Below are 40,513 nucleotides of genomic sequence, written 5' to 3' on the forward strand. Positions count from 1 at the left end.
GCCAGGGCCAGGCGCTGACGCTGGCCGCCTGACAATTTCTGGCCGCGTTCGCCGATGCGGGTGGCAAAGCCCAGCGGCAGCTTCTGGATGAATTCGCTGGCTTCGGCCGCCTGTGCGGCAGCGGCAATTGCTTCTTCACTGGCATTGCTGAGACCGTAGGCAATGTTTTCAGCGATGGTGCCATCGGTTAAAAAACTGTCCTGCGCGACATAGCCTATCGCGCGCCGTAAATCCTGCAGGTTCAATTCATCGATTGCTTGCCCGTCTATCAGGATGCGGCCTTTTTGCGCGGAATAAAAGCGCAGCAGCAGTTTCACCAGCGTTGATTTTCCGGAGCCGGTGGAGCCGACAAAGGCCACGGTTTTGCCTGCCGGGATATTGATCTGGATATCATGCAGGGTGGGGCTATCTCCATAAGCAAAGCCCACATGCTCAAAACTGAGTTCGCCCTTGACGCTGCCGGCGGCAAGATGGCGGCCTTCGTAAGGAATATTGATTTTAGTATTCAGCAAGCCCATTGCCCGGTCTATTGCCGACATGGAGCGCTGGTACATGTCGGCCACTTCTGCCAGGCCGGTCAGCGGCCACAGCAGGCGCTGGGTCAGGAACACCAGCACCGAATAGGCGCCGACTGCCAGTTCGCCATGCAAGACCAGCCAGCCGCCATACACCAGGGTGGCAGTGAAACCGGCCAGGATTGCCATGCGTATCACCGGGGTAATAGCTGAGCTGACGCCGATTGCGCGGCCATTGGCGGCCTTGTAGGCATTGCTGGCTTCCGCAATATGTTTCGCTTCAAAGGCTTCGGTGGCAAAGGCCTTGATGGTGGCCAGCCCCAGCAGGTTATTGTTCAGGCGCGCGCTGACATCCCCGGCTGCCTCCCGGACTTCCGCATAGCGCGGCTCAAGACGCCGCTGGAACCAGAACGCGCCAATCAGGATGGCCGGTACCGGCAGCAGCGAAACGATGGCGAGAGAAGGCTGCAAGGCAAAGAAGACGGCGCTGACCATGATGGAGGAGCAGACCACCTGGATGATCTGGTTGGCGCCGCCGTTCAGGAAGCGCTCCATCTGGTTGATGTCTTCATTTAGGATGGACATCAGATTGCCGGTGCGCTGGTTCTCGAAATAGGCCATTTCCAGCTTTTGCACATGCTCATAGGTGTCCAGGCGCAGGTCATGCTGCAGGTTTTGCGCGAGCTTGCGCCATTTGATCGATAGCAAATATTCAAACCAGGATTCTCCGCCCCAGATGATTACATTCAGTACGCCCAGCAAGATCAACTGGTGCCAGGTATCGGTAATGCCGAAGTTGCCCAGCACTTTCTTCGCCAGAAAACTCTTGTCGCCATTGACGACGATATCCACTGCGACACCAATCAATACCTCAGGCAGAACGTCGAAGAATTTATTCAGTATTGAATACAGCGTCGCCAGCCGGAAATCGCGGCGGTAAGCTTTGGCGTAGTGCAGCAGTTTTTTTAATGGATGCATAAAAATCTTCGGAGTAAAAAATACCGGGCCGCTTTGGCGGCCCGGCCATAGTTGGTTGCCTGGGCTTAGAGGACGGCAGGGCGCAGCAATTGTATGCTGCCGGCATCCGCATCGATCTCTACTTCGCCGCCCACAGGCACGGTAAATTTGAGCTTGATATGGCCTATCATCGCGCCGCTGAAGACCGGTATGTTCAGGGGTAGGAAGTAGTCGTCAAATACTTCGTCCAGCGTCAGCGTGCCGTAGCCTTCTCCGGGCGTGCATTTGGTAAACTTGCCGATCACGACGCCGCTGAGTTGCTGCAAAGCGCCGGCCAGGCGCAGTTGCGACAGCATGCGGTCTACGCGATAGATGTATTCATTGACTTCTTCTATGAACAGGATCGCACCGCGAAAATCAGGCCAGTAGGCCGATCCGGCCAGCGACGTCAGTACTGCCAGATTGCCGCCTATCAGCGGCCCGCGTGCACGCCCGCCGCGCAGCGTACGTATCCTATCCTGGGTTTGCACCAGATTGTCGCCGCGCTGCTTGACATCGCTGGGGTTGCGCAGCAAGGCAGCCTGGCCTTCCATCACGACAGAGCGGAAGTGTGAGGTGCTGAACTCATTCCATTCGGACGCGCCCATGGGGCAGTGGAAGGTCACCAGACCGGTTTGCACCTGTATCGCATTCACCAGTGAGGTCAGGTCGCTGTAGCCGCCGAAAAATTTGGGATGTTTGCGTATCAGGGCATAGTCGAGCTTGTCGACGATACGATTGCAGCCGGAACCGCCAGTCATCGCCAGGATGCCGTCCACGCTGTCGTCGGCAAACATGCTGTTGATGCTCTCCGCGCGTTGCGCGTCGGTGCCTCCGAAGTGGCCGTAGCGGCCGCGCAGGTAAGGACTTTGCTTGACCTTGAAACCCAGCGCCTGCAGGCTTTCTATCGCGATATCCACCGGTTCACGTTCATACGTCGCTGCGGCAGGGCTGACCAGGCCTATCGTGTCGCCAGCTTTCAGGCGTTTAGGGTAGATAGGGGCTAGCCGCGATGTAGCTTGAGTTTGAGAGGTTTGTGCAGAAGCGCTGCCGAGTGCGAGTGCGCCGGTTGCGGCGGCCAGGGTATGTGCAAATTGACGACGGGAAGGTGTCATGTTCTTCAACTGGAATAGTGGGGGGCGGGCCGGATGCTGCCGGCCGTGCCGCTGAAGGCTGATATTCTAATTTAAGAAACGACGGCAGAGTGCTGTTTGGGGATCTTATTCCTGCAACGAGCTCATCAATTTGTCGTAGCTTGTCCGATCCTTGCGTTTTAAGGTTAGCAAGTCTGCCTTGATCCTGCCCAGCCTGTCGGTGATTGCTTCCAGCTTGGTAGCTTCAATTTTTTTCTGCAAGGCCAGCAGTTTCTTCAGCTTTTCCTTGTCATCCTTCGATATTGCCGCGCGGCCTGGGAGCTGCTCGCGTTCAATTAGTACCGTAACGGCATCCATCAGCGTACCTAGCTGGCGGCCATAGCTGTCTTTGGCTAGTATCTTGCCTTCCACGTCCGGAGCGCTGGAATTTTGCTCGGTCACGTTATACACATTGCTGAACGTCAGCGGCAGGATGGGCTGGTTCAAAGAGGAGATCAGGGGCGCAAAAAAAGATGCAGGATGAAACGCGTTCATCAACTCCAGCATAGACGAATAGGGGGATAGTAAATCTTGAACTGCGGACCCGTTGGTGGCCATACTTCCTCCGACTATATCAAGCTTTCAAGTCTTCCAGGATTGATGATAACTTATTGATAATAATGGCATAAATATGGCAGCGCAGCAAAATAAATTTTCTATTGCTGCAAGCAAAGAAAAAGGGACTGCAGTGCAGTCCCTTCGTTGATGCGTTCTGGCTGAATGCCTGAGCCCGAGTTTATTCTTCGCGGCGCAGGTGAGGGAACAGGATCACGTCACGGATATTCGGCGAATCGGTGATCAACATCATCAGCCTGTCGATGCCTATGCCGCAGCCGCCGGTCGGAGGCATGCCGTATTCCAGTGCGCGGATAAAGTCGGCGTCGTAATACATCGCCTCTTCATCGCCTGCATCCTTGGCGGCAACCTGTGCCTGGAAGCGGGCTGCCTGGTCTTCTGCATCGTTCAACTCGGAGAAGCCGTTGGCGATTTCGCGGCCAGTCATGAACAGCTCAAAACGCTCGGTGATGCCGGCCACGCTATCGGAGGCGCGCGCCAGAGGAGATACTTCAACCGGGTAGTCGATAATGAAAGTCGGCTCCCACAATTGCGCTTCAGCAGTTTCTTCAAACAGCGCCAATTGCAAGGCACCCAGGCCGGATGTGGAGAAGGGCTTCACGCCGAACTTTTTCAGTTCTTCCTTGATGAAGGCCGCATCATGCAACTGCTCGTTGGTGTAATGCGGAGCGTACTGGTTGATCGCCTGCACAATAGTCATGCGGCGGAAAGGCTTGCTCAGGTCCAGCTCTTTGCCCTGGTAGGTCAATACTGCGGTGCCGTGCGCATCGACTGCGGCTTTGCGTATTACCTGCTCAGTGAAGTCCATGATCCACTTGTATTCTACATAGGCGGCGTAGAATTCCATCATCGTGAATTCAGGATTATGGCGCGGTGATACACCTTCATTACGGAAGTTGCGGTTCACCTCGAATACACGGTCAAAGCCGCCGACGACCAGGCGCTTCAGATACAGTTCAGGCGCGATACGCAGGTACATTTCCATGTCCAGCGCATTGTGGTGGGTAATGAAAGGCTTGGCTGCTGCGCCGCCTGGAATCACGTGCAGCATAGGCGTTTCCACTTCCATGAAGTCATTGCTGGCCATGAAGTTGCGGATGGACGTCATCGCAGCGGTACGTGCCTTGAACGTGCGGCGCGTATCTTCGCTCATGATCAGGTCAACATAGCGCTGCCGATATTTGGTTTCCTGATCGGACAGGCCGTGGAACTTGTCCGGCAACGGGCGCAGCGATTTGGTCAGCAGGCGCAGTGCCGTCACCTTCACCGTCAGTTCGTCGGTCTTGGTCTTGAACAGTGTACCTTCCATGCCCAGGATGTCGCCCAGATCGTAGCGGCGGAAAGCCTCCATCTCGGCTTCGCCGGTTTTGTCTGTGGTGACGTAGAACTGGATGCGGCCGTCGGCCTTGCTGCCGGAGGCATCCTGCAATACGGCGAAAGCGGCTTTCTTGCCTGCTTCACGGCGCAGCATCATGCGGCCCGCAATCACTACCTGCACATTCATTTCTTCCAGCTCTTCACGGGTCTTGTCGCCGTACTGCTCTTTCAGTGCGGCTGCCTTGTGCTGTGGACGGAAGTCATTTGGAAATGCGATGCCGCCTTGGGCGCGGATGGCATCCAGCTTGGAGCGGCGCTCGGCAATGATGGAATTTTCATCTTGCGGTAGTTCGGCTGCGTCGTTTTGCGGAGTATTTTGTTCTGACATGGGATTATCGTTTTCTGCTTTGTATTCTGTGGGTTGCCGGCAGGGCGCAATACGTAGTGTACAGTGCGTGCGCCCTGGCTATCCTTGATTAAACGCCTTGCTTCAGCGATGCGGCGATAAATTCGTCCAGATCGCCGTCCAGTACCGCCTTGGTGTTGCCGGTCTCAAAACTGGTACGCAAATCCTTGATGCGGGATTGATCCAGTACGTAGGAACGGATCTGATGACCCCAGCCTACATCGGTCTTGGTGTCTTCCAGCGACTGCTTTTCGCTCATGCGCTTGCGCAGTTCCAGTTCGAATAGCTTAGCTTTCAGCATTTCCCAGGCTTCTGCTCGGTTGCGGTGCTGGCTGCGGTCATTCTGGCATTGCACGACAATGCCGGACGGGCCGTGGGTCAGGCGAACAGCGGAATCGGTTTTATTAATATGCTGACCACCGGCGCCGGAAGCACGGTAGGTATCCACACGCACATCAGCAGGGTTGATGTCGATATCAAAGGATTCATCCACTTCAGGATAGACGAACAGGCTGGAGAAGGACGTGTGGCGGCCATTGGCAGAATCGAAAGGCGATTTGCGCACCAGGCGGTGTACGCCGGTTTCGGTGCGCAGGAAGCCATAGGCGTATTCGCCTTCCACTTTCAGCGTGGCGGTCTTGATGCCGGCAACCTCGCCGTCAGACTGTTCCAGGATTTCAACCTTGAAGCCCTTGCGCTCGCAATAACGCAGGTACTGGCGCAGCAGCATCGACGCCCAATCCTGCGCCTCGGTACCGCCGGCGCCGGCCTGGATATCGATGAAGCAATTGTTCGGATCCATGGGATTGTTGAACATGCGGCGGAACTCCATGCCTTCGACCAGTTCTTTCAGGCCTTGCGCATCTTGTTCTATTGCTTCCAGCGTATCTTCATCGCCTTCCTCGCGTGCCATGGCGAACAGGTCGCTGGTGTCGCGCAGATCGGTGTCGATCTTGGTCAGCGTAAAGACGATCGCTTCCAGCGATTTCTTTTCCTTGCCCAGGTCCTGGGCGCGCTTGGGGTCGTTCCAGACCGTAGGGTCTTCCAGCTCGGCGTTGACTTGTTCCAGTTTCTCTGACTTTACATCGAAGTCAAAGATACCTCCGAAGTTCGGCTTCACGACCAGTCAGGTCGTTGAGCAGGGCGGACAGGCTATTTAGGCGTTCGGCTTCCATAATTCTTTTCGGTTGCAATCAAACCTTACATTATACCCGAGCTAGGGGCATACCTAAGCCGTTCTTGGCAAAAATGCCAAGAATAATTGCCCGCTGGCACGGAGGCGGTGCTGCGATATGGGCTGGTGTTGCTAATTGCTTACCAGACTGAACTTGTAACGGTTGGCTTGCTGTTCCTGTGCCCCTCAAACCATTTGCTCAGATGCTGTTTGAAGCAGGTGGGGCAGATGTGGTACTGGGTTTGTAGCGACTGGCCGCCGTCCGGGTAGGACTCTTCTTCTTCCAGTTGTACGGTTGTTATTATTTTTTCATGCGATTCGCTGCCCCAGTTTTCATCCCACTTCGACTCGGCGCCGCAGACATCGCAGGTCAGCTTGTCAAATACCTCTTCCGTGTGCTCCAGGATCAATACCGTTTTCATGTGTTTCATGATGTCTCCGATCTCGGTGGGGTAGTAATTCTTGTAATGGATGGAAAACTGCCGAAAGATCTGTGGAATGGCTGGTAAATTGTACATCGGCAAGCCATAGAGCCCTTGTGCGGGAATAAAAAAAGGCTGCCGGAGCAAGCCCGGCAGCCTTTTTGTTGTGAAATGCGCAGTGCTCGCAATAATCTATTTGCGGCCCGCTTTTGCCGGCGCAGCCTTCGGTTTGGCTGCGTTGTACGACAGCGAGGTAACGCGTGCCGGGTTTGCTGCGGCAGTAGTCCGTGGCACAGGCTTTTTGCCGAAGGTATTCATCTTCGGCGCAGCAATGCGCTTGCCGTTGGCAATACCGGTTGCGGTAGATGCTACTGGCAATAGCGGTTGCCGAGACGGGATCAAATGCCTGTCGCTGCTACCTATCAGGTCGCGGCGGCCCATGCGTATCAGTGCGTCGTGGATGATTTCCCAGTTTTCCGGCGCGTGGTAGCGCAGGAAGGCCTTGTGCAGCTTGCGCACCTTGCCGGCGCGTACGGTTTCCACCACTTCGGAATCAGCCGTGATCTTCTTCAGCGGATTCTTGCGGGTGTGGTACATCGTCGTTGCCAGTGCCATCGGTGTAGGCATGAAGGTCTGCACCTGGTCCAGCTTGAAATCGTACTTCTTCAGCCACAATGCCAGGTTCAGCATGTCTTCATCGGTGGTGCCGGGGTGGGCAGCGATGAAGTAGGGGATCAGATACTGTTCCTTGCCCGCCTCTTTCGAGTATTTGTGGAACATAGCCTTGAACTCGTCATAAGCACCCATGCCCGGCTTCATCATCTTGGACAGCGGGCCGGTTTCAGTATGCTCCGGCGCAATCTTCAGCAAGCCGCCTACGTGGTGCGTGACCAGTTCCTTTACATATTCCGGCGAGCGTACTGCCAGGTCATAGCGCAGGCCCGAGCTGACCAGAATTTTCTTTACGCCCGGAATGGCGCGTGCCTTGCGGTAAAGCGAAATCAGCTTGCTATGGTCGGTGCCCAGGTTGGAACAGATGCTAGGGTAAACGCAGGACAGGCGGCGGCAGGATTCTTCTATCTTCTTGTCTTTGCAGGCCAGGCGATACATATTGGCTGTCGGGCCGCCGAGGTCGGAAATGGTGCCGGTAAAGCCCTTGACCTTGTCGCGGATTTCTTCGATCTCGCGCAAAATGGACGGTTCGGAGCGGCTCTGGATGATGCGGCCTTCGTGCTCGGTAATCGAGCAGAAGGTGCAGCCGCCGAAACAGCCGCGCATGATATTGACTGAGAAACGTATCATTTCCCACGCCGGGATGCGTGCCTTGCCATAGCTGGGGTGCGGCGCGCGCGCATAGGCGCGGTCATATACGCCGTCCATCTCATCCATTGCCAAAGGCAGCGGCGGCGGATTCAGCCAGACGTCGCGGTTGCCATGCGCCTGCACCAGGGCTTTTGCATTGCCCGGATTGGCTTCCAGATGGAATACGCGCGAAGCATGGGCATACATCACAGGATCATCCTTGATGTCTTCATAAGACGGCAGGCGTATTACTGTTCTAAGATGCTTATCCTTCAGCATGGCCTGGCGCTCTTCGCGGCTCATGATGCGGATGGCCTGCTGCTTGACGACGTTGATGGCTGCGTCAGCATCTGCAGCGTTAATGACACCAGGAGTGCCCGCAATGCCCGGCATGCCAACCGGACCAGCCGCAGCATTTGCATTTGCTTCAGGCGCATCGGTAGAGCACTTGGCTTCTTTTTCTGGAATCATCGCATACGGATCGGTATGCGCTTCCACCTTGCCGGGTGTATCCAGCTTGATGGAATTGGTTTCTTCCCAGTCTGCGGACGGTAGCCAGCCGGGCGGAGTCATGAACGCAGTGCCGCGCAGATCGCGGATGTCCTTGATATCTTCGCCCGCAGCCAGCCTGTGTGTCAGGTCTACCAGCGCGCGTTCTGCATTGCCAAACAGCAGGATGTCTGCCTTGGAATCAGGCAGCACCGAGCGCCTTACCTTGTCCGACCAGTAATCATAATGCGCAATGCGGCGCAGGCTGGCTTCTATGCTGCCGATCACGACATTGGTGTCCGGATAGGCCTCGCGTGCCCTTTGGGCATATACCACCAGGGCGCGGTCAGGGCGCTTGTTTGGATCGCCGTCCGGCGTATACGCATCTTCAGAACGTATCTTGCGGTCCGACGTATAGCGGTTCACCATCGAATCCATATTGCCGGCAGTAACGCCGAAATACAGATTGGGCTTGCCGAGCACGCGGAATGCCTCTGCCGAATGCCAGTCCGGCTGGCTGATGATGCCTACGCGAAAACCCTGGTGCTCAAGCAGGCGGCCAACCAGGGCCATGCCGAAGCTGGGGTGGTCGATATAGGCATCGCCGGTCACCAGGATAACGTCGCAACTATCCCAGCCCAGCGTGTCCATCTCGGCGCGGGACATGGGCAGGAAGGGGGCCGGGGCTTTAGCCGCAGCGCGATGGCGCGGGTAGGAAAAGATGTTTTTTGGTGCGATATTCATGGCCCGCATTGTACCGGAAATCACAGTGCAGCGCCGGAGCGGAACTTGTTTTTCTTCGAATAATCAGGGAGTTGCGATGAAATTTGTCATTCAGTCATCCTGTTTTTTTGAGTAAATCAGGATTCTCCCTTTTATTCGCATGGTTTTTGCGGTCAAGTTCATAGAGTAGGTGTAAAAAACGGCACAAATTTACTCTTGCTGCATGTTGGGATAAGCTTGCGGCTCCTTGTCTTTCTGTTACTCCTCCTGGATTTGCACATGATGCGTTTGAACGCCCGCAATTTATATTCCCTTTTTCGTTCCTTTTTTGCCGTGCAATTGTTGCTGCTGGCGTTTCTCGGAGGGAGTGCGGCGGCGGAAGCAAAAGACCGGCAGCCGGCGTTGCAGGCCAGCCAGCTTCATCCCTTGTTGTGGGAAGTGAAAGGCGCCGGCAGCTCGGTGTTTTTATTCGGCTCCATCCATGTTGCGCGGCAGGACTTTTATCCTTTGCCTGATTATGTAGAAAAGGCCTACAAGGGGGCAGACATGCTGGCGGTTGAGGTGGATCCCAGTGCGCCGGATGTGGCCGGGCGGATGCTGCCATTCCTGACCTATGGTGCAAAGGACGATCTTCAGAAACACCTGAGCCCGGAAACATGGAAAAAGCTGTCGCAGAAGCTCGGGCCTTCCGTTGAGCAAATCAAAACCCTGAAACCGGCCATGCTGTCGGTGGTAATGGCGGTGGGGCTATACGGCGATCTTGGCTACAAGTCCGAGGCTGGCATAGACCTGCATTTCCTGTCGCGCGCCAAGGCAGACAAGAAAAATATCATTGAACTGGAATCGATAGAGTTTCAGGCATCGGTGCTGGGCGGCCTGGAAGACAAGGATGCGGAAGCGATGCTGGCCGATGTGCTGAACGGTTTTGAAACCGGCGAAGCTGCAGAGTATGTGAATAGCCTGGTCAAGGCGTGGAGCAGTGGCGATGCGGATGGTCTGATTGAATTGCTGGCAAAAGAGGCCGGCAAGGACCCCGGCTCGGCTCGGGTCATGAAGTTGCTGATTGAAGACCGCAATCCGCAGATGGCAAATAAAATCGGCCAGCTACTCAAGGACGGCAAGAATGTTTTTGTCGTCGTTGGCGCCGGCCATCTGGTGGGCAAGGGCAGCATTGTTGAGTTGCTGCAAAAGCAGGGGCTGAATGTCAAGCGTATCGAACAGATCGAGCAGATCGAACGAAGCAAATAGCCCCTTCAGCAAGACCTATCTTGCCGGCAGCTTCCAGTCCGGCCGGATAAAATGGCAGGTATAGCCGTTAGGGATGCGTTCGAGGTAGTCCTGATGTTCCGGCTCTGCTTCCCAGAAAGGGCCTACTGCCGCCAGTTCCGTCACTACTTTTCCTGGCCATAGTCCACTGGCATCCACATCGGCGATGGTATTTTCAGCGGTTTTTTTCTGTTCTTCGCTGGCATAAAAAATTGCCGAACGATAGCTCATGCCACGGTCGTTGCCTTGCCTGTCCTTGGTCGTTGGGTCATGGATCTGGAAGAAAAATTCCAGCAGCTTTCGGTAGCTGATTCTTTGCGGATCGAAAATGATTTCAATGGCTTCAGCATGGGTGCCGTGATTGCGATAGGTGGCGTTTGCAACATCGCCGCCTGAATAACCAACCCGCGTGGAGATCACTCCATCGTATTTGCGGATCAGATCCTGCATTCCCCAAAAGCAACCTCCGGCGAATACTGCACGTTCAGTTTGCGTAGTCATATCACTTCCATTCTCTGATTGATTAAAACGATTAAACTCCTGCATTTTCCAGCTCGGCACCCAGGTTAAGGTGCCTCGTCACAGTCTTCGGCTGATGTCATCGGGCCCAGGTATCTTACCCTGTTCAATAGATGCGCATCTATCTGCGGGCGCTTTGTCAGGGGCTGGAGCAAGCCGTAGAGTGCCATCTGCTAAAACATGGACCAGAAAACACCTTCTGCCGAGTGGCTAATCTGGGTCCGTTCCGCAAGAATTTCAAGCCTGCCGGCCCTGCAGTTCACCGGAAAATGCAGGCTTTTATACGAAAAATGATGCACAGATGAGCGGTCTGCTTATATTGAATACAATGCTGCATATGGGAATCCCGTTTTGGGTCCATCGTTTTTAGTTTTACTATTTTTAAGGTTAGCTCTTGGCTTCGTCTTTGCAACAAGGATTCATTCTTACCCGCCATTGGCGGGATACCTCCGCCGGAACTGAAATTGAGTTCTGGGTCGTGACGGACGACGGCCCCCGCAAAATTTTGCTCAGGGCCCAGACTTCCGTGGCCTTTGCAAAAGCGGCGCAAGGCGCTGCGATAGAACCCTTGTTGTCCCGCATTCCCGGCGTCAAATTGCAGGATCTGCCGCTGAAGACCTTTCATCAGGAACCGGTGCTCGGCGTTTATTGCAAACAATATAAGCAATTGCTGCGCTTGGAAAAAACGCTGAAAGAAAACGGTATCCCAATGTTTGAAGCAGATGTCAGGCCTGCGGAGCGTTATCTGATGGAGCGCTTCATCACTGCCTCGGTGCAGATCGAGGGCGGGCAACCGGATGGCATGACGATACTGGATTGCAAGTTAAAGCCGGACATTGACTACCGGCCCACGCTGAAAATGGTTTCTCTGGACATAGAAACCAGTGCGCATGAGGATTTGTATTCGATCGCGGTGGAGGGGTGCGGCGACCGGCGGGTTTTCATGATAGGCCCGGCACCCGGTGAACAGCCGGCCCTGGATTTTGCGCTCGAATACTGCGACGGGCCGCAGGAGCTGATAGAAAAACTCAATGCCTGGTTTGTGGAGTACGACCCGGACGTGATTGCCGGCTGGAGCCTGATACAGTTTGATCTTCGCGTGTTGCAAAAGCAGGCGGACAAATTCAAAGTGCCTTTGTTACTGGGCCGGGAGGGGCGACCGACAGAGTGGCGGCAGCACGGCACGCGAAAAGGGCATCTGTTCGCGCCGACGCCGGGACGCATGGTGATAGACGGGATAGAGGCTTTAAGAAGTGCCAACTGGACCTTTCCTTCGTTCAGCCTGGAAAACGTATCCCAGACCATGCTGGGAGAGGGGAAGTCCATCGATAATCCCTATGACAGGATGGATGAAATCGAGCGGCGTTTTCATCAGGATAAAACTGCGCTGGCCCGCTACAACCTGAAAGACTGCGAGCTGGTGACCCGCATATTTGCCAAGGCAAAACTGCTGGAATTCCTGATAGAACGCGCGAATGTGACCGGGCTGCAGGCAGACCACTTCGGCGGCTCCATTGCGGCGTTCAGCCATCATTATCTGCCCCGCATGCATCGGGAGGGCTATGTGGCGCCTAATACCGGGGAAATTGCCGCAAGCTCGTATCCCGGCGGTTTTGTGATGGATTCTCAGCCGGGGCTCTATGACTCCGTCATGGTACTGGATTACAAAAGCCTGTACGCATCCATCATCCGTACCTTCCTGGTTGATCCTATCGGCCTGGCCGAGGGAGCGGTCGCGACGGATGCGGTGACGACAGTGCCCGGGCCCAAGGGTACGCTCTTTTCCCGTGACAAACATTGCCTGCCCGCGATCGTGGCGGAAATCTGGCGGCGCAGGGATATTGCAAAACAGCAGAAAAATGAGCCTTTGTCGCAAACCCTGAAGTTGTTGATGAATTCTTTCAGCGGCGTGCTCGGGGCCAGCGATTGCCGTTTTTTTAATCCCGACCTGGTATCGGCCATCACCTTGCGGGGCCATGAAATCATGAAGCAGACCAGGTTGCTGGTCGAGGCGCAGGGCTATGACGTCATCTATGGCGACACCGATTCCATCTTCGTTTCCCTGAAGCAGAGGCATAGCGAACCTGATGCTCTGAAGATAGGGCAAGGTTTGGCCGAGAATATCAATCAGTGGTGGAAGCAAAGCCTGAAAGAAAATCTGGGGCTGGAAAGCTGGCTGGACCTGGAAGTGGATACGCATTACCAGCGATTTTTCATGCCGACGATACGCGGCGAGGAATATGGCAGCAAGAAAAGATATGCCGGCCTGGTGACGACCCCATCAGGCAAGGAGGAGATCGTCTTTCGTGGCCTGGAAAACGTGCGTAGCGACTGGACGCCGCTGGCACAAAGGTTTCAGCAGGAGTTGCTGATGCGGATTTTTAAATCCGAACCGTATCAGGACTTTGTGCGTGATTATGCGCATAAAACGCTGAAGGGCGAATTCGATGATCAGCTTGTGTATCGCAAACGGCTGCGCCGGCGGCTCGATGAATATCAAACCCATGTGCCGCCGCATGTGCGTGCTGCCCGGCTGGCGGATGAATTCAACCAGAAACGCCACAGGCCGCTGCAATACCAGAATGGCGGCTGGATCAATTATGTGATTACACTCAGCGGCCCGGAACCGCTGGAAATAATCGGCTCAAGAATAGACTACGACCATTACCTGAACCGGCAATTGAAGCCGATTGCCGATGCCATCCTGACCCCGATGAATGACAGCTTCAGCAATCTCACAACGGCGCAAGCCAGCCTTTTTTAAGCGGAGGGGCTAACTGGATTGCCTTTGCAAATACTCTGTCAACTGGTCGAAGGTGCCGCCATAGCCTTCACCCAATGACGCATGCAACTCTTCAAAGTAGGTGCGTTCCGCTTGCGTCGCGCCAAAGGGTTCTACCCTTAGCGTTACCGTGGTTTGTCCGGCGTGTTCGGTGAAGCTGACGGAATTCTGGATTTCCATCGGACACACATCACTGAAAGGCGCGCGTGCGATACCGCAATCTTCGTTGGCGAAAGAATTCAGCCAGACCATGCCTTGCTGCGCATTGATTTCCCGGTAATTGAAGCGGCCCCACATCGGCGGTGCGCCGTCGAAATTCATTGCATAGTGGAAGAAGCCTCCCGGCCTGAATTCAAAGCGTTTGATGTCCAGAGTGCAGCCCTTGGGCCCCCACCAGTGCTGAAGCTGCTCAGGATCGCTCCAGGCCTGCCATACGATAGCCAACGGCAGCTTGAACTGGCGCGTAATAACGAAAGTGCTGCGGTCATCAACTGCGGACATTTTTCTTTCCTTTCATAGCGGGTACCTGGGTGGATTGTAAAAATGCATCCAGCCGTTCAAAGCTGTCTTCCCATAGATTACGATAGGCCTCCAGCCAGCGCGCGACATCTTGCAGGCGTGCAGCTTCCAGGCGGCATGGGCGTGATTGTGCTGCCCTGGCGCGTGAAATCAGGCCGGCATGCTCTAGTACTTTCAGATGCTTGGAAATGGCAGGCTGCGTCATATCAAACGGTTCTGCCAACTCGTTAACTGTTGCCTCTCCGGCAGCGAGCCGCGCCAGTATTGCGCGTCGCGTGGGGTCGGAGAGCGCGGCGAATGCCAGGTCAAGTTTGTCGGAGTGATTCATGCGGCCTTAATATAGCTTTTTAGTTATATAACTACTTGGTAATATAGTGCACGCACATTCAAATGTCAATGATGAGCTGGGAGTAAACCAGGTACAGGAAGATACGTTGTTGAGATGGGGGGGCTGGGAAGCATGCCGTCCGCTCCGTCAAGCGGGCGGCATCACCTTATATAGAGCGCTGCGGAGTAGGGGAGCTTTCTTAGGGCTTACTCCACATGCTCCACCATCAGTTGCACCCGTGTTACGCCATTGTATTCATTGGCATCCAGGCGGAAGGCGACTCTGACGGTGCCGGCGAGCGTATCTGTGTGGCCGAACCAGATCGCATCATAGCGCTGGCCGTTTTTTTCCAGCAATAGTTTCAGATGGCGCTCTTTCAGGATGCGCTGCGAAACCAGTTTGAACTCGTCGCAAAAAATCGGCGGCGCAAATCCTTGGCCCCAGACCTGGCTATCCAGCAGGCTGATGAAATCCGTCGTGTAATACGCGTCTTCCAGTGCGCCGTCGGTCTCGACGACTCTTTCAAGCTGGTGCTGCTGCAGCCAGCTCTTGCCTACCGCCTCGAACGCTGCCTGGAAGGCTGGCAAATCGTCCGCGCGTATTGTCAAGCCGGCAGCCATTGCGTGGCCGCCGAATTTCTGGATCAGGCTGGGCGCATGCTTGGACACCAGGTCCAGCGCATCACGCAGATGAAAGCCCGGAATGGAGCGGCCCGAGCCTTTGATCAAGCCATCGCCGCCGGGCGCGAAGGTGATAGTCGGGCGGTAGAATTTATCTTTCAGGCGCGAGGCCACGATGCCTATCACGCCCTGGTGCCAGCCCTCATCAAAAACGGTGATCGTGCAACTGTCCTGCGGCTTGAAGTCGTCCAGCAGGGCCAGGGCGGTGTCCTGCATTTCTGCTTCAATTTCGCGGCGGTCGCGGTTGATGGTGTCCAATTGCTGAGCAATACCCCAGGCGCGGCCTTCATCGTCGGTCGTCAGGCATTCTATGCCCAGCGCCATGTCGGCCAGCCGGCCGGCCGCGTTCAGGCGCGGGCCCAGCGCAAAACCAAGGTCAAATGGGCTGGCATTGCGCGCTTCACGGCTGGCAGCGCGGAACAGGGCTGCGATTCCGGCATGCATGCGGCCGGCGCGCATGCGTTTGATGCCCTGTGCCACCAGGATGCGGTTATTGGCATCCAGTTTGACGACGTCGGCAACGGTGCCCAATGCAACCAGATCAAGCAAGGTATCGAGCTTGGGCTGGTTTTGTAAATCGAAGATGCCGCGTTTGCGCATCTCCGCGCGCAAGGCTAGCAAGACATAAAACATCACGCCTACACCGGCCAGGTTCTTGCTGGGGAAGGCGCAATCCGGCTGATTGGGATTCACGATAACGCGCGCCTGCGGCAAAGTATCTGCTGGCAAATGGTGATCGGTAACGACGACCTCTATACCTAGCGCATTGGCTGCCGCCACGCCGTCTATGCTGGCGATGCCGTTATCGACAGTGACGATGATGTCGGGCGACTTTTCCTTGACAGTGAGTGCGACGATTTCCGGCGTCAGGCCGTAGCCGTATTCGAAACGGTTGGGCACGATATAGTCCACCTCGGCCCCCAGCATGCGCAAACCGCGCAGGCCGACAGCGCAGGCGGTGGCGCCGTCGCAATCATAGTCGGCAACGATCACCATGCGTTTGTGCTGCGCAATGGCGTCGGCCAGGAACACGGCTGCCTTGTCTATATGCAGCAAGCCCGTGGGGGGTATCAGCGAATTCAGCTCAGTCGCCAGTTCTGCTGTTTCTTTAGTGCCGCGTGCAGCGTACAGCCTTGCCAGCACAGGATGGATGCCGTTCTGGCGCAACATTTCCGAGTCGCGCAGCGAATAAGGGCGAGTAGTGATGCGTGTCATTGGCTGGCCAGCGAAGTAAGCGGTTTCAGGGAGGGTTTGATCCAGAATTTGCGCAGCGACCACGGGCTGACGGAAAATTCCGCGAGGGTGGTGGCATCGCTGACCTGCAAATTCAGGCTGGATAACTGGCCGCCTTGCAATGCCGCCGCCAGCGGCACAAACCAGGATGCTTCCAGTGCATGCATCTGGTCCAGCCAGGAGGCCCAGTCTTCGTTGAGCGCAGGCTCCAGCAATTGATCCAGCAAGATGGATTTATCTTTTGTCGCCAGCGCGCTCTCCAGGCTGGAATGAGGGCGGTATATCGCCTGGCGTTCAAGGGCGCGCGAACTGCCTCCCCATAGCCAGACTGAATTGACCGGCCTCATGCCTTGCATTTCGCGATCGGTGTTGACCTTGTCGGTGAACCACTGCATCTGGATTTCATTTTGCAGCTTGCGCCACTGCAGCTCATTGTCTCCCTTGGCCATCCAGATATCGATATTGTGGCCGCAGGCCGCGTCGGGTGTCGCGGTTTGCATGCCTGCCCATTCATCGGCGCGCAGGAACCAGGTCGTGGCGTTGCCATATACCAGTTCCTTACCCAGTTCATTGCAAATGACCAGCGCTGACGCAAACAAGGCTTTGGATTCAACGTCAGCCAGTTCCAGGCGACGCTGATCTGTCAGCACCAGATGGTCGCGGGCGATATGGATGTGCATGGGGCTGAGGGTAAACCAATGCCCGTCGGCGGGATTCAGGCCCAGCGCATGCATTTTGTCGTGCGTGTCCGCCGGCCCCGAGGTGGCAAATTCTTGTACTTGCCCGGAGCCGCGGTTGCCGCCTGTGCTGCTTGCAAACTGTCCCGACAGGACTGCCTCATGCGGCAATTGCCGCGAAAATTCTTCAAATTGATGCGTATTGATCGCTTTTGTACGTGAGATCAGCAAAGAAAGTGCCGGGACTTTCAATTCTCGCACCAGATCCGGCGCAAGGGGCAGAGGGGGGATCGCAAAAGGCAGTACTAATTCTATATGTTTCATGCCGCCATTTTAGGGCAAACGGCGGAGCTAGTCTAAAAATCTGCCGCAAAGACCGGCCTGGGCGATCTCTGTGACAGATTTTTCTTTGTTTTCAGTCGCTTACCGCAAACAAGCCCAATGTCGCGATAGGCAGCAACGAGGCCCAGAAATGAAAGTGCACATAGCCATAGGCGCCGCCGATTGCACCCAGCCCAAAGGCGACAATAGGCCACAGGAACTTGCTGATCCTGCCTCGCACTGCTGTGTCGGCGCTGCCGCGCAAGATGTCCACCAGGTCAATCACCAGTTGCGTCACATTGCCTGTCATGACCGTGGTGGGTGCGATATCGCTCAGCACGAGCCTGCTGGCTGCATTTTGCACGCCCATCGCTGCTGCGCCGGACATGCCGGCAAGCAGCACTACCAAGGTGTCGTTTGACTGGAGCGGCAGCGCAAAATATCCCAGCAGCATGAATGCCGTCAGAAAGGCAATCTGCACTGCAAACAAGGTGCGTACAGGGGCCTTGCCGCTGCGCTCCAGCCAGATCACGATCATCCGCGTCAAAGCCACGGCGCCAACAAAGGACGGGAATGCCAGGAATTTGATCAGCACACCGTGCGAGGGCCGGGCAAGCTCACTGCCTATTAGTACAAAGTTGCCTGTGACGTGGGCGGTGAACAGGCCAAATAGCGACACGAAACCCAGGGTATCCACATAGCCGGCGGTAAATCCCAGGCCTATGCCCAGCGCTTTATTCTGGCTCATGCGCGGCCCCTTTGTGCGTCGATGGAATAGCGGCCAGGGCCTGCCAGCGCAATGGCGCCAAATACGATCAACAGCAGCCAGCCGAATTGGCCTTCTGCGATACTCCAGTCAGGATGCACGGCCAGCATTGCCACCGCCAGCAAGCCAATGACCGGCAGCGCCGCCAGACGGGTCAGCACGCCAAGTGCAATCAATATCGGGCAAAACACTTCGGCAAAGATGGCGAACCACAGTGAAAAGGCGCGCCCCATATTGAACGGGTCTTCTATATGCTGCAGCTCGGTGCTGTAGTGCAGGACCTTGGGCAGGCCGTGCACGTAAAACAGCAGCAAGGCGCCTGTGAGGCGTAAATACAGCAGGCCGAGGTCAGGGCTGGAGAAAATCGGATTTTTTTGTATTCTGGATGCGGTTTGCATGTAAATGTTCTCTCAGTTCAGGTGAAATTTCCGGCGATGACAAAGCCTGCGGTCATCGCGACTACCAGCAGTGCGCCTATAGGCGTGGGAGGAGCTGGGGAGGGGATGTCCAGCCAGCGGCACAATGCGCCTATCGCCAAACCCAAAATGCCTCCTATCAGTACGTCCATGATTATTTCCTCTCTTTTTCTATTGCGTGCCCGGCGCACAGCGATTTGTTTTTTGCGGCGTTTGCAGCGCAGTAGCGATCAACCAGCCAATAGCCGAGGCTCATCGTGAACACCAGCAAAGCGCCGGTCAGTACCGGTGGCGAAGGCACGGGAATATGCAGTAGTTTGCAGCCCACGCCTGTCACAAACGAAATGATCAAGCCCAGCAATACTTTGGAATAAGACATGACGGCCCCCGGTTAAAAAGCGAAACAACTGCAGCCCAGCGCACCCCAGAAACCGGCAAACTCCGAGACCGGTACCGAAGAGCGCCTAGCCTTGTCATGCGAGTGTCCATGCACACCGCATGAACCTATGCACTGGTGCGGCAGCATGGTTTTTTGCTGCTGCTTTTGCTGGCCGCTGACAGCCCTGTAGTGACCGGGCACCTTGGCAACCGGAGACCAGTCTGGCAGCACCGGAATCGGTGGCGGCGCCAGCGGTGTGAATTCTGCTGCGCCGTAGACGATCCTGCCGTCCACCATCGTCAATACCGATTCAATGGACTTGATGCTGTCTTCATCCACGCTGAAATAATCTGCGGACAACACAGCCAGGTCTGCCAATTGGCCGGCCTTGATCTGGCCTTTCTTGCCTTGCTCATTGGAGAACCAGCTACTGCCGGTAGTCCACAATTCCAGCGCGGTATCGCGTGACAATCTGGCTGCCTGCTCGGCGATCCGCATGCCGCCTACCGTGCGGCCCGACACCAGCCAGTAAAGCGCCGTCCATGGGTTGTAGCTGGCGACGCGGGTGGCGTCGGTGCCGGCGCCCACAGGCACTCCCATGTCCAGCATGCGGGCGATGGGTGGCGTGGCTTTGGCTGCATCGGCGCCATAGCGCTCGACGAAATATTCTCCCTGGAAAGCCATCCTGTGCTGGATCGCTATGCCGCCGCCCAGTTCGCGCACACGTTCTATGTTGCGCGGTGAAATGGTTTCCGCATGGTCAAACATCCAGTGCAGGCCGTCGAAAGGAATGTCCCGGTTCACTTTTTCAAACACATCCAGCATGCGGTCTATCGACTCATCATAGGTGGCGTGCAGCCGGAACGGCCAGCGCTGGCTGACCAGGTGGCGCACCACCTTTTCCAGTTCATCTTCCATGCCTGCAGCCAGATCGGGGCGCGGTTCCAGGAAGTCTTCAAAGTCGGCAGCAGAAAACACCAGCATTTCGCCTGCGCCGTTATGACGGTAGAAATCGCTGCCATCGCCGGGCTTGACCATTTTCGTCCACCTCTGGAAGTCCTCCAGCTCTTGCCCCTTTTTCTGGGTGAACAGGTTATAGGCAATACGTACCGTCAATTGGTTTTCCCGTGCCAGCTGATCGATGATCTGGTAATCCTCAGGATAATTCTGGAAGCCGCCGCCGGCGTCGATGGCGCTGGTCAGGCCCAGCCGATTCAGTTCGCGCATGAACTGGCGGGTGGAGTTGACTTGCAGTTCAAGCGGCAATGACGGTCCTTTGGCCAGGGTGGCATACAAGATCATGGCATTCGGGCGGGCGATCAGCATGCCGGTGGGATTGCCGGAGGCATCGCGCTGGATTTCGCCGCCGGGTGGGTTGGGCGTGTCTTTTGTATAGCCTACTGCGGCCAATGCCGCACGGTTGAGCAGGGCGCGGTCATACAGGTGCAGGATGAAGACCGGGGTGTCGGGTGCTGCGGCATTGATCTCGTCCAGGGTCGGCAGACGTTTCTCTGCGAACTGGAATTCCGTCCATCCGCCCACCACGCGTACCCATTGTGGATGCGGCGTGCGCAGCGCTTGTTCCTTCAGCATGCGCAAGGCATCGGCTAGCGATGGAACGCCTTCCCAGCGCAGTTCCAGGTTGTAATTCAGGCCGCCGCGGATCAGGTGGATGTGAGAATCGTTCAGGCCAGGAATGGCAGTGCGTCCTTGCAGGTCGACCATCTTGGTTGTGCTTGCCTGGTGTTGCTGCATTTCTTCCATGTTGCCGACTGCCAGGAATTTGCCATCCTTGATGGCGACTGCGCTGGCCAGTGGTTGTTGCCGGTTGACCGTGTGGATGCGGCCGTTAAAGAGTATGGTGTCTGCGCTCATGTTTGCTCCTGCTTTTTCTTTAAGTGGCAATAAGTGGCAATTTAAATACATGGATAAGCAGTCCCTGCCTGCTTATCCATGAACTCGGATGGTTCAGTGTGGCCCGCAATGTATTGCGGGCCATTTCATGGAAATAATGCTAGTGGCCTTCGCTCGCATTGAACATGGATTTTGCGTAGATTAGGCCCAGGCCGTAGCCGCCGCCATTGGTGATTGCGGTTGCGACTGTTTCATTATAGGTTTCGCCGCGCGCCCAGTCGCGTTGCAGTTCCAGCAGGTATTGCAGCGAAGTCATGGGGCGGGCGCCCGCTTGTATCATGCGTTCCATCGCGCGTTGATGGGCTTCGTCCGATACGTCGCCGCTGGCGTCTGCAATCACATACACTTCAAAGCCCTGATCCAGAGCAGAGAGTGCTGGGCCGACGATGCATACCGATGTCCACAGGCCGGCCAGTACGATCTTGTCTTTGCCTATGGCGTTGACGCGGTCGGCGATGCGGCTGTCTTCCCAGGTGTTCATCGTGGTACGGTCGATTACGGTTTCATTCGGGAATACGGACTTGATTTCGTCGAACATGGGGCCGGAGAAGGACTTTTCTGCCACGGTAGTCAGTATCGTGGAAACCTTGAACTCTTTCGCTGCCTTGGCAACCAGTGCTGCATTATTGCGCAGCAAGACCGGATCTATGGACTTGGTGGCGAAAGACATCTGGGACTGATGGTCAATCATGATCAGTGTGTGGTTGCTGCCGTCGAGCAAAGTTTTGCCTGGTTGTGCTTTTGCGATTGCCATGTTGTTCTCCTTGAGTTTAACGAAGTAGGTAAAAGTTTAATTTTCGGATGCAGCGTTATTGCCTGATAAATATCGTTTTCTTGCCTTTAGTCAATTCAATTGCAATATTTTCGAAGTTTGTATTGCGGACAAAAAATTTCGTTTCTCTGGCTAATTTGTTTGTCTTGAGCTGATGTGTGTAGTATGTACGTATAATTTAAGAAAGAAAAACGGAAAATTTACGGATTTATTATCGAAATTATCGAAAATTAAAATAATAAGAAAAAATACACTCCAGGAATAGAGAAATTGGTAAGGGAAATCGCTGGCGACATGCTTGAGTGTTGCAGCGTTGTTGCCTGTGGTCTTGGATGATCGGGCGCTTTTGCTGTGGCGCGCAGGCTGGTCAGTGACGCGCGCAGCGCAAACCTTAGAGGGTAAGGGGTAGGCGGCAGCACGAACAGGTGTGCCTTAAAAATCGCTTTGTGCTTTTTGAAGGGGGGTATTTCGGAAGGGGGGAATGACAAAGGGATGCTCAGAGAGCATCCCTTTGTTTATTGCGATATTGCTGATACTGGCGTGTTGCCAGTCTTGCGCTTAAGCAGCCAGCAAATCACCGATCGCAGTGCGCGATGCCAATACTGCTTTGGCCGTGGCTTCTTCGCCCATTCCTACGCCTTCGGTGTGGATGAACTGGATGTCGGTGATGCCCAGGAAGCCCAATACTGCGCGCAGATAGGTTTCATGGAAGTCCATGCCTTTGGCTGGGCCTTCGCTATATACGCCGCCGCGGGAGGTGAAGATATAGACTTTCTTGCCTGTGACCAGTCCGACTGGACCGGTTTCTGTGTATTTGAATGTCAGGCCTACGCGCGCAACGTGGTCTATCCATGCTTTCAATGTAGAGCTGACGGAGAAATTGTACATTGGCGAGCCGATGACGATGACGTCAGATTCCAGCAGCTGGGCTACCAGGTTGTCGGACAGCGCTACGGTAGCAGCCTGCTCAGGCGTGCGCTTGTCGGCTGGTGTAAAAAAGGCGCCCATCATTTGCTCGGTCAGGTGAGGCACAGGATTTTTCGCCAGGTCCAGTTCGCTGATGGTGTCGGATGGGTGGGTCGCTTGCCAGCGGTTCAGAAATTCGCCGGTCAGTTGGCGGGACAGGGAGCCATTGCCGCGAACGCTGCTGTTGATATGGAGAAGTTTAGACATGATGTAATCCTTAGGTTAAATGCTGCTTTGCGGTTTTATGCAAGGCGTTGAATCGGGTGCAGCTAATTTTGCGTGTAACTAATTGGAGAGGTAATTCAATTTGGCCGAATCGCGCGACGAAAAGCGCATCACACTGCTAAGAGTGCAATGCGCGATTCGCTGCGATCAGTAAGGCAGATCGAACAGCAGGACTTCTGCCGCTTCAGCCTGCTTTAGGCTCACCAGGTTTTCCTTGGTGATTTTCAGTGCGTCGCCGCCGGTGAGGGCAATGCCATTGACTTCGACCTTGCCGCGTATGACGTGTACATAGGCGGTACGGCCGTTTGTCAGTGCATGCTCCAGTTGATCCGCTCCATTCAGTATCGATGCGTAGATGCTGGCATCCTGGTGTATCAATACCGATCCTTCACGGCCATCGGACGAGGCGATCAGCCGCAGCTGGCCTTGTTTTGTTTCCGGTGCGAAGTGCTTTTCCTCGTAGCTGGGAGGAATGCCCTGTACATTCGGCTGTATCCAGATCTGCAGGAAATGCAGGCCTTCGGTGGCCGAGTGATTGAATTCACTGTGGCGCACGCCGGTGCCGGCACTCATGCGCTGTACATCGCCGTAATGCAATACTGAGCCGGTGCCCATGCTGTCCTTGTGTTCCAGCGCGCCGTCCAGCACGTAGGAGATGATCTCCATATCGCGGTGGCCGTGAGTGCCGAAACCGCGGCTGGATTCCACGCGATCTTCATTGATCACCAGCAGTGGGCCGAAACCTGTATGCAAGGGGTCGTGGTAGTGGCCAAATGAAAAGCTGTGATTGGAATTCAGCCATCCGTGATTGGCGATGCCGCGTTCTGTGCTTTTGCGAACTTCTAACATGATGCTCTCCATTCTCACTGTGCCTGGGCGAAATGCCTTGGGCCATCTGGTTTAATTGCTTTAAAGAAAATATTGCCTTGCAAGCGAGCCGATATCGGTAATGTGCGATAATTTCGATAGTCGATTGCGTTGATGTTTTCTACTCTTGCCAAATCCCTTGTTTTGCTAGGTATTTGCTGTTGTTTGCATCAATGGATCGAAGTATGCACGTATTTCATTGTCAAGAAAAACGGAAAATTTACCCTTTTATTATCGAAAAAATCGAATGCTACGAATAAGCCTGGATGCCCTGCAAATCCTCGATGCGATAGACCGGCGCGGCTCTTTTTCTGCCGCCGGCAATGAATTGCACCGGGTGCCATCGACGATTTCCTATACCGTTTCCAAGCTGGAGGATGATCTTGGGGTGCAGGTATTTGATAGAAACGGCCCCAAGGTCAGCCTGACGCGCGCCGGGCAGGAGCTGTTGAAGGAGGGGCGTTACCTGCTAAAGGCGGCGGAAGACCTGGAGCATCGCGTCCGGCGGGTAGCATCAGGCTGGGAAACCGAGCTGGGCCTGGGCATGGATTCGCTGTTTTCACCGATCTCGCTGCTGGAGGATATTCGAGCTTTCTACACGGTAGCCGATCGTACCCGCCTGAAAATAGGCCAGGACGCGATATCCGGCACCTGGGAGGCCTTGCTGGACAGGCGCGTAGATCTGCTGATTGGTGCTGTAGGTGAAGGGCCTTCCGGCGGCGGCTATAACGCAGTCCCCCTGGGTAAAATCCCATTTTTGTTTGCAGTGGCGCCCAGCCATCCTTTGGCGGCGATAGACCGGCCTTTGACCAAGGCAGACCTGCATCCTTATCGTGCGATTGCCGTTGGCGATTCTGCGCGTACCTTGCGGCCCCGCACGGTAGGCCTGTTATTCGGCCAGGATGCGCTGACCATTCCTGATATGCGCAGTAAATATTTGTTTCAACTGGCCGGGCTAGGCTTTGGCTTTTTGCCCGAGCCTTGCGCGCGCGCTGCATTGGCAGCGGGCAGCCTGATCCAGAAGCTGGTGGAGGAGCCGCGTACCGATGAGCCTGTATTCCTGGCCTGGCGTACTGGCGAGAATGGCGCGGCCTTGAGCTGGTGGATCAGCCGCATGCGCCAGCCGGGCGTGCTGGAACAACTGGCGCAATCCGTGCCTGGCGCTGTGCTCTGAATTTTGACTTTTGATTTTTACATATTGATACGTATGGTACGTAGCCGTACATAAATCCTCCCCAGCTTCGGTACAATGCGGCTGCAATATGGAACTGTTCCGGTGGCAGAACTGTCTTTAGCTGCACTACTGTGGCAAACTGCGTGCTGCTTTGAACCATGAATAAAAAAACAGGATAAAAACAGGTAATGAAAAATCTGCCTTTTGAATGGCTGGTAGGCTTGCGGTACACGCGGGCAGGGCGACGCAGCGGTCGCAATAGTTTCATCTCCTTTATCTCACTGATCTCGATGGCGGGCATCTCGCTGGGTGTTGCAGCGCTGATCGTCGTGCTGTCGGTGATGAATGGCTTCCAAAAGGAAGTGCGGGACCGCATGCTGTCGGTGTTGTCGCACATAGAAATCTCGGATGGCTCGGGCTCCATGCAGAACTGGCAGGAAGTGGCTCTGCAGGCCAAGAAGCATCCAGAGGTCAGGGGATCTGCGCCCTACGTGGAGGCCCAATCCATCATGCTGCACGACGAGGCGATGCGCGGCGTGGTCCTGCGTGGCGTGCTGCCGGATCAGGAGCCGAATGTCTCGGATGTATCCAAGAAGCTGGTTGCAGGTAAGTTTTCCGATCTGCGCGCCGGTGAGTTCAATATCGTGGTCGGCAAGGAGCTGGCGCGGCTGATGCACGTGAATGTCGGCAGCAAGGTGAATTTGCTGGTGCCGCAGGAACAGATGACGCCTTTTGGCGCCATACCGCGCCCGAAGACATTTACAGTAGTCGGCATATTCGAGGCTGGGCACTATGAGTTTGATTCGGGCCTGGCCTTTATCCAGATTGAAGATGCGGAAAAACTGATGCGCCTGACCGGGCCTTCCGGCTTGCGCCTGCGTATTGATGACATGCTCAAGGCGCCGCAGGTAGCGCGCGACCTGTCCAAGATGTTGCAGGGTAATCTGTATATCAGCAACTGGTCCGATACCAACCGTATCTACTTTGCGGCGGTCAAGTCTGAAAAAACCATGATGTTCATTATCCTGACGCTGATCATTGCTGTGGCGGCCTTTAATCTGGTTTCCACGCTGGTGATGACAGTGACCGACAAGCAGGCAGACATCGCCATCCTGCGCACGCTGGGCGCATCGCCAAAATCGATCATGAAGATTTTCATGATACAAGGCGCGCTGGTCGGCTTGCTGGGCACCGGCCTTGGTGTCGGCGGCGGCGTGCTGGTGGCGCTGAATATCGATGTGATCGTGCCTTTCATTGAAAGGCTGCTGGGCATCCATTTCCTGGCAAAAGAAATTTATGTGATCAGTTCTCTGCCTTCCGATCTGCACTGGTCCGACGTTGGTTTCATTGGTGGCGTTGCGGTGGTGCTTGCCTTCCTGGCGACTATTTATCCTAGCTGGCGTGCTGCCCGCGTAAAACCTGCGGAGGCTCTGCGCTATGAGTGATCTGGTTCTTTCATGTAGTGACCTTGGCAAAACATTTACCCAGGGTTCCTATTCGGTCAAGGTATTGAGCGGGATTGATCTCGCCGTCAACAAGGGTGAACGTCTGGCGATCATCGGCGCCTCCGGCTCCGGAAAATCCACGCTACTGCATTTGCTGGGCGGCCTGGATACGCCGACAACCGGTAATGTAGTGTTGAAGGACAAGGACTTTGCCAGCCTGAATGAGGCTGAGCGTGGCGATTTGCGCAATTATTCACTTGGCTTTGTTTATCAGTTCCACCATTTGCTGCCGGAATTTTCTGCGCTGGATAATGTGGCGATGCCTTTGATGATACGCCGGGTGCCGCGCAAGGAAGCGCAGGAAGCAGCGCAGGAAATATTGGCGAGGGTAGGTCTGGGACATCGTGTGATCCACGTACCCGGCGAACTCTCCGGTGGCGAGCGGCAAAGGGTGGCGCTGGCAAGGGCGCTGGTGACACAGCCTGCCTGTGTGCTGGCAGATGAGCCCACCGGCAACCTGGATCGGGGAACGGCACAGCAAATCTTCGACCTGATGCTGGAATTGTCGCGCACTCTGGGAACCGCCTTTGTGATCGTGACCCATGATGCAGAATTGGCCGGCCGCTGTGACCGTGTTTTGCGCCTGACCGATCAAGGTTTGCAAAAAACGGACTGATCCTTGCAGATTCGCGCGGATATTGCTATAAACATTGCCGCAAACAAAACCGCATGACTCTGCAAGGAGTTGTGCGGTTTTTCATTTCAAGCTTGGCAAAAGCACAAAAATGTTGGATATTGCTTGCTGTGTCACGAGAATAAGCCTGCTCTCTGGTTAGCTTATTGTCCCGACGATGGTAAACATGCTTTTTTAAAAGCGCACCTCTAATTTTTGATCGTATCTCCATGAGCCAAAAAAGCCAGTTCAGCCTGCTTGCACAACGCCGCTTCGCCCCATTTTTCTGGACCCAGTTTCTCGGAGCTTTTAACGACAATGTTTTCAAGACGGCCTTGCTGACCATCCTGACTTACGATGCGATGCATTGGACCAATGTCGATGTTGGCTTGCTCAACAACCTGATCCCAGGCCTGTTCATTTTGCCCTTCCTGCTGTTTTCGGCGACGTCGGGGCAATTGGCCGATAAATTCGAAAAGGGCGCCTTGGCGCGGAATGTGAAACTGCTGGAAATCGTGATCATGCTGATCGCGGGCGCCGGATGGATGACACACAACCTGTGGCTGCTGATCGGTGCCGTGGCCGGCATGGGCATCCATTCGACGCTGTTTGGCCCGGTCAAATATGCCTACCTGCCGCAGCACCTGAAAACAGAGGAGTTGGTCGGCGGTAACGGCGTGATCGAAATGGGCACCTTTGTCGGCATCCTGCTGGGAGAAATCCTGGGGGCGGTTCTGGTCGTACACAAGCCCTGGGGCCTGGAACTGGTTGCCGGCGGCACGCTTGCCATAGCCATCCTGGGCTGGATCACCAGCCTGCGCATACCCTTGTCGCCGGCGGCGGCGCCTGAGCTGAAGATCAACTGGAACCCGGCAACGGAGACAATACGCAATATCAGTTTCAGCAGCAAGAATCGCCCGGTGTTCTTGTCTTTGTTGGGGAATTCCTGGTTTTGGTTCTATGGCGCGATAGTGCTGGCGCAGTTTCCTTTATATGCAAAAAATTACCTGCACGGCGATCACGAAGTTTTCGTACTGCTGCTGACAGTGTTTTCCTTCGGCATCGGTACCGGCTCCCTGCTGTGCGAACGCCTGTCGGGTCACAAGGTGGAAATCGGCCTGGTGCCTTTCGGCGCGATAGGCTTGTCGGTATTCGGCTTTGAACTGTACCTGGCCAGCGAGGCTTATCACAGCGTTGCCACTGTAGATATGATGGGCTTCATCCACCAGGCCGGCAGCCACAGGATCATGTTCGATATCGTGATGATAGGTATATTCGGCGGCCTGTATATCGTGCCTCTGTTTGCGCTGATACAGACTCGCTGCGATCCCAAACATTTGTCCCGCACTATCGCCGGTATGAATATCATGAATGCCCTGTTCATGGTGGTGGCGACCGGTTTTGCGATCCTGATGCTGAAGCTGAATTTTACGATTCCGCAAATCTTCATGGCCACGGCGATACTGAACGCAATCGTTGCGATCTATATCTTCAGCCTGGTGCCGGAATTCCTGCTGCGCTTTATCGCGTGGCTGCTGATACATACCATCTACAGGATACGCGGCGTTAATACCAACCGTATTCCTGACGAAGGTGCTGCAGTGCTGGTATGCAACCATGTCAGCTACATGGATGCCATCGTGATCATGGGGTCCAGTCCGCGGCCGATACGCTTTGTGATGGATCATCGCATCTTCAAGATACCGTTTTTGTCCTGGATATTCCGCACGGCGAAGGCTATCCCCATTGCTCCCGCCAAGGAAGATCCATGGCTGATGGAAAAAGCCTATGTCGATATTGCCCAGGCTTTGCATGAGGGAGATCTGGTTTGTATCTTCCCCGAAGGTAAATTGACCGCCACCGGCGAAATGAACGAATTCAAGGGTGGCGTCATGAAAATACTGGACCGCTCGCCGGTGCCGGTGTTTCCGCTCGCCTTGCGCGGCTTGTGGGGCAGTTTCCTGAGCCGTGACAAGAGCAATGTGTTTGAGCGCTCATTCAGCCGCGGACCATTTTCCAAGCTGGAACTGGTGGTTGGCGAGGCGCTGGAACCGGGCAGCGTAACGCCTGAAATACTGCAGGAAAAAGTGAAAACTCTGCGCGGTGAGTGGAAATAAGCAGAGATAGTCGGAACAAGCGCAAAACTGCACTGAACTAAAGCCAGCCTGCGCTGGCTTGAGGAGATTGGTATGTCTGTATTGACAAGAGTGCTGGCCTGCGGCCTGCTGTATTTAGCTGGACAGGTTCAGGCGGATGCCGCGGCAATCAGCCGCTTTTCTCCCCAGGGCGAGGTTGCACAGGTCAGGCAGGTGAGGGCCAGTTTTTCCGAGTCCGCTATCCAGTTTGGTGACCCTAAAGCGCCTGCCCCGTTTGACGTGAACTGCTCCGAAGCAGGAACAGCGCGCTGGGCGGACGATAAAAACTGGATTTTCGATTTCGTCCGCGACCTGCCGCCAGGTACCAAATGCAGCTTCAGCCTGAAGTCAGGCTTCAAGACCCTTGCCGGCAACGCCATCAGCGGAAAAACTGCCTTCCAGTTCAATACCGGCGGCCCGGCAGTAGTGAATATCCAGCCCTACCAAGGCGAGGGCATTGATGAAGACCAGGCTTTCATCCTGACGCAGAATGGTGCCGCGACTGAAGCCAGCATACGCGAGCATTTGTACTGCGAAATAGAAGGTGTACACGAGCGTGTGCCGGTAAAATTCGTTGCAGCCGATATGCGAGCCGCTTTGCTGAAGCAGTTTGCACAGAAGATAGAGGCGAGCCGCGTCACCATCGTGCAATGTCAGCAGCGCTTTCCCAACGAGGCCGCGGTAAGGCTGGTATGGGACAAAGGCATCGCAACGCCGTCCGGTATTGCCACGACGCAGGCGCAGAGTTTCAAGTTCAAGACACGCAAGGCCTTCACCGCGAGTTTCACCTGCCAGCGTGAAAATGCCAATAGCGCCTGCACGCCCATCTTGCCGGTGAACCTGTATTTCAGCTCTCCCATCACTCGCAAACTGGCGGAAGACATCGTCCTGAAAGGCGCCAGGGGCAATGTCAAGCCGGATTTTGCCAAGGACAATAAAGAAGAGATGGTTTCCAATGTCAGCTTCAAACCGCCGCTGGCGGAAAAGGCTGAGTATTCCATCGTCCTGCCGAATGGTTTAAAGGATGAAAATGGGCGGACACTGAGCAATGCGGCACAGTTCCCGTTGAAGTTTACGACAGCAGACTTTCCGCCGCTGGCCAAATTTCCTTCTGCACCTTTCGGCATCATTGAGCTGAACGCCGATGCCACGCTGCCTGTCACTTTGCGCAATGTGGAGAACAGCATGGTAGTGCGCAGCGCCAATGGCAAAGCCTCGCCCGGCAAGCTGGCGGATGTGAAAGTGGATAGCGATGCCGGCATCATCGCCTGGATGGGTAAATTAAACCGCTATCATGAAAGTACCGTGCAAATCGGCGGCAAGCCGGTGGAGACGCGCAGCATAGGCCTGCTGGAAAAAGAACCGGGTGCGCGCAAGCTGGACCTGCCGCCATCATCGGATGCGCCAGGAGCTGCGTTACGGCCGTTTGAAGTGATAGGCATACCTTTCAAGGAGCCCGGCTTTCACGTTGTTGAGCTGGAGTCCAGACGTCTCGGTGCGGCCTTGCTGGACAAGCCGGTGCCTATGTTCGTACGTACCAGCGTGCTGGTGACCAATCTTGCAGTGCACCTGAAGCTGGGGCGGGAAAACGCGGCCGTGTGGGTCACAACGCTGGATAATGCCAAGCCTGTTGCCGATGCGGATGTGCGTATTTCCGATTGCAAGGGCAAAGAATTGTGGCGCGGAAGGACAGACAAGAACGGTATCGCCTTATCGCCCAAACCCATAGAGGATAGTTGCGTAGACGGCGATTCGGGAGAGGGCCGTATCAGTGGCCTGTTCGCCAGCGCCCGCAAAACCGACGAAAAAGGCCGCGCCGACATGGCGTTTGCGCTGAGCTCATGGAATAGCGGCATAGAGTCGTTCCGTTTCAATCTCCCTTTGGATTTCAACAAATCATCGACAGTCAGGGCCCATACGATACTGGATCGCAGCCTGCTGCGCGCCGGTGAAACCGTTTCGATGAAGCATGTGATTCGCATAGAGAATATGCGCGGCTTCGGTTTACAGAAAAAGGATTTGCTGCCTGATCGCGTACGCATCATCCACCAGGGCAGCAACCAGGAATTCCAGTTCCCGTTGGTCTGGCGCGGGCAAAACACGGCAGAGACAGTGTTTGCGATACCGAAGCAGGCCAAGCTGGGGCGTTACGACATCTTGCTGGATAAAGGCCAGGCGAATGCCAGCCCTGGTACTGACACGAATGCCGAGGCCAGTGCCGACGATCAGGGTGAAGAGCGCGACAACGAAAACACCTTGATGAGCGGTAGTTTCAGGGTGGAAGAGTTCCGCCTGCCTTTGCTGCAGGGACGCATAACACCGCCCAAAACGGCGCAAATCAGTCCCAAGGAGTTGCCGCTGGATGTGCAACTCAATTATCTGAATGGCGGCGGCGCCTCCGGCTTGTCGGCGGAGGTCACCAGCTTGTTGCGTAACCGTGCGATTTCTTTCCCCGCCTATCAGGAATTTTCATTCGCCAGTTCCGGCGAATACGATGAAGAGCAAAAGATCGTCGCCAACAAGTTGCCGGTCACGCTGGACAAGAATGGCAGCGGGAAAACCGTGATCAAGGATTTGCCGGCCATCAAAAAGCCGCAGGAACTATTGTCGGAAATGACCTATGCCGACCCGAATGGCGAGGTGCAGACCGTATCGGCAGTGACGCCCCTATGGCCTTCCGGGCTGGTGATAGGCGTAAAAGCCGGCGAGTGGGTTTCAGTCAAGAAAAAAATGACGCTGACTGCGATAGTGCTGGACACCAACGGCAAGCCGCAAGCGGATGTGAAGGTGGACTTTAGCGGGATTGCGAAGCAAACCAATTCTCACCGCAAGCGCATGGTAGGCGGCTTCTATGCCTATGAAAACGCGGAAGATACCAAGGACCTGGGTTCACTGTGCTCCGGCAAGTCGGATGCGCGCGGACTGGTGCTATGCGATGTGGAGTTGAGTGATCCGGGCAATATCGAAGTATTTGCCAGGGCCAAGGATGGCAGCGGCAACCTGTCGCAAGCGCGGACGTCGGTATGGGTGACAAGGCAGGGAGAAATCTGGTTCGACGGTGAAAACCAGGACAGGATAGACATCCTGCCTGAAAAGAAACGTTATCAGGCTGGAGAAACGGCCAAGTTCCAGGTGCGCATGCCTTTCCGTTTCGCGACAGCGCTAGTAGCGGTAGAGCGCGAGGGCATCATCGACACCATGGTGGTGCAACTGAATGGGCAGGACCCAACCATCAATCTGCCAATCAAGGCGGAATATGGGCCGAATGTGTTCGTCTCCGTGCTGGCTGTGCGCGGGCGCATGCGCGAAGTGCCATGGTATTCCTTCTTTACCTGGGGCTGGAAGGAACCGTTGAACTGGTGGCATGAGTTCCGCGAATACCAGGCGCCGGGCGCCATCGTGGATTTGTCCAAGCCGGCCTATAAGTATGGCATTGCCGAAATTTCGGTCGGCACCCAGGGCAACCAGCTTGGCGTGACGGTTACCAGTGACAAAAGCAGCTACCCGATACGTTCAACTGCCAAGGTCAGCTTCCAGGTACTGCTGCCGAGCGGCAAGCCGGCTGCCGGAGCCGAGGTGGCGGTAGCAGCGGTCGACGAGGCCTTGCTGGAGCTGCAGCCAAATACCAGCTGGGATTTGCTGGCGGCGATGATACAGCGGCGCAGCTATGGCATAGAGACTTCAACGGCGCAGATGCAGGTGATAGGCAAGCGGCACTACGGCCGCAAGGCCGTCGCGGCCGGTGGCGGCGGTGGCAAATCGCCGACGCGCGAGCTGTTTGATACGCTATTGCTGTGGCGGCCCAACGTGGTGCTGGATGCCAACGGCAGGGCGCAACTGGATGTGCCCTTAAACGATGCGCTAACCAGCTTCAAGATTGTGGCAGTAGCGCAAAGCGGGGAATCATTGTTCGGTACCGGTTCCACCAGCATACGATCCACGCAAGATTTGCAACTGATTTCAGGTTTGCCGCCGCTAGTGCGCGAGGGCGACCGCTTCAATGCAATGCTGACGGTCAGAAACACGACTACACGGGCGATGCAGGTGGATGTGGCCGCAAAAGTTGGCGGCCTGGGCGCGGAGTTGAATGATCAGAAACTGAGCATTCCTGCAGGCGAGGCAAGAGAGCTTAGCTGGAGCGTCACTGCGCCGGTATCCGCGAATGGGGACGCGCAGCAATTGGCGTGGGAGGTGAAAGCGCAGGAGCAGGGCGGACAGGCAGTCAAGGATAGCCTTAAATTCAGCCAGCGCGTCGTGCCGGCGGTACCGGTCACGGTGCAGCAGGCGAGCCTGTTCCAGTTGGATAAGGCGACTTCCATTGCCGTTTCCCAGCCTGCAGATGGATTGCCCGGGCGCGGCGGTCTGGCAATATCGCTGATGCCAAGTCTTGCCGGGCCAAGCGAAGGCCTGCGCCGTTTCTTTGCCGACTATCCCTATTCTTGCCTGGAGCAAAAGACTTCCAAGGCAATAGGCTTGCGTGATGCGGCAATGTGGGAGCGCGTGATGACGGAGCTGCCGACCTATCTGGATGATGACGGGCTGGCCTATTACTACCCGCCGAATGATGCCAGCAAGCGCCTCGGCAGCGACACCTTGACCGCCTATATCCTGGCGGCCAGCAATGAAGCCAGCTATGCCTTGCCGCAGCAAAGCCGCGACAAGATGCTGCGTGGTCTGGCTGCCTTTGTCGACGGAAAAATTACCCGCGATTTCTGGTCTCCGAAGAAAGATCTGGATGTCAGGAAAATAGCCGCGCTGGAGGCTTTGTCCCGCTATGGGCAAATGGATCCGCGCATGCTCGGTTCCATACAGATAGCGCCGAATCAATGGCCTACGTCGACCCTGCTGGACTGGACTGCGATACTGCAAAGAGTGGGCACGATACCGCAGCATGACAAGTATCTGAAAGAGGTTGACCAGGTGCTCCGCTCGCGCCTGAACTATCAGGGCACCCGGATGGGATTTTCCACAGAGAGCGATGACTACTGGTGGTGGCTGATGTGGAATGGCGATGCGAATGCCAACCGGCTGATCCTGGTAGCCCTGAACGACCCGGCCTGGCGCGAGGACATGCCCAAGCTGATCAACGGCGCCATACAGCGCCAGCAGCGCGGGCGCTGGGCATCTACGACAGCCAATGTCTGGGGCACACTGGCACTGGAAAAGTTTGCACAGAAATTTGAAACCGAAAAAGTCAGTGGAACGACCAAGGCTGCGTTGGCCGCTGCAAGCCAGTCTTTCAATTGGCCTGCAAGCGGTGGCGGCAAATTGTCCTTGCCCTGGCCTGCAGGTGCAGTCAAAGCGGCTCCTGCGGCTTCTGCCGCGCCTTCTCCGGCAACGGCGCCGGATGGCTTGAAATTGACGCACGATGGGCGCGGCAAACCTTGGGTGACGCTACAAAGCCTGGCCGCCGTAGCCTTGAAAGCGCCTTTCTCCAGCGGCTATCGCATCACCAAGACGCTGGTACCTGTCGAGCAAAAAGAAAAAGGGAAATACAGTCGTGGCGACGTCGTGCGCGTGGAGCTTGAAGTTGATGCGCAAACCGATATGACCTGGGTGGTAGTGTCGGATCCTGTCCCTGCCGGCGCGAGCTTGTTGGGCTCAGGGCTGGGGCGCGACTCTGCGATAGCCAGCAGCGGCGAGCGTTCTGCAGGTAGTGCCTGGCCTGCCTATGAAGAAAGAAGTTTTGAAGCCTATCGCAGCTACTATCAGTTCGTGCCCAAAGGAAAATTCAAGCTGTCCTATACGATGCGACTGAACAATGCAGGGGAATTCAACCTGCCACAAACCAGAGTGGAGGCCATGTATGCATCTGAGATGTTTGGTGAAATTCCCAATGCGCCGCTGAATGTGAAGTGATGTACACGCAGCAGCATGGGTTGAAAAACCTGATTTCCTATGTGGGCAGGTATGGCAAAAACCTGCTTGCCGGGCTGTTGCTATGCGTGACCAGCTTGACCGCCTGTGCTGTTCCCAGTTTTGCCGAGGTGCAGCAGGATTTCCGGTCCTCGGATTCCATCCTGTATGACAGGAATGGCGTCGCCATCCATCAGCTCAGGTTGAACCCGAAAGAGCGCAAGCTGGCCTGGGTCAAGCTGGAGGATATATCGCCTGCGCTGAGAAACGCCTTGATTGCTTCCGAGGATAAACGTTTTTACCAGCATGGCGGCGTGGACTGGAACGCGGTTGCAGCCGCTGCCTGGGGTAATCTGTGGAATACCCGCACCAGGGGGGCTTCGACGATTACCATGCAGCTTGCCGGCCTGCTGGAAGAAGATTTGCGCCGAAAAGCCGCACCGCGCAGCGCGACACAAAAAATCAGCCAGGCCTTCATCGCAAAAGCACTGGAGCAGAGCTGGCGCAAGGATCAGATACTGGAAGCCTACTTAAACCTGGTGGCTTTCCGGGGTGAGCTGGTGGGAGTGCACGCCTTGTCCAGGGTCTTGTTCGACAAGCATCCCAGCGGATTGAACCAGGTAGAAGCAGCAATCGCTGTCGCCCTGATACGGGCGCCTAATGCCAAGCCTGCAAGAGTGGCTGAGCGAGCCTGCCTTATCCTGAAAGAACAGGGCCTTGCCAGCTATTGCCAAAATCTGGCGGGCATCACCGAGCTGCGGTTTGCGCGCCTGACCGCAAAGTCTTCGCAGCTCAATGTTACGGCCGGCCCCCAGCTGGCCCCGCATCTGGCACGCAGACTGTTAAAGCTTGATGCAGAGGGCTCGCTCAACACAATGACGGTTGCCGCCAAGCCCACGGTCCGGAATGTGCGTTCGACGCTGGATGCAGCTACCCAGGCCTTTGCCCGGGATTCGCTGGTGCGCCAGCTATCAGCGCTGGTGGACAGGAATATCGAGGATGGTGCTGTAGTGGTGCTGGATAATGCCAGCGGCGATGTGCTGGCCTGGGTAGGTTCCAGCGGCAGCTTGTCCGATGCTTCACAGGTGGATGGTGTCGTGGCCTTGCGTCAGGCAGGTTCCACATTGAAACCTTTCCTGTACGAACTGGCGATAGAGAAAAAATGGCTGACTGCGGCATCGATACTGGATGACTCGGCGGTTAATTTACCGACAGCTTCTGGCCTCTACATACCGCAAAACTATGACAAACATTTCAAGGGATTGGTCAGCGTGCGTACCGCACTGGGTTCTTCCTTGAATATTCCAGCGGTCCGCACGCTGGTAACGGTAACTCCGGATTTGTTTTTCCGCCGCTTGCAAAGCCTGGGCTTCCAGCTCAGGGAATCGGGTGATTATTACGGCTATAGCCTGGCGCTGGGCAGTGCCGATGTCAGTTTGCTGGCATTGACGAATGCCTATCGCAGCCTGGCAAACAAAGGGCGATATAGTACAGTGCGTACCAGCGTAAAAGATGCCGCAAGCCGTGATGTCGCCGTGATGGAACCGGCATCCAGCTTCATCGTCGGCGATATACTGGCGGACCGTGCTGCGCGCGCCGTGACCTTTGGTCTGGAAAGTGCGCTGGCGACACGCTCCTGGACAGCGGTGAAGACCGGCACCTCCAAGGACATGCGGGACAACTGGTGTATCGGCTATTCCGACAGATACACGGTCGGCGTCTGGGTAGGCAATGCTTCTGGTTCACCGATGTGGGATGTGTCCGGCGTGACCGGTGCAGCGCCTGTGTGGCAAGAAGTGATGGCCTATCTGGAGGGCAGGAATAGAAGTGCGGCAGGAGTGAAAGCAAGAACATACGCACCTGCGGCTGGCGTAGTGGCGCAGCATATCGAGTATGAGTCCGGTGTTGAAGCTCCACGCAATGAGTATTTTCTTGCCGGGACAGAGCAGAATCTGATCAGGCTTGCGAAGCCTGACGATATTTACCCGGCTATTTTATATCCGACAGCAGGCATGCTGATTGCGCTGGATCCCGATATTCCACCGCAACGGCAGCGCTTGCGCTTCGCCGCGCAGGGCATCCACAACGGTCGCTGGCGGCTGGACGGCAAGCCCCTGCAGGCGCCTAAGAACGGCATCTATGATTGGATGCCCTGGCCAGGAAAGCATTTGCTATCGCTGCTGGACGCAAAAGGCGTGCTGCTGGATGAAGTGCATTTCGAAGTGCGCGGGGCTATTGAAAAACCTAAAGGCAAACATCCATCCACAAAATCATAGTGCTGTTCGCCCGTTGTTCTGTGAGAAGCCGTTCAAGCCTGATTCTTCGCTTCTGCAGTAAGCGGCGCTTTCCTCGGCAGCATCAGGGCGAATGTCGTGCCTGTGCCCAGTGTGCTTTCGACCTGCACGCGCCCGCCCAGCAGGCCGGTGACTATATTGTGGGTAATATTCAAGCCCAGTCCTGAACCACCTGCACCCAGCTTGGTTGTAAAAAACGGATCGAAGATACGATTGATATTTTCCGGAGGTATGCCGACGCCATTGTCCTGTACCGTCAGCATGACGGACTTGTCCGAGATGATCTTGGCCGTGATGCTTATCTGGCCGGTAGGGCGGTTGTCAAAAGCGTGTATCAATGCATTGTTGATCAGGTTGGTCAGCACCTGCCCGAGTGGGCCAGGGTAGCTGTCCAGTGTAATTTCTTCGGGTATGCTTGTATAAATGGTGTAGCTGGTCTTTTTGATCGTCGGCGACAGCGTGAGCACAATTTCTGCAACTAGTTCTGCCACACCGAATTTCCTGCGCTGCGAACTGGTCTGGTCCACGGCCACCTGCTTGAAGCTGGCAATCAGGCCCGCAGCCTTTTGCAAGTTGCGCACCAGGATGTCGTTGGCATCCCTGGTGCTCTCGATATAGCTTGCCAGCCCCGAGCGGGTCAGCCCTGAGGTGAAATCCTTGCTCAATTGTTTAGTGTGATCCAGCGAGGTGCTGGCAATCATCAGGCTATTGCCGATAGGTGTGTTCAGTTCATGTGCGATACCGGCCACCAGTGCTCCCAGGGCTGCCAGCTTGTCGCTACGCACCAGCTCATCCTTCGCCATATTCAGCGTGGTGAGTGTAGTAGCCAAGGCCTGATTGGCCTGCTGCAGAGAGTTGGTGCGCTCATTGACCCTGTCTTCCAGGTTGATGTTCAGTGCCTTGATCTCCGCTTCGATGGCACGCTGCTCGGTAACGTCCTTAAAGGCCACGATCATGAACTTTTCCCCTGCCGGGTCGGAGAAAACGTTTCCGTACAGTTGCATCAAAAGCTGGCTGCCGTCGGCGCGACACATCCAGGCCTCAAAGTTGCTTAGCATATTGCTTGCATTTAAGATCTTCAACATTGCGGTTCTGTCGTCAATATCGCAATACATGTTCAGATCCAGTGCGGTCTTGGACAGCGCCGACGCGCGTGACCTGAGAAACAAGGTTTCAAAGGCCTTGTTGACGTCTACTATTCGATAGTCTTTCAGGTAAGAGACTGACATTGCAGTAGGTGAATTACTGAAAATATTTGAGAATCGCTGCTCGCTGGCCTTCAGCGCTTCTTCGGTGCGCTTTCTCTCCAGTTCGGCGGATGCTCGTTCGCTGAATACCTCCAGCAGGGACTTCACTAGCTCCGGGTTTTCGAGAGGTTGCTTGTGCATTACATTCAGCACGCCAATTATGTGACCCGCCGAGTCATGAATGGGCGCCCCGGCATAGGCTTCCCATCCCTGTTCCTGCAAAGTGGAGTCCGACGGGAACAGGTCGCCGACCGACTTTGCGAAGATGGAAATTTTTCCGGCCATGATACTTTCGCAAGGCGTATCAAGATAGGAGTACTCATGGTTCTCACTCAGTTTTCCTTGTAGATAGTTGGCGATGGAGCGCAGCTTGTTCGGTGTATGCGGTATGCGCAAACCCATGAATGCGCGGTCCACGCCTAGTGCAGAGGCGAGGTCGGTTACCAATGTTTCAAAGTAATTGTCCCTGTCTTTTGCATACGCTGTTCCTTGGGCTAGTTTGAGTAAGGCGCGATCAAGCTCTTCATTTTGTCTTTCGATTTTTTTCTGCAGAGTGACGTCGCGCACACTGGAAAGAAAGTATTCTTCTCCATCGACGATGAACAAGGAGCAGCTAAATAGAAAATCGCGAATATCGCCCGACTTCATTCTGAATCTGGTGGGGAAGTCGGTTACTGTGCGCTGCTCGAGAACTTGCTTGCCAAGCCTATCCCTTTCGCTTCGGTCAACCCAGAACTTAAGGTCCAGCGAGGTTTTGCCTATTGTTTCCTCACGGCTGTATCCGATCACTTCCTCAAATCGGTCATTAATATCCATAATCCGTGAGTCGCTAACGCGGGTAATGGAAATCGCATCGGGAATGCATCTGAAAGCACTGTAGAATTTTGATTCTGAAATTCTCAGGGCCTGCTCAAGCTGCTTGTGTTTGCTGATGTCATTGCCTACCGCAATGAAATGGATAATCCGCTCATGGTGGTCACGCACAGGCTGCATTTCCATTAATAGCCAGAACGGCACTTTCTCTTTGGTGTAATTGAGTAGCTCAACCTCATGGAAGCCCTGTCCCTGAGCCACCTTTTCCAGCATGAACTTTACCGTATCCGGGTTGCTGTCCGGGCCCAGCAATAATTCACTGGGCTTGCGGCCAAGCACTTCGTCCAGTGTATATTTTGTGGTTGAAATAAAGGCCGGATTCACCCACTCCATATCTCCGTCTGCATTGGTGATCATGACCAGATTGCTGGTCAGGTTCGCAGCCAGGGCAAGTTTGCGGTTTTCCTCTTGATACCGTTTTTGTTCTTGGGTGTCGTGGACGGCGGCAGCACTGGATGGCAAAGGTGAGTCTGTATTTTTTTGGTCCCGGCCTCGGGCGCCTGATGCTGGAGCGATGGTGAGCGCAATGGGTGGCGCGACGAGTTCCGTTGACAGCGTTTTCCAGAAAATGCGCAAGCAAGTCGCCGCTGCAATAGTCAGTAACAGCGAAACAAAGAGCTGCAGGGAAGTGAAATGCAGTGATGCGGATTGCCAGTCGTGCGCGCTGATCATCGCGACAAACGAACTGGCAAATATCAGACCTGCACTTACAGTGTAAATGAGTTTTCTTCGTACAGACTTGAGTCTGGCCGCGAATTCAGCATTCTTCTCTCCATCTGACATACGAATGCCTTGCTAGTTATTATAGTTATGAAAATGTTGGTGATTCAGGGGGGTAAAGTGCGATCAATTATTTTTGAGCCATAGGCGCAAATCCTCCCTGGTCATAGGTTTAGCAAATAAATAGCCCTGGGCCAGATGGCAGCCGAAGGAGCGCAAGGTCTGCGCTTGCATCTCGCTCTCCACCCCCTCCGCAATCACCGACAGGCCCAGGTTCTGGCCCAATTGGATCACCATCTTCGCAATACTGGCGTCGCTCGAACTATCCTTGATCTCATTGACAAACGCCCGGTCTATCTTCAGCCTGTCCACATCCAGCTTCTGCAAATAGCTCAGCGACGAGAAACCGGTAC

General features: G+C 55.3%; 30 protein-coding genes (1 of these 30 only partly in view). 8 read left to right on the plus strand and 22 right to left on the minus strand.

The window, feature by feature from the left end; all coding sequences use genetic code 11:
• The 7 genes from IEW12_RS22840 to IEW12_RS22870 all read right to left on the minus strand — a co-directional run.
• Nucleotides 1-1,493: the 5' portion of an ABC transporter ATP-binding protein gene (locus tag IEW12_RS22840; RefSeq protein WP_188568414.1), read on the minus strand. Its footprint begins 292 nt before the window's first position; 1,493 of the gene's 1,785 nt are visible here — the first part of the coding sequence; it begins with the start codon at nucleotides 1,491-1,493; its stop codon lies off the left edge, out of view.
• A gap of 65 nt (nucleotides 1,494-1,558) precedes the next feature.
• Complete coding sequence (locus IEW12_RS22845; protein ID WP_188568415.1) at nucleotides 1,559-2,626, minus strand: S66 peptidase family protein; 1,068 nt, start codon at nucleotides 2,624-2,626, stop codon at nucleotides 1,559-1,561.
• Nucleotides 2,627-2,731: 105 nt separating this feature from the next.
• Entirely contained in the window at nucleotides 2,732-3,139 is a 408-nt protein-coding gene (locus tag IEW12_RS22850; protein ID WP_188568416.1) for a hypothetical protein, read from the minus strand.
• Nucleotides 3,140-3,380: 241 nt separating this feature from the next.
• On the minus strand, nucleotides 3,381-4,925 hold the full coding sequence (gene lysS / locus IEW12_RS22855) for a lysine--tRNA ligase (RefSeq protein WP_188568417.1): 1,545 nt from the start codon (nucleotides 4,923-4,925) through the stop codon (nucleotides 3,381-3,383).
• An 88-nt stretch (nucleotides 4,926-5,013) separates the two neighbouring features.
• Nucleotides 5,014-6,118 (minus strand): peptide chain release factor 2 gene (prfB, locus tag IEW12_RS22860; RefSeq protein WP_188568418.1). Its coding sequence is split into 2 segments (ribosomal slippage): nucleotides 5,014-6,036 and nucleotides 6,038-6,118, totalling 1,104 coding nucleotides; the frame shifts between segments, so codons are not numbered across the junction.
• Between the two features lie 139 nt (nucleotides 6,119-6,257).
• On the minus strand, nucleotides 6,258-6,548 hold the full coding sequence (locus tag IEW12_RS22865; protein ID WP_188568419.1) for a hypothetical protein: 291 nt from the start codon (nucleotides 6,546-6,548) through the stop codon (nucleotides 6,258-6,260).
• Nucleotides 6,549-6,731: 183 nt separating this feature from the next.
• The gene (locus IEW12_RS22870) at nucleotides 6,732-9,074 is read right to left on the minus strand and encodes a YgiQ family radical SAM protein (RefSeq protein WP_188568420.1); all 2,343 of its coding nucleotides are present in this window, start codon (nucleotides 9,072-9,074) and stop codon (nucleotides 6,732-6,734) included.
• A gap of 258 nt (nucleotides 9,075-9,332) precedes the next feature.
• Between IEW12_RS22870 and IEW12_RS22875 the strand changes: the two genes are divergently transcribed.
• Nucleotides 9,333-10,301, plus strand: coding sequence for a TraB/GumN family protein (locus IEW12_RS22875; RefSeq protein ID WP_188568421.1), 969 nt, complete (start codon nucleotides 9,333-9,335; stop codon nucleotides 10,299-10,301).
• Between the two features lie 15 nt (nucleotides 10,302-10,316).
• Here IEW12_RS22875 and msrA read toward each other — a convergent pair whose 3' ends face one another.
• Nucleotides 10,317-10,820 (minus strand): peptide-methionine (S)-S-oxide reductase MsrA, encoded by a 504-nt coding sequence (gene msrA / locus IEW12_RS22880; RefSeq protein ID WP_188568422.1) that lies wholly within the window; start codon nucleotides 10,818-10,820, stop codon nucleotides 10,317-10,319.
• A 424-nt stretch (nucleotides 10,821-11,244) separates the two neighbouring features.
• On the opposite strand from msrA, the gene IEW12_RS22885 reads away from it, so the two are divergent.
• On the plus strand, nucleotides 11,245-13,602 hold the full coding sequence (locus IEW12_RS22885) for a DNA polymerase II (RefSeq protein WP_229751293.1): 2,358 nt from the start codon (nucleotides 11,245-11,247) through the stop codon (nucleotides 13,600-13,602).
• 9 nt (nucleotides 13,603-13,611) lie between these two features.
• Here the strand turns inward: IEW12_RS22885 and IEW12_RS22890 are convergent, their stop codons facing one another.
• The 12 genes from IEW12_RS22890 to IEW12_RS22945 form a co-directional block, all read right to left on the minus strand.
• On the minus strand, nucleotides 13,612-14,121 hold the full coding sequence (locus IEW12_RS22890) for an SRPBCC family protein (protein WP_188568424.1): 510 nt from the start codon (nucleotides 14,119-14,121) through the stop codon (nucleotides 13,612-13,614).
• The gene (locus IEW12_RS22895) at nucleotides 14,108-14,467 is read right to left on the minus strand and encodes an ArsR/SmtB family transcription factor (protein WP_188568425.1); all 360 of its coding nucleotides are present in this window, start codon (nucleotides 14,465-14,467) and stop codon (nucleotides 14,108-14,110) included. The genes IEW12_RS22890 and IEW12_RS22895 overlap by 14 nt, the downstream gene beginning before the upstream one ends.
• Nucleotides 14,468-14,673: 206 nt before the next feature.
• Nucleotides 14,674-16,362, minus strand: a complete 1,689-nt coding sequence (recJ, locus tag IEW12_RS22900; RefSeq protein ID WP_188568426.1) for a single-stranded-DNA-specific exonuclease RecJ — start codon at nucleotides 16,360-16,362, stop codon at nucleotides 14,674-14,676.
• The gene (locus IEW12_RS22905) at nucleotides 16,359-17,381 is read right to left on the minus strand and encodes a hypothetical protein (RefSeq protein WP_188568427.1); all 1,023 of its coding nucleotides are present in this window, start codon (nucleotides 17,379-17,381) and stop codon (nucleotides 16,359-16,361) included. Before IEW12_RS22905 ends, recJ begins: the two co-directional genes overlap by 4 nt.
• Nucleotides 17,382-17,472: 91 nt before the next feature.
• A complete protein-coding gene (locus tag IEW12_RS22910; RefSeq protein ID WP_188568428.1) occupies nucleotides 17,473-18,126 on the minus strand; it encodes a YoaK family protein in 654 nt (217 codons plus the stop codon).
• Nucleotides 18,123-18,542 carry a DoxX family protein gene (locus IEW12_RS22915; protein ID WP_188568429.1) on the minus strand — a complete coding sequence of 140 codons (420 nt, stop codon included), beginning with the start codon at nucleotides 18,540-18,542 and terminating at the stop codon, nucleotides 18,123-18,125. The genes IEW12_RS22910 and IEW12_RS22915 overlap by 4 nt, the downstream gene beginning before the upstream one ends.
• Nucleotides 18,543-18,559: 17 nt before the next feature.
• Nucleotides 18,560-18,712 carry a DUF1427 family protein gene (locus IEW12_RS22920; RefSeq protein WP_188568430.1) on the minus strand — a complete coding sequence of 51 codons (153 nt, stop codon included), beginning with the start codon at nucleotides 18,710-18,712 and terminating at the stop codon, nucleotides 18,560-18,562.
• Between the two features lie 2 nt (nucleotides 18,713-18,714).
• Nucleotides 18,715-18,939, minus strand: a complete 225-nt coding sequence (locus tag IEW12_RS22925) for a DUF1427 family protein (protein WP_188568431.1) — start codon at nucleotides 18,937-18,939, stop codon at nucleotides 18,715-18,717.
• A gap of 12 nt (nucleotides 18,940-18,951) precedes the next feature.
• Nucleotides 18,952-20,814 (minus strand): amidohydrolase, encoded by a 1,863-nt coding sequence (locus tag IEW12_RS22930; RefSeq protein ID WP_188568432.1) that lies wholly within the window; start codon nucleotides 20,812-20,814, stop codon nucleotides 18,952-18,954.
• A 139-nt stretch (nucleotides 20,815-20,953) separates the two neighbouring features.
• Complete coding sequence (locus IEW12_RS22935; RefSeq protein ID WP_188568433.1) at nucleotides 20,954-21,607, minus strand: hydrolase; 654 nt, start codon at nucleotides 21,605-21,607, stop codon at nucleotides 20,954-20,956.
• A 576-nt stretch (nucleotides 21,608-22,183) separates the two neighbouring features.
• A complete protein-coding gene (locus IEW12_RS22940; RefSeq protein WP_188568434.1) occupies nucleotides 22,184-22,798 on the minus strand; it encodes an FMN-dependent NADH-azoreductase in 615 nt (204 codons plus the stop codon).
• Between the two features lie 165 nt (nucleotides 22,799-22,963).
• The gene (locus IEW12_RS22945) at nucleotides 22,964-23,665 is read right to left on the minus strand and encodes a pirin family protein (protein ID WP_188568435.1); all 702 of its coding nucleotides are present in this window, start codon (nucleotides 23,663-23,665) and stop codon (nucleotides 22,964-22,966) included.
• Between the two features lie 265 nt (nucleotides 23,666-23,930).
• Between IEW12_RS22945 and IEW12_RS22950 the strand changes: the two genes are divergently transcribed.
• The 6 genes from IEW12_RS22950 to pbpC all read left to right on the plus strand — a co-directional run bounded on the left by IEW12_RS22950 (nucleotide 23,931) and on the right by pbpC (nucleotide 37,242).
• Nucleotides 23,931-24,857: a LysR substrate-binding domain-containing protein gene (locus tag IEW12_RS22950; RefSeq protein WP_188568436.1), complete on the plus strand. Its 927-nt coding sequence runs from the start codon at nucleotides 23,931-23,933 to the stop codon at nucleotides 24,855-24,857.
• A 188-nt stretch (nucleotides 24,858-25,045) separates the two neighbouring features.
• Nucleotides 25,046-26,302 (plus strand): lipoprotein-releasing ABC transporter permease subunit, encoded by a 1,257-nt coding sequence (locus tag IEW12_RS22955; protein ID WP_188568437.1) that lies wholly within the window; start codon nucleotides 25,046-25,048, stop codon nucleotides 26,300-26,302.
• Nucleotides 26,295-26,978, plus strand: coding sequence for a lipoprotein-releasing ABC transporter ATP-binding protein LolD (lolD, locus tag IEW12_RS22960; protein ID WP_188568438.1), 684 nt, complete (start codon nucleotides 26,295-26,297; stop codon nucleotides 26,976-26,978). The genes IEW12_RS22955 and lolD overlap by 8 nt, the downstream gene beginning before the upstream one ends.
• Nucleotides 26,979-27,205: 227 nt before the next feature.
• Nucleotides 27,206-29,092, plus strand: coding sequence for an MFS transporter (locus IEW12_RS22965; protein ID WP_188568439.1), 1,887 nt, complete (start codon nucleotides 27,206-27,208; stop codon nucleotides 29,090-29,092).
• Nucleotides 29,093-29,164: 72 nt separating this feature from the next.
• Nucleotides 29,165-34,969 (plus strand): Ig-like domain-containing alpha-2-macroglobulin family protein, encoded by a 5,805-nt coding sequence (locus IEW12_RS22970; RefSeq protein WP_188568440.1) that lies wholly within the window; start codon nucleotides 29,165-29,167, stop codon nucleotides 34,967-34,969.
• Nucleotides 34,969-37,242: a penicillin-binding protein 1C gene (pbpC, locus tag IEW12_RS22975; RefSeq protein WP_188568441.1), complete on the plus strand. Its 2,274-nt coding sequence runs from the start codon at nucleotides 34,969-34,971 to the stop codon at nucleotides 37,240-37,242. Before IEW12_RS22970 ends, pbpC begins: the two co-directional genes overlap by 1 nt.
• 32 nt (nucleotides 37,243-37,274) lie before the next feature.
• Here the strand turns inward: pbpC and IEW12_RS22980 are convergent, their stop codons facing one another.
• Complete coding sequence (locus IEW12_RS22980) at nucleotides 37,275-40,163, minus strand: PAS domain S-box protein (RefSeq protein ID WP_188568442.1); 2,889 nt, start codon at nucleotides 40,161-40,163, stop codon at nucleotides 37,275-37,277.
• A gap of 63 nt (nucleotides 40,164-40,226) precedes the next feature.
• Nucleotides 40,227-40,513, minus strand: a 287-nt coding sequence (locus IEW12_RS22985) for an EAL domain-containing protein (RefSeq protein ID WP_188568443.1), incomplete at its 5' end; no start/stop codon positions are given.

It is taken from the genome of Parundibacterium terreum (assembly GCF_014636315.1).
Taxonomy (GTDB): domain Bacteria; phylum Pseudomonadota; class Gammaproteobacteria; order Burkholderiales; family Burkholderiaceae_D; genus Undibacterium; species Undibacterium terreum.

Excerpts from the sequence above, each read along its gene's own strand:
- IEW12_RS22935 (WP_188568433.1), bottom strand. The coding sequence starts at position 21,607 with ATGGCAATCGCAAAAGCACAACCAGGCAAAACTTTGCTCGACGGCAGC.
- IEW12_RS22865 (WP_188568419.1), bottom strand. The coding sequence starts at position 6,548 with ATGAAACACATGAAAACGGTATTGATCCTGGAGCACACGGAAGAGGTA.
- IEW12_RS22980 (WP_188568442.1), bottom strand. The coding sequence starts at position 40,163 with ATGTCAGATGGAGAGAAGAATGCTGAATTCGCGGCCAGACTCAAGTCT.
- IEW12_RS22950 (WP_188568436.1), top strand. The coding sequence starts at position 23,931 with ATGCTACGAATAAGCCTGGATGCCCTGCAAATCCTCGATGCGATAGAC.
- IEW12_RS22920 (WP_188568430.1), bottom strand. The coding sequence starts at position 18,712 with ATGGACGTACTGATAGGAGGCATTTTGGGTTTGGCGATAGGCGCATTG.
- IEW12_RS22955 (WP_188568437.1), top strand. The coding sequence starts at position 25,046 with ATGAAAAATCTGCCTTTTGAATGGCTGGTAGGCTTGCGGTACACGCGG.
- lolD (WP_188568438.1), top strand. The coding sequence starts at position 26,295 with ATGAGTGATCTGGTTCTTTCATGTAGTGACCTTGGCAAAACATTTACC.
- IEW12_RS22930 (WP_188568432.1), bottom strand. The coding sequence starts at position 20,814 with ATGAGCGCAGACACCATACTCTTTAACGGCCGCATCCACACGGTCAAC.
- IEW12_RS22890 (WP_188568424.1), bottom strand. The coding sequence starts at position 14,121 with ATGTCCGCAGTTGATGACCGCAGCACTTTCGTTATTACGCGCCAGTTC.
- IEW12_RS22925 (WP_188568431.1), bottom strand. The coding sequence starts at position 18,939 with ATGTCTTATTCCAAAGTATTGCTGGGCTTGATCATTTCGTTTGTGACA.
- IEW12_RS22915 (WP_188568429.1), bottom strand. The coding sequence starts at position 18,542 with ATGCAAACCGCATCCAGAATACAAAAAAATCCGATTTTCTCCAGCCCT.
- IEW12_RS22905 (WP_188568427.1), bottom strand. The coding sequence starts at position 17,381 with ATGAAACATATAGAATTAGTACTGCCTTTTGCGATCCCCCCTCTGCCC.
- IEW12_RS22850 (WP_188568416.1), bottom strand. The coding sequence starts at position 3,139 with ATGAACGCGTTTCATCCTGCATCTTTTTTTGCGCCCCTGATCTCCTCT.
- pbpC (WP_188568441.1), top strand. The coding sequence starts at position 34,969 with ATGTACACGCAGCAGCATGGGTTGAAAAACCTGATTTCCTATGTGGGC.
- IEW12_RS22910 (WP_188568428.1), bottom strand. The coding sequence starts at position 18,126 with ATGAGCCAGAATAAAGCGCTGGGCATAGGCCTGGGATTTACCGCCGGC.
- IEW12_RS22870 (WP_188568420.1), bottom strand. The coding sequence starts at position 9,074 with ATGAATATCGCACCAAAAAACATCTTTTCCTACCCGCGCCATCGCGCT.
- IEW12_RS22845 (WP_188568415.1), bottom strand. The coding sequence starts at position 2,626 with ATGACACCTTCCCGTCGTCAATTTGCACATACCCTGGCCGCCGCAACC.
- msrA (WP_188568422.1), bottom strand. The coding sequence starts at position 10,820 with ATGACTACGCAAACTGAACGTGCAGTATTCGCCGGAGGTTGCTTTTGG.
- IEW12_RS22940 (WP_188568434.1), bottom strand. The coding sequence starts at position 22,798 with ATGTCTAAACTTCTCCATATCAACAGCAGCGTTCGCGGCAATGGCTCC.
- lysS (WP_188568417.1), bottom strand. The coding sequence starts at position 4,925 with ATGTCAGAACAAAATACTCCGCAAAACGACGCAGCCGAACTACCGCAA.
- IEW12_RS22945 (WP_188568435.1), bottom strand. The coding sequence starts at position 23,665 with ATGTTAGAAGTTCGCAAAAGCACAGAACGCGGCATCGCCAATCACGGA.
- recJ (WP_188568426.1), bottom strand. The coding sequence starts at position 16,362 with ATGACACGCATCACTACTCGCCCTTATTCGCTGCGCGACTCGGAAATG.
- IEW12_RS22875 (WP_188568421.1), top strand. The coding sequence starts at position 9,333 with ATGATGCGTTTGAACGCCCGCAATTTATATTCCCTTTTTCGTTCCTTT.
- IEW12_RS22965 (WP_188568439.1), top strand. The coding sequence starts at position 27,206 with ATGAGCCAAAAAAGCCAGTTCAGCCTGCTTGCACAACGCCGCTTCGCC.
- IEW12_RS22970 (WP_188568440.1), top strand. The coding sequence starts at position 29,165 with ATGTCTGTATTGACAAGAGTGCTGGCCTGCGGCCTGCTGTATTTAGCT.
- IEW12_RS22895 (WP_188568425.1), bottom strand. The coding sequence starts at position 14,467 with ATGAATCACTCCGACAAACTTGACCTGGCATTCGCCGCGCTCTCCGAC.